Below are 57072 nucleotides of genomic sequence, written 5' to 3' on the forward strand. Positions count from 1 at the left end.
TGAGCCGGCCTCGCCGCCGCGCGCGCGGCGGGCGACTGAATCCCTTGGAGTTTTTCGGGCGTCTCGGTTCAGGTCGCGTCGGCGAGGCCTGAGGTCATCGTCTGCACGGAGTAGGAGTGGCGCCCGCCGCGCTGCCGATGATCGCCTCAGCCGGACATCCAACAAAGTCCGGGAGGAGAAATAACAATGAAGTCCGGCAACACGGTCGGCGGTCGGCGTGCATGGCGCCCCGCACACAAGCTGCTCGCGGCGGCGCCCCTGCTCTGGCTGCCACTGGCGCAGGCGGGCTCGGTCAATCTGAGCCCCGGCCTGTCGCTCGACTACCTGGCCAACCTCACCTACAGCGCCGCCTGGCGGTTGCAAGACCCTGATCCGGCGCTGACCGCCGACGTCAACGCCGATGACGGCAATCGCAACTTCGCCGGTGGCGCGATGATCAACAACCGCCTGGCGCTGCTCGGCGAGCTGAATCTGAAGCAGGGCCGGCAGGGCGTGTTTGTTCGCGGCAGCGCCTTCTACGACCAGGTCTACCGCGACAGCAACGACAACGACTCGCCGAGCACCGTCAACAAGAGCGGCGACAACACCGCCTTCAGCTCCGAGGCGCGGCGCTATCTCGGCATGCGCGCGCGGCTGCTCGACGCCTATGTCTACAGCAGCTTCGACTTAGGCTCGACCGCGCTCGATCTGCGCGTCGGCGATCAGGTGGTGAGCTGGGGCGAGAGCCTGTTCTTCCCCAATGCCAGCGGCGCGCAGTCGCCGGCCGACGCCACCAAGTCGAACGTGCCGGGCACCGAGGTGAAGGAGATCCTGCTGCCGGTCGGGCAGGTCTACGCCCAGTGGGGCCTGACGCCGCGCTGGAGCGTTGCCGGCTACTGGCAGTGGCAGTGGAAGGGCACCGAGCTGAATCCGCCCGGCGCCTACTTCAGCGGCAGCGACGTGGTGGGGCCGGGTGCCAGCGTGTTGCTGGTGCCGTCGCTGGCGCCGCTCGGTCGCGACCGGGTGCCGCGCGGTGCCGACCTCGCGCCGGACGACGACGGCCAGTGGGGCATTTCCAGCAAGTTCCAGTTTGGCGACGCCAGCGAGGCCGGTCTCTACTACCTGCGCTACAGCGACAAGAATCCGGTCGGCGCCACCCTCGATGGCACGCTGCTGGAGGTGGCGCCCGGGGTGTTCGTGCCGGTGCCGACCGCCTATCACGTCACCTACGCCGACGACATTCAGATGTTCGGCGCCAGCGCCTCTACGCAGTTGTTCGAGACGGCCTTTACCGCCGAACTGAGCTACCGGCAGGACGCGGGCGTCGCCATCAACGCTCCCAGCTCCACGCCGGGACGCGGCGACGCGGTGCAGGCCAACCTGGGCTTCACCCGCCTGCTGCTGCCGACCTCGCTCTGGGACACCCTGACCCTGGTCGGCGAGGCCTCCTGGGTGGAGCTGACCGAGGTGCAGGCGCTCACCGTCGGCGGCACCCGCTACGACCAGCCCAGCAATGGCGACAGCGCCGGTGCCTACCAGTTGCTGGCGCAGTTCGGCTACCAGCAGGTGCTGCCGGGCTGGGATCTGACCGTCTCGCTGGTGCACGCCAACGCCTTCAAGGGCAAGTCGCCCATCGCCGGCGCGCTGGGCAGCCTCACCGGCTCCGCCGACAAGCGCTACAGCCTGGGTTTTGGCTTCAAGTACCTGCAAAACCTGGAGCTGCAACTGGCCTACAACGGCTATCACGGCACCCCAGACCCGATCAATCGCTCGCTGGCCGACCGCAGCAACCTCGCCTTCAGCGCCAAGTACAGCTTCTGAGCCGCCCACCGGCGACTTGGTGATTTCCTGTTTAGGAGAATCCACATGCTTCGAATCCGTTCTGGCTCCCGCACGCTGCTGGCGAGCCTGCTGTGCCTCGGTCTGCTGCCTGCCGCGCAGGCGGCGGTGAGTGCCGAGGAAGCGGCGCAACTCGGCAAGACCCTGACCCCCACCGGTGCCGAGATCGCCGGCAATGCCGATGGCAGCATCCCGGCCTGGACCGGCCAGTGGCTGGGCGCGCCGCCGCAGGTGAAGTACGACGGCAAGCGCAACCCCGATCCCTATCCCGGCGAAAAGCCGCTGTTCACCATCACCGCCCAGAACCTCGCCACCTACAAGGACCGCTTGAGCGAGGGACAGAAGGCGCTGTTCGCCAAGTACCCCGGCAGCTATCGGATGACGGTCTACCCGACCCATCGCGACTTCCGCTACGGCGACCAGCTCAACGACAACGTCCGCCTCAACGCCACCAGCGCCAAGCTTTCCAACGACGGCCTGACGCTCAAGGGCGCCTATGGCGGGCCGGCCTTCCCTATCCCCAAGACCGGTATCGAGGTGGTGTTCAACATCATGACCACGCCCTCGGCCTGGATGTACGAGGCGCCCAATGTCGGTGCCTACGTGCAGCCGGGCGGCAGCGTCGGCTGGTCGCGCACCACGCTGGCCGCCTACAACCGCTACCAGAAGGGCGACGACCGCGCGCACTGGGACGACGGCGTCTACTCGCAGAGCATCAGTGTGCAGAAGGCGCCGCCGCGCGATGCCGGCAAGATCTCCTACACCGTCAACACCTTCGACTTCGTCGGCGCGCCGCGCCAGGCCTGGCAGTACGACCCCGGCTCGCGGCGTCTGCGCAAGTCGCCGGATGTCGGCTTTGACTACCCCATGCCCACCGGTCCACGGGTGGTGGACGAGCAGAACGGCTTCAACGGCTCGCCGGAACGCTTCGACTGGCAGTTGATCGGCCGGCGCGAAATCTACGTGCCCTTCCACACCAACCGGCTGGAAGACCCGGCCACCCGCTATGCCGATGTCATCAGCACCCGGGGTCACCCCAACCCCGACCTGATCCGCTGGGAGCTGCGGCGGGTCTGGGTGGTGGAGGGCACGCTGAAGAAGAGCACCCGCCACGTCTACGGCAAGCGCCGCTTCTATGTGGAGGAGGACACCTGGCAGGCGCTGCTGGCCGACAACTACGACACCCGTGGCCAGCTCTGGCGCGCGGTCACCAACTGCGCGGCCTACGCCTACGACGGCAAGTTCTACTACCTCAACGCCAGCTTCTATCAAGACTTGCAGTCCGGCGCCTACAGCGCCGAGAACATCACCAGCGAGGAGCCGACCTCGGCGCAGTTCAACCGCCGCGAACCAGGCGCCAACGAGTTCACGTTGGATGGGGTGCGTCGCGGCGGCAATTGAGGCGGCAAGCTGTTTGAGCGACGCCCGGTCTCGGCCGGGCGTCGCTATTCCGCAGGGCTGGTGAGTCTCACCCATTTGAGGCAGGTGCCTGGGGAGCGCCACCGTTGTAATCGGGCGGCAGCCGCTAGATCGGCCGCCGCGGCTCCGTGCCGCCAGAACCCTATAACTGTCTGGAGGAGCCCCGATGACCGTCGCCGAGAAGGAACGCCTGGTTTCCGCAGACTCCCACGTCTATTTCACCAACGACTGGATCAAGCAGCGCCTGCGCCGCGAGCTGCACGCGGTCTGGGACGAGGCGACGGCCAAGGCCGAGGTCTATGCCGCCAAGGTGCTGCGCGGCGGCCAGCCGCAGTTGCATCTGGAAGACTTCGTGGACCCCGAGGCCTCCAACGACCCCGGCTACAAGAACCCCGCCGACAAGCTCAAGGCCATGGACCGCGATGGCGTCGAGGCCGAGGTGATCTTTCCGGAGCTGGGCGGCGCCAAGATCTGCTCGCCGCAATTGATGGGCAATGACTGGAAGGAAGTCTTCAAGGGCTACAACGACAGCATGCGCGACTTTGCCGCGCACAACCCGGACCGCCTGCTCTGCGCCTACCAGTTGCCGCTGATCGACATCGACTTCGCGGTGCGCGAAGTCACCCGCCTGGCGCGCGACAACAAGGCGCGCTGCGTGCAGCTCACGCCGTTCCCGGCCGACCTCGGCCTGCCGGACTACCACGATCCGCGCTACATCCCGCTCTGGAAGACCATTGAGGAGACCGGGCTGACGATCATGAACCACCTCGACCTCAAGGCCGATCTCTGGGACGTGTTCCGCCGCGATCCGACGCCGCAGAAGGGCATCTTCACCGCGCTACCCTGGGCGCCGATGGCCGAGACCCTGTGCTTCTGGATCCTCACCGGCACGCTGGAGAAGTATCCGAAGATGAAGGTGGTGTTCGTCGAGCCGGGCTTGGGATGGATCCCCTGGTTCTTCGAGACTCTGCTCGACCCGCGCATGGATCTGCACTACCAGTTCCCGGGCGTGAAGCAGAAGCCCAGCGACACCTTCCGCCAGCAGTGCGGCGCCACCTTCATGTACGAGCCCAAGGGGCTGAAGACCTTCTACGACTACTTCGGCGCCGACTGCCTGTACTGGTCCACCGACTTCCCGCACCCCGCCACCTGCTGGCCCAACTCGCAGGCGCAGGTGATCAGCCAGTGCGCCGAGGCCGGCATACCCGAGGCCGACCGCCGGAAGATCGTCAGCCAGAACGCGCTGAAAACCTTCGCCCTGTAAGCCAGCCCTTTCCGTCCGCTGTTCCCCGTCCCCTTCAGAGGCGGGGCCTGAAAACCGAACAACGCAACCGTAGCCCCGAGGTGTGAGATGCCCGCTGTCTTCGAAAAACTGAAAGTCCTCGACCTGACCTGGGGCATCGCCGGCCCGATGGCGACCATGCTGCTGGCCGACAACGGCGCCGAGGTCACCAAGATCGAACCGCCCGGCGGCGACCCCTATCGCAACCAGCTCGGCTACCACGTCTGGCAGCGCGGCAAGCGCAGCGCCATCCTCGACCTCAAGAATGCCGAAGACAAAAAGGCCTTCCTGGCCCTGGCGCAGGTCGCCGACGTGCTGGTGGAGTCCTACTCGCCGGGCACCACCACCAAGCTCGGCATCGACTACGCGACGCTCAGCCAGCTCAACCCGCGCCTGGTGTACTGCTCGATCACCGGCTACGGCCGCGAAGGCGAGCTGGCCCAGCGCCCGGCCTACGACGCGCTGGTGCAAGCGCGTACCGGCCTGATGTTCGAGCAGCGCGGCTGGCCGGAAGGCGCGCTCAACCACATCAGCGGTCTGCCCGATCCCTTCCCCGATCTCGAAATCCCGCAGGATCAGGTGCAGGGCGCGCCGCGCGAGGGCCCGCTGTTCGTGGCCTCGCACTGGCCCAGCCTGGGCGCCTTCTTCAACGCCAGCCTGGGCATAGCCGCCGCGCTGCGCGCGCGCGAATTGACCGGCCGTGGCCAGTGGGTGGAGACCTCGCTGCTGGCCGGCGCCCTGGCCGGCGCCGCTGGCGTCTGGCAGCGCGTCGAAAAGCCGGACGCACCCGGCTTTGATACCTGGATCCTCAACAGCAAGTCGTCCAAGGGCCACTTCCAGGCCAAGGACGGCAAGTGGCTGCACAACTGGGTGCCCAACCCGCGCTTCATCCTGCAGGCGGCCGAGGGCGACACCCTCAACGCCACGCCCGACCTCACGGTGCAGAACGACCCCGACCGCTTCGGTACCGGCCCGGAAGAAATTCTGGTGATGTCGCACTACCAGCCGCTGCTCGCCGAGGCGGTCGCCAAGTTCCCGGTCGCCGACTGGGTGCAGGCCGCCGCCACCGCCGAGATGACCATGCAGCCGGTGCGCTCCATCGAGGAGTCGCTGGCCGACAACGCCTTTGTGGAAGACGGCTGCGTCACCGAGGTGCAGGACCCGGAGCTGGGTCGCATCCGCACCGTCGGCAATGCCTTCAACATGAGCAAGACGCAAGGCAAGCCCGGCCACGCGCCGGTCGCTGCCGGCGCCAACACCGCCGAGGTGAAGGCCGAGGCGGCGAAGATACTCGCCGAGGCCAAGGCCGCCACCGCCGCCGCCAATGCCGGGAAGAAGATCAAGTCGCCGCTGGAAGGCGTGGTGGTGCTCGATCTCGGCCTCGCCATCGCCGGCCCCTTCGGCACCCAGTTGCTCAGCGATCTCGGCGCCACGGTCATCAAGATCAACGGCCTGTTTGATCTGTTCTGGCACCGCGTGCACATCGCCTACATGGCCAACCGCGGCAAGAAGTCGATCACGCTCAACCTCAAAGACCCGCGTGCGATGAAGATCCTGCTCGATCTGGTCAAGCAGGCCGACGTGGTGCAGCACAACATGCGCTACGACGCCGCCGAGCGCCTGAAGATCGACTACGAGAGCTTGAAGCAGATCAACCCCACGCTCATTTACGCCCACTCGCGCGGCTTCGAGCGTGGCGTGCGCGCAAGCCTGCCCGGCAACGACCAGACCGGCGCCTGCCTCTCCGGCATCCAGTTCGAGGATGGCGGCATGGCGCGCCCTGGCGCGCACGGCGAAGTCGGCCGGCCGCTGTGGAGCTTCACCAGCTTCGGTGACACCGGCAACGGCTTCCTCTCCGCCACCGCCATCATCAACGCGCTCTACCACCGCGACCGCACTGGCGAAGGCCAGTTTGTGGACACCTCCATCATCAACGCCGCGCTGCTCAACACCAGCTATGCGGTGGCCACGCCCGAGGGCAAGGGCTTTGCCCGCCCGCGCATCGGCGGCGATCAGCTCGGCTACTCCGCCGGCCATCGCCTGTACCAGGCGCAGGACGGCCGCTGGCTGTGCTTCGTGCTGGTCGAGCAGAGCCATTGGGACGAGCTGTTCACCGTGCTGCGCGCGCCCAAGCTCGCGGTCGATCCGCAGTTCGCCACCGCCGAGGCGCGCGCCCAGCACGACACCGCGCTGGCCACGTTCATCGAAGGCCGCATCAAGGCCAAGACCGCCGCCGAATGGTTTGCCGAGTTGGATGCCGCCGGCGTGCCGGTGGAAATTGTCGACGAAGAGTTCTCGCGCCGCCTGCACGACAATCCCGAGTTCCAGAAGCAGGGGCTGGTGGTGTCCTACCCGCACCCGGTGGTCGGCAAGCTAGACCAGATTGGTCTGCTGTTCAGCTTGAGCGACACCCCCGGCGTGATCCAGGGCCGGCCGCTACTGGTGGGCGAGCACACCAAGGAAATTCTCGCCGGTCTCGGCTACAGCGAAGACGAAGTGAAGACCATGGAAGAGCAGATGGCCATCGGCTTCGTCGGCATGCCCCGCATGCCCCCGCGCCCGGCGCCGAGCGCCGCCGGCAAGGAGGCGCCCAAGCAGGGCATGGCGGGAATGTTGGCGCAGGAGTCGGCGAAGAAGTAAGGCGGACTTGCTGCAAGAGAAGCCCTCGCGGCGTGAGCTGCGGGGGCTTTTTTATCTAACATTGTTGAGAGAGGACAGGCAGAGATCTGGAGTTCCCAGTCTTTGCTGGACAGTGGTTAGGACTCCGCCACGTTGGTTGGGGGCACGGCCATGGCCACCGATAGACCCAGCAGCAAGACACGGCAAACGTACCCATTCATTGAGGCCCACGTCGGGGACTTCAGCGTTCAGGTGATGTGTCGGGTGCTCGGCGTGGCTCGGGCTGGCTACTACGCCTGGCTGGCGCATCCGATCTCAGACCGCGCAGAAGAGGACGCTCGGTTTCTTCGTCTTATCCGATCTTCGTTTGTCGCGAGTCATGGCATCTATGGTGCTCCCCGAATCCTGATAGACCTGCGGGAAGCCGGTGAGACCTGCAGCAAGCACCGCGTCGCCCGCTTGATGCGAGTGTGGATTGCGCGCACTGCGCGGCTATCGGACGCGCCATACCCCGGTGACCAAGCCGGCAGTCCTGATCCCCAATGTTTTGCAGCAGCAATTCACCGTCTCCAGGCCGAATGAGGTCTGGGTGACCGATATCACCTACATCCGCACCCGGCAGGGCTGGCTGGACCTTGCCATGGTGATGGATTTCTTCTCACGAAAGATTGTGGGTTGGGCCGCCAAGCCCACCATTCATCGCGAGCTGGTTCCCGAGGCCTCGGAGCGGCTGTGCGGCGTCGACGCCCTCGCCACACGTTGATTCACTCGGATCAGGGCACGCAGTACGGTAGTGACGCGTGGAGGCGGTTCTGCATGACCAACCACCTTCAGCCGAGCATGAGCCGCCGTGGCAACTGCTGGGGCAACGCCGTCGCGGAGTCCTTCTTCAGCAGTTTGAAGAAGGAACGCATCAAGAAGCGCATCTATGCAGATCGGTAATCGGCTGTCGCCGACATCGCCGACTACATCGACGCATTCTAAAACCCGACTCGCCAGCACAGCTAACAGGACGGCATCAGCCCCGATAAATTCGAGGCGCTGCATGCCCACAGTCGATCACGTGTCCACTAAATCCTGGGAACTTCAGATCGACCAAATCAATAAGATGGCTCCTGTCCCTAAAGCTCATGTAAATTCGGACGCATAGGCGTCCCGCCCTGCGGATAAGCGTACTGAGATTTGGGAATAGATATTCAGGCTTCTTGTCGCCTGAAAAAATGAAAGGGGAAATCGATGTTGAAAAATCACAGCACATGGAAAGTACGTGTAGCGATTCTGTTGATGAGCTTTGCCGCACCTGCCGCGTTCTCACAAGGCGGTGGCAACGCTGTGCAGGAGAATTCTAGGATTTTTCAAACTCCGGAAAATCCTGTGCGCTTGCCTCGGGTCTCGGTCACTGCAGTTAGGCCTAGGCCGCCTAATATTCCCGGTGCCATCTCGTTGCTGCCCGGACTTAACAGCGGCATTCCTAGTGGATTCGGCTCTTCGACTGGGTCAACGTTTCGTGAGACCAGCGCTGACGCAGACAAGCAAGGGGCGAGCACCTCATGTGATTCGCCAGCCTCTGATGCGCCCGTTGTGATCGCGACGGGTCGAAAGCTCCTCGTGGAGCGGGATTTCGCGGTCGGCGGCTACGCGCCGTGGGCGTTCAATCGCACCTTCACCACCGACAGCGACTGGCCGGCGATGTTTGGTGGATATTGGCGCTCAAATCTTGACTACTCCCTGGGATTTAAGACACCCAACGGAAGCTGTTCATCGGTCCCCGGGCAGACTCAGAACTGCACGATCGCATTAAGCAACGATCCTCCGAACCAGCCGACCCATCCATTCCCGACCAACAATAACAACAAGGTCTACCTCTACACCCCAGATGGTGCGCGTCGGACCTATTCCTGGGATAGCGTCAACAGCCGCTGGAAAGATGCGAAGCCCAACTCCTTGGCCTGGTTGACCCAGAACGCCAGTAATGGCACCTGGACGCGCCATACCGAAGAGAACGGCACCGAGACCTACAACCTTTACGGACAAGTCACCTCCGTAAAGGACGAAACGGGCTTGGGCTGGACGTTCAGTTATCAAGTGCCGGGATACAAACTGCTTTCTGCCACCCACACCTCGGGTCGCTCAATCCAGTTCACATGGACCAACAACAAGGTCAGCTCGCTCACTGCTCCGGATGGGAACACCTACTCCTACGGCTACGACAACAACGGACGATTGACGACCGCCAGCTATCCGGGCAACCCGGCGGTTACTCGCACGTATCACTACGAGAGTTCGTACACGAACCAAGTTACTGGCATCTCCGTGAACGGGGTCCGCTACAGCAACTACGTCTACGGCACTCTCGGTAAAGTCACCGAAAGTGGTTTGGCGGGTGGCGTTGATCGCTCGACGTTTGCTTATGGCACCGACAGCTCAGGGCATCCCTACACCGATGTCACCAATGCCAGTGGCGCCGTATCCCGATACACCTTCACCGAGGCCTACGGTGAAAGAAAGCTAATCCGCGTGGATCGTTCGGGCATCACCAACTGCCCCAACGCCAGTGCGATTACAACTTATGACACCAATGGCAATCCGAACAGCCAGATCGACTGGAACGGCAACGAAACCACCTCCAGTTACAACGCCAAGGGACAGCTGCAGTGGGAGGTCGCTGGAATCAATCCGGCCAAACCAACTCAGCGCCGAAAGAATGTCTATGACTGGGATGCCATCGAAAATCGAATCAACGCCATTCACGTCTATGGTGTCGATGAAACCAGCCCGCAGTCGGACATCATCTATGCCTACTACGCCGACCCCCATCCGGCCGCCAAGCGGCTCCAGAGTGTCACGGTCCAGAACAAGACTGCATTCGGAGTCCCTAACCAGTCCCAGGTGACGAGCTACACCTACACGCTGCACCCCAACAAGTTGCCCGCCACGATCATCATCGATGGACCGATTGCTGGAACCTCGGATCAGACCACCTATGCGTACAACGCCGCCGGAGACTTGACCTCCGTCGTTAACGGGCTGAATCACACCACCAGCTTGAGTGGGTACAACGGCTTGGGGCTGCCCGGATCGATCACCGATCCGAACGGACTGGTGACCACGCTGACCTATACCGCGCGCGGACAACTGGCGGCAGAACAGACAACGCTCAACGGACAAACCTCCGTCACCAGTTGGAGCTATAGCCCTCTGGGAGACATCGCATCTGTGATTCGGCCCGACGGACAAATCTCAGACTACTACCGAGATGCGACTGGCCGCCTGACCCACTACTTCGAGGTGGTTGGCTCCAACTACTGGGCGGCTTATGAGTACGACAACCTAAGCCGTCAGACGAAGAAGCAAATCATTCGCCGAGTCCAAGTCCCCAACTGTCAGCTGCGCGCGCCGGTACCTATAGACCCCGATCCCGGCAACGATCCGCAGCAAGACCCACGCGCCTCACCGCTGGGCTGCCCGACGACGACGGAAGATATTGTCGTTTTCTCCAGGACCTGGACCTATGACCAAGTTGGCCGGATAACCAGTGAACGCGGCGACAATGGACAAGTAACCCGATACAGCTACGACAACAACAGCAACATCGCGACCGTCAAGGACAGCCTGAATCGGATCACGGCGTATACCTACAACACCCACAATCAGGTCGAGACAGTTACCGATCCCAATAACAAGACAACGACCTACGCCTACGATGGGGCAGGAAATCTCTACACGGTCACTGACCCAAGAAACCAGGTCACCACCTACCGCTATGACGGGCTGGGCAATCGGATCTCCGTCAACAGCCCCGACACCGGTCTGAGTCAGTACACCTACGACGCCGCCGGTCGTCTCACAAGCCATCAACGCAGTGACGGCACTCTGATTTCGTATTCGCTGTACGACGTACTGGATCGCCCTGGATCAATCACTGCCGGCAGCCAATCGCAATCCTTTACCTACGACAGTTGCAGCTATGGCAAGGGGCAGTTGTGTTCCATAACCGATTCAAGCGGCAGTACAAGTTACGGCTACACCACGTCGGGCCAGCTGGCGAGCCAGCTCAGTGTCATTGGCGGCACGAGCTATACGACTAGCTGGACCTATGACGTCAGCGACCGGGTAAAGACGCTCAGCTATCCAGGCGGTAATGTTGTTCAGTACAACTACAGCGACGCGGGCCGGGTATCCTCAATCGCGGTCAGCGGTGGCGTGAGTGCGACGCTGGCAAGCGGCATCACCTACTACCCGCTGGGGCCGATCAGCAATTTCAAGTTCGGCAACAGCACATCGGCTCCAACCCAGCGGGCCTATACCTACGACACGGATTACCGGCTCAAGAAAATCTTCACGTCCGGCCTTCAGAACCTGACCTATGGATACGATGCGGCCAACCAACTGACCAGCATTATCAACGGCCTCAACTCGTCGCTGACACAGACCTACGGCTACGACAGTCTTTCGCGTCTGAACACGGTGACGGCCGGCGTCGGCAATCAGAACTGGACCCACGACGATGATGGCAACCGGCTCAGCCACACTTGGGGTGGCGCCACCGATAGCTACCAGCCAGCCAGCACGAACAATCGTTTGGTCGCGCTCACTGGAACCCGACCACGAAGCTACGGTCACGACAGCCTCGGCAACATCGTGACGGAAAGTGGCTTTAGGGGGAATTACGTCTACGCCTACGACGCACTCAATCGCTTGCAGCAGGTTACTGCTGGCGTCGCAGTCACGACCTACAGCAGCAATGCGATGAACCAGCGCGTCCGGAAAGCCGGACCTAGTGGCAGCTTCAACTATCTATATGCACCAGACGGTAGTCTGCTGGCCGAGACGGCAGCCGGCAGCACCAGCTTGACTACGCAGTACGTCTGGCTCGGGGGACGGCCGGTCGCGATGATTCGCAACAACGTCGTCTACTACACATTTGACGACCACTTGGGCCGGCCGGATACCGTTACGACTGCGGCGGCTTCGCCAACCGTCGTCTGGAGGGCGTCGAACACCGCCTTTGATCGCACGGTGACGACCAATACCTTTGGTGGGCTCAACCTCGGATTTCCTGGTCAGTACTTCGATGCGGAATCCGGGCTCTACTACAACTGGAACCGCTACTACGATGCGGGCATCGGGCGGTATACCCAGTCTGACCCCATAGGGCTGGCAGGTGGGATCAATACTTATGCCTATGTCGGGGGGAGTCCAGTTATGTATGTGGATCCGTACGGCCTATTTTGTATTAGTGATAAAGCTAAGTCTGCAATTTCAGCAGGCGTAGGGGCGACCGCTGGTGCGCTGGCTTCGGGCGCGAACCCAAGACTTGCTTTGGGAGCAGGAATAATTACAGGCGCGCTAGATTACGGGGCGGGGTCTAGAGTCGGCGCCACGGTCGCGGGCGGTGCACTCGGCTTGGCGGCTGGACGCACGAAGGCCGCGATGTATGCGGGAGCCATTGGCGGTTTTCTGTCTGATGCAGGCGGCGCGTATCTCGGCGGCATTACTGGGGGCGCTGTCGGCGCTTTGACATCAACTAAGGGTTCATCAAATCATTTGAGCGCGGTTGGAGCGCCAGTGTTCCGAGGGGCATTCGGCGGCATCGTTGGAGGGGCAGCTCAATCAATAGCTGGTGACGCCATTGATTTTATCAATTCGAAGGCTGGAGGCTGTAATTGTGGACAATAAATTTTCCACAAGTGGTAAGGCAATTATGATTGTGGTTTCGGCAATTGCTTATGGATTTATCGCGCGCTACGTTTTGGATTTGATCATGCAATCGTTTCCAAGTTGCGCCAACTTAATAGATGAGTATGGGCAATTCCTCGTGGGCTTGTTGGCGCTGTATTTATTTATATTTCCTCTATTCAAGCTTTATGAAAGCGGAAAACAAAAATAAGCGTGCGTCAGGAAAAGGGGGGCGGAGTAAATAAATTGGGCCAAATTCTGAGCTGCAGCCGGCATTCGGCCGGACATTCGGTTGCTGATGGGGGCGGGGCGAGGATGAGACGTGCTACCCCAACGCCCCCATCGTGCTTCGCAAGAGCAGCGCATTTGCCGTCACCAACACCTTCCTAGGCGCGCGATAGCCGCTCAGCAGCCAATGCGCGGCGGACTGGGTGACGCCGCCGATCAGGGCCATGGCGATGTAGTGGGCTTCGTCGCTGGAGGCGGGCCAGCGCGGCAGTAGGCGCTGGGCGACCGAGATCAGCAGTTCTGTGAACTGCTCAATGCGCCGGGTGTAGAGCGCGTCGATGCGCGGGCTCACGCCCAGCACTTCCAGCCAGCAGACGCGGGCGACGCGGGCGTTTTCAAACGCCTTGAAGAAGGTATCGAGCCCGGCGGTGACGATCTGCTCGGTGTCGCCGGAGGGCAGGGCGGCGGCGAGCGCGGCCATCACCTCGGCCTGGATCTGGTCCATGGACTCGGTGTAGATCGCCGCCAGCAGTTCTTCGGTGTCGCTGAAGTTCTTGTAGAAGTAGCGGTCGATCAGGCCGGCCTGCTTGCACAAGAGGCGCACGGTGGTGGCGCGGTAGCCGATGCTGCCGAACAGGGTGAGACCGGCGTCCAGAAACTGCCGGCGCTGGCGCGCCAGCCGGTCGGTGGCGGTTTCGCCGCCGTAGGTGCGGCCGGGCTCGATGGGTTCCGGGGATGTCGGCATGTCGCTATTTGACGACAAGCGTCATCAGAAATAAAGTGATGTCCGTCGTCATCACATTGAAGGCCCTTCAGGGCTCATCGAGGAGCAGCGCACATGCAGGCGTATCAGGTCGTCATCATCGGCAGCGGTTTCGGCGGGCAGTGCGCCGCCATTCGCTTGCAGGAGCAGGGCATCAGCGACTTCCGCATCCTGGAACGCCGCGACTTCATGGGCGGCACCTGGTGCCAGAACAGCTATCCCGGCGCGGCGGTGGACGTGCAGTCGCCGCTGTATTCGATCTCCAGCGAGCCCTACCAGTGGTCGCAGATGTTCGTCGAGCAGGACGAGTTGCAGCGCTACACCAACATGGTGATCGACAAGCACGGCCTGCGTGACAAGACCACGCTCAACGCCAACGTGCGGCAGGTGCGCTGGGACGAGGAGCGCAAGCGCTGGATCGTCGAGACCGAGGCGGCGGGGACCTTCGAGGCGCAGATCCTCATCAACGCCTCGGGCCCCTTGAGCACGCCGGTGATCCCCAACTTTCCCGGCCGCGACTCCTTCCAGGGCAAGAGCTTCCACACCAATGCCTGGGACCACAGCTACGACCTGCGCGGCAAGCGCGTGGCGATCATCGGCAGCGGCGCCAGCGCGGCGCAGGTGATCCCGGCGATCGCCGGCGAGGTGGCCTCGCTGCATGTGTTCCAGCGCAGCCCGCATTGGGTGCTGCCGCGCCCGGACCGTCGTTTCAGCGGCTTCGAGCGCTGGCTGCTGGGCTTCAAGTCGCTGCACAAGCTGCTGCGCTGGGGCATCTACTGGGGGCTGGAGACCCGGGTGATCGGCTTCAAGTACTCCAAGACCATGCTCAACGTGGTTGCCGAGCGGGTGGCGCGCAAGCATCTGGCGACCCAGGTGCCGGACCCGGTGCTGCGCAAGAAGCTCACGCCGGATTTCACCATCGGCTGCAAGCGCATCATTCTCTCCAGCACGCTCTACCCGGCGCTCAGCCGCGCCAACGTCAAGCTGCACGACAAGGAGGACGGCATCGCCGAGATCAACGCCGGCGGCATCCGCACCGCGCAGGGTGAGCAGGTGGATGTCGATCTCATCATCTGGTCCACCGGCTACGACGCCACCGACGGCGTGATCTCCTACCCGGTGCTCGGCAAGGGCGGGCAGTCGCTGGCCAAGGTCTGGGAGGAATTCCCGCGCGCCTACCTGGGCACGGCCATCCCCGGCTTTCCCAACTTCTTCGTGGTCACCGGCCCCAACACCGGCATCGGCCACACCTCGGCGATCTTCATCATCGAGTCGCAGATGAACTACATCCTCGACAGCCTCAAGCGCCTGAAGCAGTCGGGCAAGCAGTCCATCGAGGTCCGCCCCGAGGCGGAGGCCGAGTACACCCGCATGATCCACTCGGAGATGGAGAAAACGGTGTGGAAGGCCGGCGGCTGCCGGAGCTGGTATCAGAGCAAGAGCGGCCATGTGATCGCCATGTTCCCGGGCTTCAGCTTCACCTACCGCTGGCTGGCAGCGCACTTCAAGCCCAAGCACCATCGCTTCGCCTGAGGCCCGACCCCATGAACAACTTCCGCGACAAGACCGTCGTCATCACCGGCGCCGGCTCCGGCATGGGCCGCGCCTACGCCTTGGAATTCGCCAAGCTCGGCGCGCGCCTGGCGCTCAACGACTACGACGCCGCCGCGCTGGCAGAGACCCGCGCCCTGCTCAAGGATGTGCCGGACCTGCGGGTGCTGCTCGGTGCCTTCGATGTCTCCGACCGCGCGGCGATGGAGCACTTCGCTGCCGAAGTGCAGACCACGCTCGGCAACGCCCATGTGGTCATCAACAACGCTGGCATCGAGGGCTCCGGCCGGCCGATGTGGGCGACGCCGCTTGCCACCTTCGAGCGGGTGATGCGCATCAACTTCTATGGCGTGCTGCACGGCAGTCAGGTGTTTCTGCCGCAGTTGCTCGCCAACGGCGAGGGCGCGCTGGTGAACGTCTCCAGTGTGTTCGGCCTGATCGGCACGCCGAGCAATAGCGACTACTGCGCCAGCAAGTTCGCGGTGCGCGGCTTCACCGAGGCGCTGATGGTGGAATTGCAGGGCAGCCCGATCAGCGTGCATCTGGTGCACCCGGGCGGCATCAACACCAACATCACCCGCGCCGAGCACACCCAGGCGTTCAAGAAGAAGTACCTCTCGACGCCGCCGGAAGAGATCGTCCGCCATGTCATCCAGGGCATCCGCCGCCGCCAGCCGCGCATCGTCTACGGCAAGGACTCGTTCAAGATCTGGCTGGGCTCCAAGCTGCTGCCGCTGCGCTGGCTCAATCCCATCGTCTGGCACGACATGGGCGGGGTGCTGGATGCCCGCGACTATCCCGCCAGCCGCGCGCTGAACTCCACCGACCGCTCACAGGGCTGAACCCACCGATGAAGCGCACACTTTTGCTGATCGCCGCCGGCCTCGCGGCCGTGGCGGCCATTGCCATTGCCGTCACCTATCCCGCTCTCGGCCACTGGGTCTACCGCGATGGCGGCCAGTTGGAGGCGCGTCTCTCGGGCTTCCACCGCGAGCAGATCGCCGCCGGCGACGTGACCTTCAGCGTCTATCGCGGCGGCACCCATCCGGGGCGCGAGACCATCGTGCTGCTGCACGGTTACAGCGCCGACAAGCAGGTCTGGGTGCGCTTCGCCAAGCACCTGCTCGACCGCTACGAGGTGATCGTCCCCGACCTCGCCGGCCACGGCGACACCGGCTTCGTACACGGCCTCGACTACAGCGCGCCGGCGCAGGCGCGGCGGGTGGCGGCGATGCTCGACAGCCTGCACATCGAGCGCGCGCACCTCGCCGGCAACTCGATGGGCGGCTTCATCACCGCCCACTTCGCGCTGGCCTACCCGCAGCGCACGCTGAGTGCGGGGCTGATCGACCCGGCTGGCGTCAGCTCGCCGGAGCCCAGCGACATGGGCAAGCTGCTGGCCACCGGCCGCAATCCCTTCGAGGTGCACTCGCGCGCCGAGTTCGACGCCTTCTACGCCATGACCATGGCGCAGCCGCCCTGGCTGCCGGGCTTCGTGCTGGCGGCGATGGCCGAGAGCTACCAGCAACGGCGGCCGGCGCTCACCGAAATCTTCCAGGGCTTCCACAACCGCGATGCGCTGGACGGCCGCCTGGCCGAGATTCCGGCGCCGACTCTGGTGCTCTGGGGCGACCAGGACCGTCTGATCCACGTCAGCGCCGCCCGCGTCTGGGCCGCCGGCCTGCCGAAGGCGACGCTGGTGATCCGCGAGGGCATCGGTCACATGCCGATGGTCGAGCAGCCGGCGGAAACCGCCGCGATCTACCGCGACTTTCTCGCCAGCCTGACTCCCTGAGGGCGCCACCATGAAGAGCTACAAGAACAAGGTCGCGATCGTCACCGGCGGTGGCGGCAACGGCATCGGCCACCATCTGGTGCTGGCGCTGGCGCAGCAGGGCGCCAAGGTCGCCTTCTGCGACATCGCCAAGCTGGAGACCACCGAGCAGCCCTTGCAGGCGCTGGGTGCCGACTACCTGAGCGCGACGGTGAACATGGCCGACAAGCGCGCCATCGACGCCTTCGTCGAGCAGGTGCTGGCTCGCTACGGGCACATCGACCTGCTCATCAACAACGCCGGCATTGCGCTGGGCGATCTCACCTTCGGCGAAGTCAGCGAAGCCGACTTCGAAAAGATCACCGCGATCAACTACTGGGGCGTGATCCACACCACCCAACGCTGCTATCCGCATCTGCTGGCGCGGCCGGAGGCGGCGGTGGTCAATCTGTCCAGCTCGCAGGGCATCCTGGCCTTGCCCTATCTGGTGCCCTACTGCACCACCAAGTTCGCGGTGCGCGGCTTCACCGACGCCTTGCGCGCCGAGCACCGTCTGCGCGGCATCGGCAAGCTCACGTTCCACACCGTGCATCCGGGCGCGGTGGCCACCAACATCACCCTCAACGCCGACTATCACAACAGCGGCACCGAGCGGTTCCACCGCATGTTGCAGCGGGGCACGCCGCCGGCGAAGGCGGCGCAGATCATCCTGCGTGGCGTGCAGCGCAACACCGGCCGCATCTTCATCAGCGATGGCCGCGCGCAGGACATCCTGGCGCGGCTGCTGCCCAACGCCTACCTGGGCGTGGTGCGCTGGCTGATGCGGGCGCGCAAGATCGCGGTGCGCTGAGTCAGCGGGCGCGCACCGCCAGCACGCCGTCGCCGTTCAGCTCGGTGCTGAAGCCGGCTTTCTGCAGGCGGCTGGCGACTTCGCGCGGCACGTCGCGGCGGCTGGTGAGCTTGTTCGGCGTGCCGGTGTAGTGGAATAGCCGTGCGCGCGGCTTCAGGACCCGTGCCAACTGGTTGTAGAAGGCCTGCGAGTACAGCTCGCCGGCAATGCCGAAGCGCGGCGGGTCGTGCAGGGCGGCGTCCATCGAGCCGCTCGGCAGTTCGGCGATCCGCTGGGCGACATCGCCCTCGCTGAGTTGCAGCGCGGCCTCGCCCTGGCCGTCCTCGGCATGCTCCGGCGACCAGGGGTTGAGCCGGCGCAGCCAGATCACGTCGGGGTTTTTCTCGAACGACTGCACCTGTAGTGCGCCGCCGCCGAGGCAGTGGGCGGCGAAGTAGCCGAGCCCGCCGCAGGTGTCGAGCACGCGCTTGCCGCGCGGTTCGATCAGGCCGACCTTGCGCTCGGCATCGGCGTAGGGCGAGACCTGCGCGGTGGGCAGCATCTTGATGCCGTCGATCTCGAAGGTGGGTGGCCCCCAGGCAGTGGGCACCAGCTTGATCAGCCCGCCGCCGCCGAAGCGCGCCACCGGCTGAAAGTCCTCACCGGTCCAGTAGTAGACGGTGCGCTCCTTGCAGACCCCGGGGTAGGGATAGCTCTGGCCTTGCCACTGCCAGTACTCAGCGGCCAGCAGGGCCTCGCCGCGCGAACGGCCGAGATCCAGCGAGACCTCGGCACCCGCGAGGCCGGCGGCGCGCGCGGCCAGCAGGGCCTGGTGGGTTTCCAGGGTCAGCAGCGGGCCGGTGTATTTGCGCACGGTGGAGGCGATGGGGGAGCGAGGGGCGCGAGGCTATCATTCGGGCCGGCCATCGCGCCGCCCTAATGCCCCTTGCCCAAACTTCCGGACCCATGAGCGACTTTCCCAGCGACATCTACACCGAGCCGCGCGACATCGACGTTGACACCCTGCGCAACCTGGGCCCGCTCACCGGGCTGGCTGGCGTCTGGGAAGGCATCCGTGGTCTCGATGTGAAGCCCAAGGCTGAGGGGCCGAAGAAGCAGACCTACGTCGAGCGAATCGAGCTGCAACCCATCGACCCGCAGACCAATGGCCCGCAGCTGCTCTACGGCCTGCGCTACCACACCCATGTGGTGAAGCCAGGCCAGGTGAAGACCTATCACGACCAGGTCGGCTACTGGCTGTGGGAGCCGGCCACCGGCACCATCATCCACACCCTCAGCATTCCGCGCGGGCAGATCGCCATGGCCAGTGGCCGCGCCAGCGCCGACGCCAAGAGCTTCGAGGTGGTCGCCCGGGCCGACGACCTCTGCTTCGGCATCCGCTCGGCGCCGTTTCTCGAACACGCCTTCCGCACCACCGAGTTCCGCATTCAGGTCAGCGTCAACGACGACGGCACCTGGTCTTACGACGAAGACACCGTGCTGATGATCCGTGGCCAGAGCGAGCCGTTTCACCACACCGACCGCAACATCCTGAGCAAGCTCGCCGAGCCGACGCCCAACCCGCTGGCGCGCGGCTAGGCAGGCACTGCCGCAGACCTGTCATGTCGGACCCCGGGCTGCCGCCGCTGAGCCGCCAGCACGACCGCCGGCTGCGGCAGATGTACCGCTCGGCCGGCTGGCCCTGCCAGGACACGGTGGAGATCGAACTGCTCGCCGCCGGTCTGCTGGAGCGGCGGCTGGAGCCCAGCGGCAGGGAGTACCTGCGGGTCACCGATCTGGGCATCGCCCGCCTGGCGCAGGCGCTGGACCGCAACCGCGCCGCGCTCGACGCCCACGAGGCGCTGGTGCTGCGGGTGGCCGAGGAGGCGCAGCGCGCCGGCCGCATCGCCTATCGCGGCCTGGGCCTGCTGGCCAAGCCCGGCGAGCGCTGGCTGCAACTGCGGCCGGATGTCTATTCGATCCGCAACACCAGCGTCGAGGACTATCTCGAACCGGTGGTGCACGAGATCAAGGTGCGGCGCGCCGATCTGCTTTCCGACCTCAAGAAGCCGGACAAGCGTGCCGGCTATCTGGCCCTGGCGGGGGAGTGCTACTACGTCTTGCAGCAGGGCATCGCCGAGCCGGAAGAGATTCCGCCGGAATGCGGGGTGATGATCGCCAGCGCCAGCCGCATCGAGGTCGCGCGGCTGGCGCCGAAGCGGCCGATGAAGCCGGGCTTCGCCACCTGGATGGTGCTGGCCAAGGCAGCGCCCTGCCGGCAGCCGCTTGAGCCGGAGCCGCGCCTGTGAGCGAGGTGGCGTCTTCGCCCCTGCGTGACTTCGTCGAGCGGCATCCGCGCCTGCTGGTGCTCACCGGCGCCGGCTGCAGCACCGGCTCCGGCATCCCCGACTACCGCGACCGCGAGGGCCAGTGGAAGCGCGCCGAGCCGCTGCGCTACCAGGCCTTCGTCGGCGACGCGCTGGCGCGCCAGCGCTATTGGGCGCGCAGCCTGATCGGCTGGCCGCGCCTGAAGGCGGCGCAACCCAACGGCGCGCACCGCGCGCTGGCCGAGCTGGAGCGGCGCGGCGGGCTGAGTCTGCTGCTGACCCAGAACGTCGATGGCCTGCACCAGGCGGCCGGCAGCCAGCGGGTGCTCGACCTGCACGGCCGCATCGACGCGGTGCGCTGCCTGGCCTGCACGCACCGCCAGTCGCGCCAGCAATTGCAGGCCGAGCTGCTGGCGCTGAATCCCGACTGGGCGGCACTCGATGCCGCCACCGCGCCGGATGGCGACGCCGACCTCGACGGCCTGGATTTTTCCAGCTTCCGGGTGCCGCCCTGTCCCGACTGCGGCGCCCTGCTGAAGCCGTACGTGGTGTTCTTCGGCGAGAACCTGCCCGTTGCGCGCGTCGAGGCCGCGCTGCGGGCGCTGGCGGCGGCCGATGCCCTGCTGGTACTCGGCTCCTCGCTGATGGTGTACTCCGGCTACCGCTATGCGCAGGCGGCGGCCGAGCAGGGCAAGCCGATCGCTGCGGTCAACCTCGGGCTCACCCGCGCCGATCCGCTGCTGAGCCTGAAGCTGGAAGCCGACTGCGCCGACGCGCTGTCCTGGCTGCTGCCCGGCGGCTAGTCGCTCAGGCGCTGACCGACAGCGCCACCTGGCTGCCGGCGCCGCTGTCGTCCTGCACGCCCAGGTACTGGGCGATGAGCTTGACCAGCCGGCCCAGGTCGGAGTCGCTGACCCCGGGCTGGTTCGCCTCCGGGCTCTGGCGGGTGTTGCCACTAAGCTCGCCGCCGCTCTGGCTCTGCTGGAAGGCCATGGCTTCCTGGAAGCTCACCTTGCCGTCCTCGTTGGTGTCGGCTTCGTCGAAGGAGGCGGCCAGGGCGCTCAGGGCGCTGGCCTGGCTGCTGCCGGCGGGCGCGTCGGCGGCCATCGTGCTGAGTTGTTCCTGGCTCAGGCCCTCGTCGTCGGGCCGCCCGCCCGGCGGCGGTGGCGGCGGCCCACCGGCCGGTCCACCGAGCTGGCTGCGCATCCGATCCTCGCCCAGTTGCGCGCTGACTTTCTCCAGCGCGCTGCTCAGTTCGTCCTTGCTGACCTTGCCGTCGCTGTCGCTGTCCAGGGCCTTGAACAGCGTCTGCGCCTCGCTGTCGCCGCCGGTTTCGGCGCTGGTGCTGGCGCCCAGCACCTTCTCCAGGTCGGTGTCGGAGAGATAGCCCTGGTTGTTGGTGTCGAGCTTGGCGAACAGCGCGTCGGCGAGATTGACCTTGGGGTGGGTGGCGGTCCACGACGAGGCGGTGGAGCCGATGGCGGCGATGCTCATGGTGCGGGGTCTCCTGGGGCGATGGGCTTGCCGATGCCGGGCATCGGTCGCCCCCGAAGCTAGTGAGCCGCGCCCCTCGCCGCCGGGTCTTTTACAAGCGCTTAACCCGACTCCGGGCCGGCGGTAGTCCGAAAGCGATCAAACGGCAAAACCCGCTGCCGCCGATGCCCCGGCGCCCGAAGGCCTACACTGTGCAACCCAATGATCGGAGTCCCCGTGGCCAAGCCCAATTACCAGTTCGACAAGCGGCAGCGGGAGCTGAAGAAGAACAAGCAGCAGGAAGAAAAGCGCCTGAAGAAGCTGGCGCGCAACGAGGCGGCGGAAGCCTCGGCGATCAAGCCGGAACCATCGGCCTGAGCAGGGGCCTGGATCGCCGCAGGGAAACCAAGAAGTAGGCGGCCAAGAAGGCCAAGAAGCAGGCGCTTGCGCGTCTGACTTGGCTCTGGCTGGCCCAGCGGTCCGCGACCCGCTGGCGGTCGGTGGGCGGCAATGACCGGCGCATAGCCAAGGGGGGGCGAAGGGCCTGCCGGCTGCCCTCGCGGCGCGCATCGGGGCTTTCCCCGCGTGCCGCCGTCATGGCGGGAAGTCCGACTCACCCGTTTGTGGCAGGCAGTTGTCGCCGGCCGCCCGCTACCGTGCTGTCCTGGCGCCCAAGACGCAGGGCGCGACGGTTTTTTGCATTCACTCCAGGACTCTATGAGCACTCCGACCGAAGGTGCCCCGGCGGCCCCTGCCGCGCCCAAGCCGATCCGTATCGCCCCCATCGTCACCCCCGACGCCAAGACCTTCTGGGAGGCCTGCGACCGCGAGGAATTCATCGGCCAGAAATGCGGCGACTGTGGCCAGTTCGTGTTCCCGCCCCGGCCGATGTGCCCGCACTGCCACAGCCTCAACCGGCAGGAAGTGAAGCTCGCCGGCACCGGCAAGGTGGTGTCCTGGACCATCCCGCGCCACCCGCCACCGTTCGGCTTTCGCGAGGCGCCCATCGTCGCGGTGATCGAGCTGGCCGAAGGCATCCGCATGGTGTCGAACGTCGTCGGCATCAAGCCCGAAGACGTGAAGATGGACATGGAAGTCGAGGTGCTGTTCGAAGACACCATGAACAAGCACAAGGTCCACGTCTTCAAACCGCGCACCTAAGCTTTTGTCCCCTCTCCCCTAGTGGGAGAGGGCTAGGGAGAGGGGGGGCTTTGGCTTCGAAGCGCGCCACGGCGCCTTCGGCACCGCACCCCTCTCCCCAACCCCTCTCCCACAAGGGGAGAGGGGCTCAAGAAAATCAGGAATCGAGAGGAGTCTTTATGTCCCGCACCTTCACCGAAGCCGCCATAGCCGGCATCGGCGCCACCGAGTTCTCCAAGGAGTCCGGCCGCAGCGAGCTGCAGCTCGCCGCCGAGTGCGCCAAGTCCGCCTGCGAGGACGCCGGCATCGACCCGCGCGACATCGACGGCATGATCACCTTCACCATCGACAACAGTGACGAGATCGGTCTCGCCCGCTGCCTCGGGGTGAAGGACTTGGCCTACACCACGCGCATCCCGGGTGGCGGCGCGGCGGCGGCGGCGACCATCGCCCAGGCGATGGCGGTGGTCAACGCCGGCCTGTGCAAGAACGTGCTGATCTGGCGCGCGATGAACGAGCGCAGCCAGTATCGCTTCGGCCAGAACCCCACCAACATGCAGGGCTACACCGGCGGCCACGGCACCGGCTCGCTGCTCTGGTGCATCCCCTTCGGCGCGATGACGCCGGCGAGCTGGGGCGCCTTGCAGGCGGCGCGCTACATGCACACCTACGGCATCACCAACGCCGACCTCGCGCACGTCTCGGTGCTGGAGCGCAAGTACGCGGCGACCAATCCCAAGGCCTGGTTCTACGGCAAGCCGATCACCGTCGAGGACCACCAGAACTCCAAGTGGATCCAGGAGCCCTGGCTGCGCCTGCTCGACTGCTGCCAGGAGAGCGACGGTGGCGTGGCGATTCTGGTCACCTCGCTGGAGCGTGCGAAGGACCTGAAGCAGAAGCCGGTGAAGATCACCGGCGCCTGTCAGTCGATCCCCTACAACGTGGAAGTCATCAGCAACTTCTACCACGAGGACCTCACGGTGATGCCGGAAGCGCAGGGCACCGCCAAGCGCCTGTGGGCGCAGACCGGCCTGGGCCCCAAGGACATGCAGGCGGCGATGCTCTACGAAGCCTTCACCCCGCACCTCCTGATGCAGCTCGAAGCCTTCGGCTTCTGTGGCAAGGGCGAGGCGGCGAAGTTCGTCAGGAGCGGCGCGCTGGAGCTGGACGGCATCATCCCCACCAACACCCACGGTGGCCTGCTCGGCGAGGCCTACATCCACGGCATGAACAGCATGGCCGAGGGTGTCCGCCAGGTGCGCGGCACCTCGGTGAATCAGGTGACCAGGCGCAAGGTCGAGAACGTGCTGGTGTCTTCCGGCATGGCCGGCGCGGTGTTGTCGGCGGTCTGATGACGGGCTCGCTGATGCGGCGGCTGACCACCACGGTCGAGCTGCCGGGCGAGGCGCCGCTGAGCATCGCCGCCGAGGTCTTTGCTCCGGACCAACTCACGCAGCCGCCGGTGGCGCTGGTCTGCCTGCCCGGTGGCGGCATGTCGCGTCGCTACTACGACCTGCGGTCTTCGGACGGCGATGAGAGCTTTTCCTTTGCCCGCCAAATGGCCGGGCGTGGCTACCTCGTCGTCACCCTCGACCACGCCGGCATCGGCGACAGCGACAAACCCGCCGACAGCTACGCGCTGACGCCGGAGCGGGTGATGCAGGCCAATGCCGAGGCCACCGCCCTGGTGCTGGAGCAGTTGCGCAGTGGCGCGCTGCTGCCGCAGTTCGGGCCGCTGCCGGCGCTGCGCAGCGTCGGCGTCGGGCATTCGATGGGCGCGATGTTCACGGTCTTGCAGCAGGCTGCCCACGCGCAGCACGCCGGCATCGTGGTGCTGGGTTTCTCCACCCGTGGGCTGCCGGAGTACGTCAGCCCGCGCGTGAAGGAGCTGGCCGCCGAATCGGTCGCTGCCGTGCGTGCCGAGGTGGTGCCTTTGGCGCGCAAGATGTTCGTCAGCGACTACCCGGAGATCAAGGGCTCGCCGACTTCCAACAGCATCTTTGCCGGCGCCAGCGCCGATCCGCGCGGGGTGGAGGCGATCAAGGCGGCGCGCGCGCCGCTGCTGCCGGTGCCGGCGTTCTTCTCGATGATCCCCGGCAACATCGCGCCGGAAGCGGCGCAGGTCTCCGTGCCGGTCTTCCTCGGCATCGGTGAGCGCGACATGGTGGGCGCGCCGCAGCAGGTGCCGGCCGCGTTCGCCGGCAGTCAGGACCTGACCCTGTACATCCAGCCCCAGGCCGGGCACAGCCACTTCCTGTTCGCCTCGCGGCGGGCCCTGTACCGGCGGCTCGACGCCTGGGTACGCACGGTGCTGGCCCATTTGGACGAGGTTTGAGCCCGGGCGGCTCTGCCACAATCGCCGCCATTCATAGGAGGAGTTGCACATGGCGAAAACCGTGTTGAAGGCGGGTGGGCGGTTCAAGAGCGCGGTCTGCGAGACCCAGGTGATGGTCATCAAGGCCCCGGCCGGCGAATTCACGCTGAGCTGCGGCGGCGCCGACATGATCGCCCCGACCGCCACCGGCGGCGGCGACCTGGACCCGGCCCAGGCCGGCGAGACGCTGATCGGTAAGCGCTACGTCAACGCCGACGAGTCGCTGGAACTGCTGTGCACCAAGGGTGGCAAGGGTTCGCTGGCGCTCGACGGCGTGGCGCTGGAGATCAAGCAGGCCAAGCAGTTGCCGTCTTCGGACTGATTTGGATGTTCCCTCTCCCCTCAAGGGAGAGAGCAGGGGATGGGGTGCGCGGCAACGCTGTCCGGGTTCGCAGTCCGAGCTGAGCTTGCGGCCCTTGTTCCCAAAATCCCTCTCCCACCAGGGGCGAGGGGAACTCAGAAAGCCAGGGTTCGCCCATGAACATCTCCACCATCCTCGACATGGCCGCCGAAGCCTTCGGCGACCGCATCGGCGTCGTCTCCGGCGACAGCCGCTACACCTATGCCGAGCTGCGCGCGGCGGCGGTCAATGCCGCTGCCGCGATCCGCGCCAGTGGTGCCAAGTACGTGGCCCTGCTCGACGTCAACAGCCCGGCGGCGCCGGTGGCGATCTATGCCGCCGCCTACGCCAATGTCCCCTACGTGCCGCTCAACTACCGGCTCACCGCGCCGGAGATCAACGAGCTGATCGAGCGCGTTGCCCCGGCCTATCTGGTGACCAGCGCCGACTACGCCAAGCTCATCACGCCGCGCGCCGATGTGCAGGTGGTGGACCGCGCCACCTTCCTGTCGCTGCCCGCGACCAGCGAGGAGCCGACGCCGGCCGACGACCCGCGCGAGGTCGCCGTGCAGTTGTTCACCAGCGGCACCACCGGCAAGCCCAAAGCGGCGATCCTGCGCCACGAGAATCTGTCGAGCTACATCTTCGGCACCGTGGAATTCGCCGCCGCCGACGAGAACGACGCGATCATCGTCACCGTGCCGCCCTACCACATCGCCGGCATCTCGGCGGTGCTGTCCTCCACCTACGCCTGCAGGCGCATGGTCCAGCTCGAAGGCTTCGACGCCAAGGCCTGGCTGGCGGCCTGCCGCGAGCACGGCGTCAGCAATGCCTTCCTGGTGCCGACCATGCTGCAGCGGGTGGTCGATCACCTGCACGACAGCGGCGAGCCGGCCAATCTTCCGGCCCTGCGCGCGCTCGCCTACGGCGGCGGCAAGATGCCGCTGACCACCATCCAGAAGGCGATGGCGCTACTGCCGGAGGTGGACTTCACCAACGCCTACGGCCTCACCGAGACCAGTTCCACCATCGCCGTGCTCGGGCCGGACGATCACCGCGCCGCTGCCAGCAGCGAAGACCCGGCAGTGCGCCGGCGCCTGGGCTCGGTGGGCAAGCCGGGCGCGGTGGAAATCGAGATCCGCAGCGACGAGGGTCAGGTGCTCGGCCCCGAGGAAGCCGGCCTGGTGTTCGTGCGCGGCCCGCAGGTCTCGGGCGAATACCTGGCGCTGGGCAGCCAGCTCGACAACGACGGCTGGTTCCCGACCAAGGACCGTGGCTATCTCGACGCCGAGGGCTATCTGTTTCTCGATGGCCGCGCCGATGACGTGATCGTGCGCGGCGGCGAGAACATCTCGCCCGGCGAGATCGAGGACGTGCTGCTGGGCCATCCGGCAGTCGCCGACGTGGCCGTGGTGGCGATGCCCGACGAGCAATGGGGCGAGGGTGTCGCCGCCGCCATCGTGCTCAAGCCCGGCAGCGCCGCCGAGGTCGCCGAGTTGCAGGAGCTGGTGAAAGCCAGCCTGCGCTCCTCGCGCGTGCCGCAGAGGATCGTCTTCAAGGACGCGCTGCCTTACAACGAGCTGGGCAAGGTGCTGCGGCGGGTGATCCGGCAGGAGTTTGTGTAACAAGCCCGCTTTCACAAAGCCGGGGCGGGCGGTGCCCGCCTAGTTCGATGCGGCGGGCTGTGGACCGGGCCGGCGCCAGCGCCACAGCCGCATCCGGTACAGGCCCATCGCCGTGAAGTAGAGCGCGCCGGAGGCGAGCAGGGTCCAGGGAGCCTGCTCGAACATCGGCTTGCCGCTGAGTCCGGCCTCGCGGATCAGGCGATAGTCGAGTCCGCCGCGCTGGGCTTCGAACAGTAGCCCTCCCAACACCAGTGACAGCAGATAGCTGGCGACTGCCATCGGCCAGTCGATCAACTGCTCGCGCAGGCTGGGGTGATGGAGCGGTTGCGCCGACCAGCAGACCAGCAGCTTGCTGAAGAACAGCCAGCCGAACAGGGCATACAGCCAGGGCGCCTCGTAGTCGCGTGCGATGAGCCAGACGAACAAACCATAGAAGCCGGCGAGCCCCAGATGGGCCAGGGAGCGGAACAGGCGGGTCTTGGGCGCGTTGCCGAAGACGGCCATGAACACCCCGGAGTGGATCACCAGAAACTCCACCAGTACGGTGAGCAGCATCGGCTTGATCCAGTCGGTGCCGAGCAACCGGGGCTGCCACCAGCACAGCAGGCAGGTGGCGGCGGTGGCCAGGTCAGGCAGCCCGCCCAGCAGCATCCTCCAGCGCGGCGAGGGTTCCAGGGCGGGGAGATCGGCGGTCTGCACGGTCGGGCGGTCCTGAGTGGCGCGGACAATCACTCATCCGCCTGCGGGAGGCGCTATCTTCGCAGCCCGCGAAACTGGTCGCACTTCCGCGATCCGCCTCAGGCCGCCATGTACGTCATCGAAAAGACCCTCGAAATCAAAGCCCCCGCCGCCGTGGTCTGGGAGGTCATCACCGATGTCGAGAAGTACCCGGAGTGGAATCCCTTCCAGGTCGAATTCCGCACCACGTTCAAGCCGGGCGATCCCATCGACATGCGGGTGAAACTGCTCGCCAGGCCGCAGCCGCAGCGGGAGTTCGTGAAGGAATACGTCGAGGGTAAACGCTTCGTCTACTGCATGAAGCCGGTGCCGGGCACGCTGTCCAGCCTGCGCTCGCAGGAGGTCGAGTCGCTCGGGCCGGAGCTGACGCGCTATCGCTCGCACTTCCATCTCGCGGGCTGGCTGCGGCATGTCGTCGTCGCCCTGCTTGGAGGCCGGCTGCAAGCCGGATTCGCGGGCGCCATCGCCGGTGTGCAGACGCGGTCCGAAGCGCTGTGGGCGCAGCGCAAGGCCTGAGCCCCGATGCCGGCGCCGAGGCGCCGGAGCAGGCCGCGCGCGCCTACGCGCACTGGCTGCTGGGCGCACTGGGCCTAGCCCCGGAGCGAGAGCTGGCGCTGGCGGACGAGCATCCGGCGCTGAGCTGGGCGGGCAGCGGCCTGATGGCGCTGACCGGCGTTGCCGAGGGCCCGCCGCGCCTGCTGCCGAGCGCGCTTGCCGCCTGCGCCGACGGCGCCCTGGCGGCGCTCGCCAGCCTGGCCCCGGCCGGCGCGCTGGACGGCCTGCGCGGCTCCTGGCTCCTGGCCGAGCGTGCCGCCTACACCGGCTGGTTGCGCGCGGGTGCGGTGTCGATGGGCGGCAGCTGCCGGCTGCTGGCGACCGCCGATGGCGAACTTGCCGTGAACCTGGCGCGCGAGGATGACTGGGCCTTGCTACCGGCCTGGCTGGAGACCGACGTAGCCGCCGATTGGCCCTCGGTGGCCGCCGCGTTGCGCAAGCAATCGAGCGCGGCTCTGGTCGAGCAGGGCCGCCTGCTGGGGCTGGCACTGGCGCGTAGCCCGGAGCCGCAGCTTCCGCCTTGGCTGCTAGTCACACCGAGCTTTCCCCTCTCCCCTTGTGGGAGAGGGGTAGGGGAGAGGGGGGGGGCGCGCAGCGTGCCCCTCAGCTTCGCCAAGGAATTGCGCGGCAGCATGACCGATGCTGAAAAGGCGCTCTGGTTCCATCTCCGCGCCGGCCGTCTGCAAGGCCACAAATTTAAGCGCCAAGTGCCGCTGGGGCGCTACGTCCTCGATTTCGTTTGCTTTGGATCGAAGCTCGTCGTGGAGTTGGACGGCAGCCAGCATCTGGATAGCTTGAAGGACGAACAGCGGGATGCCTGGCTACGACACGAAGGTTTCCGCGTGCTGAGGTTCTGGAACCATCAGGTGGTGAATCAAGGCGGTGCGGTGCTGGAGGAGATCCTGTGCCAACTGGAGGGCCCCCTCTCCCCTACCCAGACGGCCATCGGCCCATGCATGGCCGATGGCGTTCGGCGGGGCGAAGCCGTGCTTCGCCTACTTCCGCCTCACCTCCCACAAGGGGAGAGGGGTTCCAAGAAACTACGACCGCGCGTGGTCGATCTGTCCTCGCTCTGGGCCGGCCCGCTCTGCGGCCATTTACTGCTTCGTTTGGGCGCCGAGGTGGTGAAGGTGGAAAGCACGCAACGCCCCGACGGCGCCCGCCGTGGCGCGCCGGAATTCTTCGACCTGCTCAACGCCGGCAAGCGCAGCGTCGCGCTCGATCTCGGCAGTGCCGCCGGGCGTGAGCAGTTGCGGGCGCTGCTGGGCGAAGCGGACATCGTCATCGAGGCTTCGCGGCCGCGTGCGCTGCGGCAGATGGGCATCTCGGCCGAACAACTGCTGCGCAAAAATCCGGGGCTGACCTGGCTCAGCCTCAGCGGCTACGGCCGCGCGCCGGAGTGGGAAAACGCCATCGCCTATGGCGACGATGCCGGCGTCGCCGCCGGCCTGTCGGCGTTGCTGCGGCAGGCGCACGGCGAGCCCTTGATCTGTGGCGACGCCATCGCCGATCCGCTCACCGGCATCCACGCCGCGCTCGCCGCCTGGGCGAGCTGGCGTCAGGGCGGCGGGCAGTTGCTGGCGCTCTCCTTGAGCGGCGTGGTGCGCGCGGCGCTGGACTTCGATACGCCATCCGATGTCGCTGCCCGGATGGCCGACTGGAGTCGGGTGCTGGCGCAGAGCGGCCAGCCGGTGGCGGCACCACGGCGCCGGCCGGGCTCGGGAACGGCCTCTGCCCTGGGTGCCGATACCGCTGCCGTGTTCGCGGACTGGGGCCTCGCATGCTGATCCGCGAAGCCGAGTTGCCAGGCGGGGTGATCGCCGACCTGCGCATCGCTGCCGGCCGTATCGCCGAGATCGCACCGCGTCTGGCGCGGCGCGGCGCCGACGAGCCGCTCATCGAAGCCCAGGGTGGCGCCCTGCTGCCGGGCCTGCACGACCACCATCTGCACCTGTATGCGCTGGCGGCGGCGCTGGACTCGCTGCCCTGCGGCCCGCCGCAGGTGCACAGCGCCGAGGAATTGGGCGCGCGACTGCGGGCGCGGGCGCGCGAGCTGGCGCCGGGGGAATGGTTGCGCGGCGTCGGCTATCACGAATCGGTGGCCGGCGAGCTGGACCGCGATGCGCTGGACGCCCTGCTGCCCGGGGTGCCGCTGCGCATCCAGCAGCGCAGCGGCCGGCTCTGGCTGCTCAACTCCGCCGCGCTTGCCGAGCTCGAATCGGCGAGCGGCGACGATCCGCTGGAGCGCGTCGGCGGCCGCACCACTGGCCGTCTCTACGACGCCGACGACTGGCTGCGCAGCCGCCTGCCGCGCCGGCCGCTGAGCCTGGCGCGGGCCAGCCGCCTGCTGGCCAGCCACGGCGTCACCGGCGTCACCGACACCACGCCGCAGAACGATCTGGCCGCCGCCGAGGGCTTCGCCGCCGCGCAGGCGCGCGGCGAGTTGCTGCAGAACCTGATGCTGATGGGCGATACCAGTCTTGATGCCCTGCAGGATCGGCCGGGGCTGCTGCGCGGCGCGCGCAAGTTCCACCTGCACGATCACGAGCTGCCGGATTTCGAGGCGCTCTGCGCCGACATCCGCGCCAGCCATCGCGCCGGCCGCGCCACCGCCTTTCATTGCGTCAGCCGCACCGATCTGGTGTTCGCGCTCGGCGCCCTGCGCGAGGCTGGTGTGCGGGCCGGTGATCGCATCGAGCACGCCTCGGTGCTGCCGCCCGAGCTGCTGGAGGAGGTCGCCGAGCTGCGGCTGACGGTGGTGACCCAGCCAAATTTCATCGCCGAGCGCGGCGACGCCTATCTGCGCGAGGTCGCGGCCGAGGATCGCCCCTGGCTGTACCGTCTGCGTGGATTGCTGAACGCCGGGATTCCGCTGGCCGCCGGCAGCGATGCGCCGTTCGGCGAGCCCGACCCCTGGCGGGCGATGCGCGCCGCGATGGAGCGCCGCACCCGCGCGGGCCGGGTGATGGCGGCCGACGAGGCACTGGACGCCGACCAGGCGCTGGCTCTGTTCACCACGGCGCCGACCGCCCCCGGCGGTCCGCCCAGGCGGTTGGCGCCGGGCAGTGTGGCCGACCTCTGTCTGCTCGAAATCCCCTGGTCGGCCTGGCGACGCGCCGGCCTGGAGACGCCGCGCGTGCGCCTGAGCCTGCGCGGCGGCCTGGTCATCCACGCTGCCGAGGCGAACGTCGCCGGCGCTGCCTGAGGCCCCGAGCCGGGAGGGTCACCGGGCTTTGCCCTGGCTCGTCCGGTCCGCCGGTAAGCGTCGCCCGGCCTCGCGGCGTTGACCTGTTCTCGATACCCCGCGCCAGCTCTCGTCCGTCCAGGGTAGGACTGACGCCCGGCGGGTCCTGAAACTGCCGGCATGAATCCACCGAGGACCGCCATGCGCCGTCCGCCTCTCAGCGCCATTTCCGCAGATGCCGTCGCTCCCGCGCGTGTCGGCCGGCCGCCGCGCGTGAGCGTGCAGGCGATCATCGCCGCCGCGCTGGAACTGGGGCTGGAACAGGTCAGCCTCAAACAGATCGCCCGGCACCTGGGAGTGGCGCCGGCGACGCTGTATCGCCATGTCCGCAACCGCAACGAGTTGCTGCGTCTGGCCGCCTTCGAGCTGACGCTGGCGCGGCGGCTGCCCAGCGGCAACACCGAACACTGGTCGGAGCTGGCGACCCGCTACGCGGAAACCCTGTTCGAGTCCTTCGTCGCCGAGCCGCAGTTGATGAACGAACTGCTCAAGGGCCGCCTGGGGCCGCAGGCCGAGATCGACTTGCTGGATCAGTTCCTCGCGGCGGTCTGCCAGCACGGCTTCGATCCCGAGCAGGGTGTGCGTCTGTTCCACAGCATCGGCACCCTGATGCTGGGGGCGGCGGCGGGCGCCATTGGTTTGCAGGCCAGCCGCGACTCCGGGCCGTCCTGGAGCCAGGCCGTGCACGACGCCCTCGCGGCCCGCGATGCCGACGAGCTGCCCTACGTGCGCCAGGTGTTTCCGCAGACGCTGGAACGCCAGCCGCACCACTGGTTGCCGGCCCTGCGCGCCCTGCTGACCGGCGTTGCGGCCCTGCGCGGCGAGGTGCTGCCCGAACCCAGCCCGCAGCAGCGCTACGCCGCCGGGCGCCAGCCCGCCGATCGGCACTGAGCGGCATCGCCGGCCGCGACCGCCCTCGTCCAGGGGCGCGGGAGTGGCGCAGCCAGCTTGGAGCCGGTCGCATCCCCAGGCATGAGTTTGATCAAACCCAGGAGAACGCCATGAAGAAGTGGATCTGTGTGATCTGCGGTCACATCTACGACGAAGCCAAGGGCATGCCGCAGAGCGGCATCGCGCCCGGCACCAGCTTTGCCGACCTGCCCGAGGACTGGACCTGTCCGGAGTGCGGCTCGCCCAAGGAGTCGTTCGAGCCGCATGACGAGTAGTCTGTGCCCGCGTCCGTCGCCCCAATAAAAACTAACAGAGGAGATCCGATGAAACACGAAATGAAGGCGCGCTATCCGGCGCCCTCGTCGGTGGTGATGAAGATGTTCGCCGACCGCGACTTCCACACCCGCAAGCTGGAAGCCACCGGCTACTCCGGCAAGTACCAGGTGCTGAACTGCGTCGGCGACGCCAACAGCTTCAGCATCCGCATCGAGCGCAAGGTCCCGGTGTCGATGCCGGGCATGGGCAAGAACGCGCCGGAGTCGACGGTGGTCAACGACGAAACCTGGAGCCTCGCCAGCAAGACCGGCCGGGTGGTGGTGGAGCTCAAGGGCATGCCGCTGGAGATGTCCTGTGTCACTTCGATGAAGGACGAGGGCAAGGACTGCGTGGTCACCTATCAGTGGGAAGTGAAGTCGAAGATTCCGCTGGTCGGCGGAACCATCGAGAAGATGGTGGTGAATGACATGGACAAGAAGGCGGAAGAAGAGACCCAGGCGGCGATCGCGCTGCTGAAGAATTACCGCTGAGCGCGTGCCGCCGACAGGCGGGGCTGGGAACACACAGGGGCATACTCGGTTCGGACGAGGCGCTGTTGCCGCGCACGCCTAGGATGCCAACAACGAAAACCGGAGGAGACACGGTGATGAAATCGACGACCAAGGTCGCCATGAAAACAAGCTTGCTGATGGCATTGCTGACGCTGCCGATGTCGGCCGCGCTCGCCAAGGTGCCGGCGGCCAAGGCGGCCGAACTCGATGGCCCCAAGTACACCTGCATGGGCGCGGAACGCGCGGCTTCGCCGTCGGGCGTGGCCGAATACACCGGCAAGTTTGTCGGCACCTGGCCGGGCCAGAGCAAGCCCTTCGGCTACGAGCCCGGCCCCTACGCCGATGAAAAGGCGAAGTTCACCATCAGCGCCGACAACGTCGGGCAGTACGCCGACAAGCTCACCGAGGGCCAGAAGGCGCTGTTGAAGAAGTACCCCAAGTCCTATCGCATCAACGTCTACCAGAGCCACCGTGACTTCGGTTATGCGCCCTGGGTCTGCGACACGGTGAAGAAGAACGCGGTGACTTCCGAAGTGATCAACAACGGGCTGGGGATCACCGGCATCAGCGGCGGCATCCCGTTCCCGTTCCCGGCCAGCGGCCTGGAGGCGGTGTGGAACGCGGTGAACCCGCACCGCGCCTCCACCGAGCAGGCGGTGACCGACATCGCCGATGTCTACGCCAACGGCAGCATCGCCTGGGGTCGCAACAAGTTCATGACCTACAACCCCGGCAACGATCCCGAGAAGCGCGGCTCGTTCCAGGACAAGCTCAACTCCTACTTCTACACCAGCTACATCCTGCCGGAGCGCGACAAGGGCTTCACCGCCGTCGGCTACCAGCCCAACGACTTCACCAAGGACGCCACCGCCTCCTGGCAGTACAGCCCCGGCATCCGCCGCGTGCGCCAGGCGCCGGAAGTCGGCTTTGACTACCCGGTGCCGCCGGCCGGTCTGCGGACCGTCGACGACGACTACGGCTTCAACGGCTCGCCGGAACGCTACACCTGGAAGCTGATCGGCAAGAAGGAAATCTACGTCCCGTACCACAACTTCAAGATCAACGACCCCTCGATCAAGTACAAGGACCTGATCAAGCCGGATACCGTCAACCCCGAGTACGTGCGCTACGAGCTGCACCGCGTCTGGGTGGTGGAAGGTACGCTCAAGGCCGGTGTCCGCCACATCTACAGCAAGCGCATCCTGTATCTCGACGAGGACAGCTGGCACACCCTCTGGGCCGACAACTACGACGGCCGTGGCCAGCTCTGGCGCGCCAACTTCGTCAACTTCTTCTACTCGCAGGAGTCGAAGGCCTTCCATCGCGGCGCGACGATCTATCACGATCTTTCCTCTGGCGCCTACGAGGCGGGCTATCTGGTCAACGAGCGCGGCAAGGACTGGTGGCGCATCAACCAGCCGATGAAGCCGGCGATGTTCAGCCCGGAAGCGGCGGCACGCGGCGGGCACTAAGGCCGGTACTTTCTGACGGGGCGGCGAACAGACGCCGCCCCGTTTTCGTGTCAGGGGTTTGATTTCGTGAAGACTGCATTCATCACCGGCGCCAACGTCGGCCAGGCCAACCTGCTGGTCAAGGCGCTCTCGCAGCGGGGCTGGCGGGTATTCGCCGGCGTGCTTCCGGGGGCGCCCACCGACCTCGCCAACAGCGACACGGTCACCCTGGTCGATCAGGATGTCTCCAAGACCGAGTCGGTGCAGCGCAGCGCCGAGTTCGTCACCAAGGCGCTGGCCGGTCAGGGCATCGATCTGCTGATGAATGTCGCTGGCGTCGCCAACATCGGCGTCGGGGTGCTGGAAGGCGCCGATCTCGCGCAGGCCGAGCGGCTGTTCCAGATCAACACCTTCGGCCAGCTGCGGGTGGTGCAGGCCTTTTTACCGCTGCTGCGCCGGAACGCACCGGGCTCGCGCATCGCCAACTACAGCTCCGGCGCGATCATCGCCAACCCGGTCGGCGCCGGCGTCTACAACATGAGCAAGCACGCCATCCACGGGATGACGCTGACCCTGCGTCACGAGCTGGCGCCGTTCGGCATCCAGGTCACCTCGATCATTCCCGGCGGCGTGCTCACCGCGATGTCGGCCAATGCCCACGAGAACACCAGGAAGACCTGGGCGATGCAGCCGGAAGCGGTGCGCAAGGCCTACGACCCTTACCTGAAGAAGGTGATGGAGCAGGTGTTGCCCGACATGCTGGAAAAGAGCGGCGCCACGCCCGAGCAGGCCCTGGAAGGCACGCTGAAGATCCTCGACAAGAAGACCTGGGCGCCGATGGAACTGCTGGGCAAGGACGTGAAGCCCATGGGCCTGATGCGCCGCCTGCTGTCCGATGGGCAGCTGGAAGCGATGATGCGCTCGGCGTTCAAGATCCCCTCGTACAAGGCTTAGCCGAGCCGCCCCTACCCCGGCCCTACCCCGCTCGCGGGGGAGGGAGCCATAGCAAGAGGAAGAAACCATGAACGCTCCCGTCACCCCGCCGACCGAGCTGCGCCGGCTGTTCGACCGCCTCGCCGCCAAGGCGCCGGAGATTCGCGCCACCAGCGCCGAGCAACGCGCCGACAAGCTGCGGCGGCTGCTGAAAGCCACGCTGGAAGCGCGTCCGGCGATCCTCGAAGCCGGGCGCAAGGAGCTGCGCCTCACCGACACCGACATCGACGCCCAGTTGCTGATGGTCAAGGGCGAGGCGGAGTTCATCGCCAGCCACGTCGAGGAGTGGATGGCGCCGGGCAAGATCCAGGGCACGCTGATGACCCTGGGCAAGAAGTGCTACGTGCAGTACGAGCCCAAGGGCGTGGTGCTGAACCTGGCGACCTGGAACGCACCGATCGCCATCGGTCTGGTGCCGCTGATGGGCGCCATCGCCGCCGGTTGCACCATGATGCTCAAGCCCAGCGAGCTGGCGCCGCATTCGGCGCAGGTGCTGGCCGACATCATCGCCAAGGTGTTCCCGGAGGACGAGTTCGCGGTGGTGCAGGGTGGCCCCGAGGTCGCGCAGGAAGTCCTCACGCTTCCCTTCAACCACATCTTCTTCATCGGCGGCCACGCCGTTGGCCGGCTGGTGATGAAGGCCGCCGCCGAGCACTTCGCCTCGGTGACGCTGGAGATGGGCGGCAAGAACCCGACCATCGTCGACGCCAGCGCCGATGTCGTCGAAGCCGGCAAGAAGATTTCCTGGGGCCGCGTCGCCAACTGCGGCCAGGTCTGCCTGGCGCCGGACTACGCGCTGGTGCACGAGTCGGTGCAGCGGCCGTTCATCGAAGCTCTGTCGGCGTCGATGAAGGCGATGTACAACGCCAGCGGCGCCGGCTTCCAGAAGTCCGCCGAGCTGCCGCGCATCGTCAATCGCCGGCATTTCGACCGTATCAAGGGCCTGCTCGACGATGCCATCGCCAAGGGCGCGGTGGTGGAGTGCGGTGGCGAGACCGACGGCGACGACCTGTTCATCGCGCCCACCGTGCTCTCTAACGTCAACAACAGCATGCGGATCATGACCGAGGAGATCTTCGGGCCGATCATCTGCGTGGTGCCGTTCAAGAGCCGCGAGGAGGCGGTGGCGGAGATCCAGACCCGCGCCAAGCCGCTAGGTTCCTACATTTTCGCCAAGGACCGCGAGGCGATCGCCTACTGGCTCAGCCACACCACCTCCGGCAGCGTGGTGGTCAATCACAATCTGATCCAGTCCGGCACCAACCCGCATCTGCCCTTTGGCGGCGTCAATTCCAGCGGCATCGGCCGCATCGGCGGCCACTACAGCTTCCTGGAATGCTCCAACCAGCGTGCGGTGGTGGAAGACGGTCCGGGCATCGGCGACCCCGACATGATGTTCCCGCCCTACTCCGACAAGTACAAGGAAGCCATTGGCTGGATGCTCAACAAGGGTGTCAAAATGCCCGACGGCGTCCTCAACTTCATGGGCGGCCTCCTCAAGCTCACCAACGTATTCAAGAAATGACCACCGAAGTCAAAGCCACCAACGTCGTCTGGCACGACGGCGAAGTCTCCCGCACCGACCGCTACCGCATCCTCGGCCAGAAGGGCGCGACCCTGTGGTTCACCGGCCTGTCCGGCAGCGGCAAGAGCACGGTCGCCGTGGCGCTGGAAAAGGAGCTGGCCAAGCGCGGCCGGCTTTGCTACCGGCTCGATGGCGACAACATCCGCCTGGGTATCAACAAGAATCTCGGCTTCTCCGCCGAGGACCGCACCGAGAACATCCGCCGCATCGGCGAGATCGCCAAGCTGTTCGTCGACACCGGCGTGCTGGCGCTGACCAGCTTCATCAGCCCCTACCGCGCCGACCGCGACAGCGCCCGTGCCTTGCACGAGCAGGCCGGCATGGAGTTCATCGAGGTCTATGTTGATTGCCCGCTGGGCGAGGCCGAGAAGCGCGATCCCAAGGGCCTGTACAAGAAGGCGCGCGCTGGCGAGATCAAGAACTTCACCGGCATCAGCGATCCCTACGAGGCGCCGGAGCAGCCCGAGCTGGTGCTCAAGACCGCTGAGATGAGCCTCGACGAGGAAGTCGCGGCGGTGATCGCGCTCCTGGAAAAGCGCGGCATCCTGCTCGCCGTCTAAGCCGGCTTTGCAACCTATTTGCGACACCGCGCATCAGAGAAAGGCAGTCGGCACGGCGCCGGCGAATCCTCCCTGGTGACAGCTGCCCCGGCCCTGCCGGGGCTTTTTTATGGCCGCGCCTCTTCGGCGGGCAGGCCCAGACTCAGTTGCGCAATCAGCCGCCGCTTGGTCGGAATCACCCAGTTGGCCTTCAGCGTAGTCGACAGCAGGCCGGCGGCTTCCAGCTCGTCGCAGAGCTTCATCTGGTGCGCGAGGTCGAACAGGTCGAGCTGGTAGCTAAACAGGCCGTCGTCGCCGACGGTGATGAAGGACACACCCGGCGTCTGGTAGTGGCTGCCGTCGGGTCTTAAGCCCGGGCCGCGGTTCCACCAGTGGGTGATGATCTGGTTGCCGTGCGTGGTGTAGCGCTCGATGGGAAAGCTCCAGCCCTCCCAGCCCACCATCATGTCGCGGCCGTAATGGGTGGCGCGGATCTCGTCGCGGTTCTTGGCGAACACCCGCATCGTGCCGGCGTACTCGCAGAGATACTCGCAGTCCGGCGCGTAGAACTCGTCGGCGATCCAGGCCCATTCGTTGCGGCGGGCGGCTTCGACAAAGGCGGCTTGCAGTGCTTCGGCGCGGGCGGCGAGCTGTTGCGCACTCAGTGGCATGTTGGGGCTCCGTTCAGTGACCGCTGCGGGTCACGGCGTTGGGGTTGAACATCTGCGGATTCAGGTCGTCACGGTTGAGGCGCCACCAGCCCTTGCCGGCCTCGTTGACCAGGTAGGTGGCTTCGTAGGCGCCGAGGTTGAGGTCGTGATAGATCGACACGCCGCGATGGAAGGCCTGGGCGTCCGGCGCGTAGCGGTAGTGGACCATCGCCGTGCGCCAGAGCTGGCCGCGGGTGTCATAGTTGTCGGCCCAGTGCGCCAGCCAGCTGTCCTCGTCGGCGTAGATCGTCCGCCGGCCGTAGACATGGCGCAGGCCCTTCTTCAGCGTTGCCTCGATCACCCAGACCCGGTGCAGCTCGTAGCGCTGGTAGTCGGGGTTGAGGCTGCCGGGGGTGAGCAGATCCTTGTACTTGAGGGCAGGATCGTTGATGCGGAAGTTGTTGTAGGGGATCAGCAGCTCGCGCTTGCCGACGAGCTTCCACTGGTAGCGCTCGGGCGAGCCGTTGAACAGGTGATCGTCATCGACGGTGCGCAGACCCGAGGGCGGCACCGGGTAGTCGAAGGCGATGTCCGGCGCCTGCCGCAGCCGCCGCGTGCCCGGGTTGTACTGCCAGACGTGGGTGCTGCCGTCCTTGAAATTGAAGGGCTGGAAGCCGACCCCGATGCTGCCCTTGTCGCGTGACGGCAGCAGCACCTCGGAAAGGAAGTAGGCGGCGATGTTGTTCTCGATCTTGCCGCCGCCGTCCGGCGCGGCGCCGGGTGCCAGCGTCAGGTATTTCATCTTGCCCCAGGCGATCTTGCCGCTGGGGAAGACGTCGGCGGTATCGACGGTGGCGGTCTCGTTCCAGACGTGGCGGGTGGCCATCACGTTCCAGATCGCTTCCAGACCGCTGGCCGGGAAGGGGAAGGGAATGCCGCCCTGGACGCCGGCCAGCTCCAGGCCCTCGTTCCTGAGGCTCGCGGTCTCCAGATTGCGGCGGGTCTGCTCGCAGGCCAGATCGGGAAAGCGGAAGTCGCGATGGCTGGGGTAGACCGGCATCCGGAAGCTCTTCGGATACTTCGCGAGCAGCGCCTTCTGGCCCTCGCTCAGCAGCGCCGCGTACTGGCCGGCGTTGTCGGCGGTGACGGTGTAGAGCGGCTGCTCGTCCGCGTAGGGGCCGGGGTCGTAGCCCTGGGGGTTCTTGATGCCCGGCCAACTGTCCAGCCATTGGCCACGGTAGGCGGCCACCCCGGTCTTGCTGCCGGCGCGTTCGGCGCCGGTACAGCTCAGCTTGGGGCCGTCCAGTTCGGCGCCGCGCGCCGCCGGGCTGGGCGTCTGCGCCAGCACGCCCTGGGCGAGGCCAGCGAGCAGCAGGCCGCTGATGATGATTTTCATGTCTCCTCCGTCCTTTGGTATCGACCGCTAATGCGCCACGCCGACCTCCGTGTCTGGCCGTGGTTTCTCGATCAGTGGCACCAGCAGCAGCGTTGCCGCCACCAGCGCCGACAGCAGCAGGTACATGTCGTTGTAGGCCATGGTCAGCGCCTGCTGCTGGGCCAGCTGGTTTAGCAGGCCCAGCGCGCGCGGATCGCTCTCGCCGCCCGGCCCCAGCTGCGCGGCGGCGCCGTGCAGGTAGTCGTAGACGCCGCTGCGCTCGCTGTGCAGGGTCGCCGCGAGGTCCTGCCAGTGCAGCCAAAGCCGGCCGTTGAGCAGGGTGCCGACCAAGGCCAGGCCGATGGCGCCGCCGAGGTTGCGGGTGACCGTGTAGAGGCCGCTGGCGTTCTTCACCGCCTCGCTGGGCAGGGTGCCCAGCGCCAGATTGGTCATCGGGATGAAGGCGAAGATCATCCCGGCGCCGCGCAGCACCTGCGGCCAGAGAAACTGCGCATGGCCCCAGTCGGCGCTCATGTGGCCGTTGAGCCAGGAGCCGGTGGCGACCAGCACCAGGCCGACGGCGATCACCTGGCGCGGATCCATGCGGCGCGACAGCCGGCCGGCGAGCGGCGCGGTGAGAAACATCGCCATGCCCTGCACCGCCATCACCTCGCCAATCTGCAGCGCGCTGTAGCCGCGCACCCGGCCGAGGAACAAGGGCGTGAGGTAGATCAGGGTGAACATGCTCATGCCCAGCACCAGCGACACCAGCGAGGTGAGCGCGAAGTTGCGGTTGCGGAAGGCACGCAGATCGACGATCGGGTGATCGCAGCTGAACATCCGCCAGAAGAACAGCGCGCCGCCCAACGCGGCCAGCAGCAAGCAGAGCGCGACGCTGCGGTTGGCGAGCCAGTCCACCCGCGGCCCCTCGTCGAGCGCGTAGGTCAGGCAACCCAAGAACAGCGCCAGGAAGGCCAGGCCCGGCCAGTCGGTGAGTTTGAAGATCTGCGGCTGCGGCTGATCCAGCCGAACCGTGCTCCAGACTCCCCAGGCGCAGAGCAGGCCGGGCCCGAGATTGACCAGGAACAACCAGTGCCAGCTGGCGATGCCGGTGAGATAGCCGCCGACGCTGGGGCCGATGGAGGGCGCGAGGATCGCCATCAGGCCACCGATCAGCTGCGGCAGCGCGCGACGCTTCGCCTCCGGGAACAGCAGGAACATCGCCGCGAAGGCGGTGGGGATCATGCCGCCGCCGAGAAAGCCCTGCAGCGTGCGGAACAGGATCATCGAGGGCAGATCCCAGGCCAGGGCACAGGCCAGGCTGGCGAGGGTGAAGCCGAGTGCCGAGAGCGTGAAGTAGAGCCGTGTCGACAGCAGCCGGGAGAGGTAGCCGGACAGCGGAATCGCGATCACCTCGGCGATCAGGTAGGCGGTCTGCACCCACTGGATCTCATCGGCGCTGGCCGACAGGCCGGCCTGGATCTGGTTGATCGAGCTGGCGACGATCTGGATGTCGAGGATGGCAATGAAGCTGCCCATCGAGATCGCCAGAAAGCCCAGCCATTCGCGGCGGTGGCGCTCGCGTGCCTGATCGAGGGTTTCGTCGAGCGGCAGGCCGGTGTCGAGGCTGGCGGTGCTCAAGCGGCGTCCCTGTTAGGGCTCCTCCACCCGCTGGCGGTTGGAGCTTGGGAACGGGGACGAGTGCCGACGAGGGAACGCCCCCACCCCGACCCTCCCCCGCAGGCGGGGGAGGGGGAACGGCGGGGGAGTGCGACCGTTCTCGCCGTCACCCAAGTACCGAACGCGAGATCAGTTCCTTCATGATCTCGTTGGTGCCGCCGTAGATCCGCTGCACGCGGGCGTCGGCGAACATGCGGGTGACCAAGTATTCGTTCATGTAGCCGTAGCCGCCGTGCAACTGCACGCACTCGTCGATCACCTGCTGCTGCATGTCGGTGATCCAGTACTTGGCCATCGAGGCGGTAGCGGTGTCGAGCTTGCCGTCCACCACGTCCTGGATGCAGCGGTCAATGAAGGTGCGGGCGATGCGGGTGATGGTCGCCACTTCCGCCAGCTTGTACTTGGTGTTCTGGAACTCGGCGACGGTCTTGCCGAAGGCCTTGCGCTCCTTCACGTACTTCACGGTTTCGGCCAGCGCGCCTTCCATCGCGGCGACGCCGCCGAGGGCGACGATGGCGCGCTCGTAGGGCAGGTCGCTCATCAACTGGATGAAGCCACGGCCCTCGGTGCCGCCGAGCAGGTTCTCGGCCGGGATGCGCACGTCCTCGAAGAACAGCTCGGCGGTGTCCTGCGCCTTCATGCCCATCTTGTCGAGGATGCGGCCGCAGCGGTAACCCTTGAGGTCCTTGGTCTCGACCAGCAGGATCGACAGGCCCTTGGCGCCCGGCAGCGTCGGGTTGGTGCGCGCGACCAGGATCAGGAACTCGGCGAGGTAGCCGTTGGTGATGAAGATCTTCGAGCCGTTGACGACGTAGTGGTCGCCGTCGAGTTCGGCCTTGGTGCGCACGCCCTGCAGATCGGAGCCGGCGCCCGGTTCGGTCATGGCGATGGCGCCGACCAACTGGCCGCTGGCCAGGCGCGGCAGGAACTTCTGCTTCTGTTCCTCGGTGCCGTGGTTGAGTACGTAGTGGGCGGCAATCGAGTGCACGCCCTGGCCGAAGCCGGTGATGCCACGGCGCAGGCACTCCTCGTAGACCACCGCTTCGTGGCGGAAGTCACCGCCGGCGCCGCCGTACTCGGCCGGGATGTCGGTGCACAGGAAGCCCATCTCGCCGGCCTTGCGCCAGATCTCGTGGCCGACGTGGTTCTGCTTGCGCCAGTGTTCGTCGTGGGGAACCATCTCGCCCTCGACGAAGCGCGACACCGCGTCGCGGAACAGTTCGAGATCGGAATCCATCCAGGGCGAAACGTAGGCGCTGTTGGGGGGGCTGACGCGGGCGTTCATGGTGGGGGCTCGGTAGGGAAATTGGGGCGGCAACGATAGCAGCCGTGCCGGAGGGCGTCGCGTCGCGATCCCGGCCGACAGCAAGCCGGTCGACTAGGCGCCGGGCGCCCGTCCGATGACCAGGGCCTGGATCGCGTCCGGGGCCAGCTTGAGCACCAGCAGCGAGGTGACCACGCACTTGGTGGCGCTGATCTTCCAGCCGGTGGCGGTCTTGCGGTACTCGTCTTCGTAGTAGGCGCCGAGCTGGGTCAGGCTGTTCTCGTTGGTGTTGATCAGCTGGTAATGCAGGCTCCAGCGAGCTTCGGCCTGGTTGTCCGCCTTGAGCTGGATCTGCGGGTTGGAGCCGTGGTGCATCTCCACCATGTGGGGGTGGCACCCAATTTGCTTGAACAGCTCGACCAAGGGGTCGGCGGAGTCGAAGCGACCGACCGCGCCGTAGTCGATGGCGACCGGGCCGTCGGCGAAGCAGTCGCGCATGCCGACCGGGTCCTTGGCATCGCAGCAGGCCAGGTAGCGCGCCTTCAGGCTGCGGATCGCGTCCAGGTCCTCCAGCGCCTGCAGGCGGCGTTCTAGGTCGAGGTTTGGCACGGGTCACTCCGTAGAAAAATGTGGTGATTCTGGATTGGACGGGGAAGTCGGCGTGGCCGAATCCCTCATTTGGCGGAGTTTTTCCCAAACACTGAGGCTGACGTCAGTGATACGGGCAATCGGCCGGCGCGCTTGCGGCGCCGGCCCGGTGGTTTTTCAGGGGAGGGTGGCATGGCGGTAAACAAGGACCGGGAGCGGGAGTTCGGCCTGTGGCAGACGGTGGCGCTGGTGGCGGTGCTCGCCATCGGCCTGCTGGTGTTCCTGTCGCGGATGTCCCTGAGTGTCGATCAGGAGCGGCACCAGAGCCGCCTGGCGGCACTGCGGGCGGTCAACAATCTGGATGTCGATCTCAACCGCGCCTTCACCCGCATGCTGGCGGGCGAGGGCGAAGGGGATGCGGCGGACAAGCAGCAGATCAACCAGAAACTGGGCGCCGCCCTGCACGAGCTGGAGAACGGCCCGGCGGCGTTGCGCGGCATCAGTCCCGAGGTGGATGCGACGCTGGATGCCTTCCTGGACACGGTGGAGACCAAGTTCCGGCTCGGCTTCGAGTTCGAGGCCGGCGACACCGTGCTTACCCAGCGGCTCACCAACAATCTCAACGCCCTGTTGCCCTACACCGACTGGGTGCTGCGCGAGACCCCGACCGAACTGCGCGCCAGTCGCGAGGCGGGTCTCAAGGAACTGGTCAACGCGGTGGTCAACCTGGCGGTGGTTCCCACCGCCACCAACACCGAAGGGGTGCGCGCGCGCCTGAACCGGCTGGCCGCCAACGGCGAGGACCTCGGCCCCGGCTATGCCAAGGCCTTCGCCAGCCTGCGCGGTCTGGTCGAGAGCGTGATCGCCGACAAGGCCGAGCTGGTGACCCAGCTGCGCGGCTTTCTCAACCTGCCCACCGGCCCGCAACTGGCGGCGCTGGAACAGGCCTACCAGGGCTGGTATCAGGCCGAGATCGAGGCCACCAACCGCTACCGTGTGATCCTCGCCGCCTACACCGGCCTGCTGCTGCTGGCCCTGGCCTACCTGGGCCTGCGGCTGCGCCAGAGCTATGCCGCGCTGGACAAGGCCAATGCCGGACTCAAGCACGCCAACCGCACCCTGGAGTCGCAGGTGCAGGAGCGCACCAAGGACCTGCGTGGCGCCCTCAGCGAGCTGCGCGAATCGCAGGCGCAGCTGGTGCAGTCGGAGAAGATGGCCTCGCTGGGCCAGATGGTCGCCGGCGTGGCGCACGAGATCAACACGCCGCTGGGCTATGCCCGCAGCAACGCCCGCACGGTGCGCAACACGCTGGTCGAGATCCGCGAGCTGTGCCAGAACCAAGGGCATGCGCTGAGTCTGCTGAGCGCGGCCAATGCCAGCGAGGATGAGATCGCCGCTGCCATCGCCGGCGCCGAGGAGCAGCGCCAGGCGCTCAACCCCGAGGAGCTGATGGCCGATCTCGACAGCCTGCTGGTCGATGCCGACCACGGCCTGGTGCAGATCGCCGATCTGGTTTCCAGCCTCAAGGATTTCTCACGGGTGGACCGCTCGCGCACCGACCTGTTCGACCTGAACGCCGGCATCGATTCGGCGCTGAAGATCTGCAACAACCAGCTCAAGGACCGCATCGAGATTGTTCGCGAGTTCGGCGCGCTGCCGGAAATCGAGTGCTCGCCCTCGCAGCTCAACCAGGTGTTCCTCAACCTCTTGACCAATGCCGGCCAAGCCATCGAGGGCGAGGGCCGCATCCACATCCAGACCCGCGCCGAGCGCAATGGCGTGCAGGTGCGGATCACCGACAGCGGCAGCGGCATGAGCGAGGAGGTGAAGCAGCGCATCTTCGAGCCCTTCTTCACCACCAAGCCGGTGGGCAAGGGCACCGGGCTGGGGCTGTCCATCGTGTTCCGCATCGTCGAGGAGCACGGCGGCCGCATCGAGGTGGAGTCCAAGCTGGGGCAGGGCACCACGTTCATCCTGCACCTGCCGCTGGCGCAGGCACGCCCGGCCGGCGCCGAGGCCGAAGCACTGGCTGCGGCCTGAGGAGCGACGATGAATCAGAGCGCCTCTGTGGTGACCAAGCCGCGCGTGCTGTTCGTCGATGACGAGCCGAGAGTGCTGACCAGCATGCGCATGCAGTTTCGCGGCCAGTACGAGATGTACTTCGCCGAGGGCGGCCACAAGGCGCTGGAGTTCCTGAAGACCGCGACCGTGGACGTGATCGTCAGCGACCAGCGCATGCCCGGCATCACCGGCATCGAGGTGCTGCGCGCGGCGCGCGAGCTGAACCCGCATGCGATGCGCATCCTGCTCACCGGCTACTCCGATCTCAATGCCATCATCGACTCGGTGAACGAGGGCGAGATCTTCCGCTTTGTCAGCAAGCCCTGGGACAACGATGTGCTGGCCAGCACCGTCGCCAACGCGGCGGCGGCGGCCAAGCTCAGCCAGCAGGCCGCCGCCGTTCCTGAACCGATCACACCCGAGCCGGAGCGCGACGCACCCGGCGTGCTGGTGCTGGACGACGATCCGCGCATGGCGGCGAAGATCCAGGTGATTCTCGGCGACCAGTTCAAGGTCTATGGCGCCGCCAGCATGGACGAGGCCGTGCAGCGTCTGGAGCAGGCCAGCATCGGTGTGGTGATCTCCGATACCCGGGTGCAGAACCAGCCGGTGGTGAGCCTGATCGGCAGCCTCAAGCAACACCAGCCGCAACTGGTGTCGGTGATCCTCACCGAGCGCGCCGATGCCGGCGCCGCCATCGAGCTGATCAACCAGGGCCAGATCTACCGGCTGATCACCAAACCCATACAGGACATCGCCTGCCGCATCACCGTCAACTCCGCGCACAAGCAGCATCAGAAGCTGGCGCTGAACCCGGTGCTGCAGCGCCGTTACGAAGTCGAGGCGCCAGCGCCGACCGCCGCCGCGCCGCCGCCGGCGCTCAAGCTGCTGGACCGCATCCGCTCACTGCGCTCCTGGGCCAGCGGCCGCAGCTGAGGCGCGGCCCATTGCGGATCTCGGATCTCGAATTGAACGGCGGCAGGCGGCGCGGCTGCTTCGCCGCAATCCGCCAAATCTCCTACAAGTGGACGAGGCAGCCCCGGTAGGCCTCGTAAATCCTGCGTCAAATCACAAGGTCTGGCGCAGGACGGTGCTCCGCACGCATGGGGTGCCGCCGAGGTCGGGCCGATAAAGAACCGGCGCTCTCCCCTCATCCAGGTCGCGCCGATCAAGGAGAGGAGACGGAATGAACCTGCGACTGCTGTTGCCGGGTCTGGCGGCTGGGGTGTCCATCGGCATTCTGATCTTCCTGCTCAAGATGACCCAGAGCGTCGACAGCGACCTGCACCAGGCGCGGCTCGACAATCTGCGGGCGGTCAACAATCTCGACGTCGAACTCAATCGCGGCTTCACCCAGACCCGCGCCAGTTCCATCGCCGACTCCGCCGGCGACCGCTCGCGCATCACCCAACAATTGGGCGAGGCCCTGGACCGCTTGGAGAAAGGCCCGCAGGCGCTGACCGGTCTGAGCGCCGAGCTGGACACCGCCCTGCAGGCCTTCTACGAAACGGTGGAAAGCAAGTTTGGCCTGGGTTTCGACTTCGAGGCGCGCAATTCCATCCTCACCCAGCGCCTGATCGCCGGCCTGGATGCGGTCCCGGTGCGGGTCAACGCCCTGCTCGCCGCCACCGCCCCCGAGCGGCGTGATGAAGTGGTCGAGCTGAGCGACCAGCTGAAGAGCGAGGTGATCAACTTCGGCGTCACGCCCTCTCCGATCAATATCGCTTCGATCAACCAGTTGCTGGACAAGCTCGATGCCGCCGCCGAGGGACAGGGCGAGGCCTACAAGACCGCCGCCAGCGAGCTACGCGGCAAGGTCGTGGAAGTGATCGCCGACAAGACCGAGCTGGTGGACAAGCTCAAGGACTTCCTCAACCGCCCCACCGGCCCGCAGTTGCAGACGGTGGAAGCCGCCTACAGCCGCTGGTACCAGGGCGAAGTGGCCATCGCCAACCAGTACCGGCTGTATCTGGCGGCGTTTGCCGGCACGCTGCTGCTGGTGCTGGGTTACCTGGGGCTGCGCTTGCGCCGCAGCTATGCCGAGCTCGACCGGGCCAACGCCGGCCTGGCCAGCGCCAACGAGCATCTGGAAGAGCAGGTGCAGCTGCGCACCAACGACCTCAGCGTCGCGCTCGACGATCTGAGCAGCACCATGAAAAACCTGCGCGAGTCGCAGGCGCAGCTGGTGCAGTCGGAGAAGATGGCCTCGCTGGGCCAGATGGTTGCCGGCGTGGCGCACGAGATCAACACGCCGCTCGGCTATGCCCGCAGCAACGCCGAGATCGTCCGCAACTCGCTCGGCGACATTCGCGAGCTCTGCGGCGCGCAGGACCGCGTGCTGAGCCTGATGACCGCCGCCAATGCCAGCGACGAGGAAGTTGCCGAAGCCATGGCCGTCGCCGAGGAGCGGCGCCAGAGCGTGCCGGCGGCGGAGCTGATGGAGGACCTCGACAGCCTGCTGCGCGACACCGACCACGGCCTGGCGCAGATCGCCGAGCTGGTGTCCAGCCTCAAGGACTTCTCGCGGGTGGACCGCTCGCGCGCCGACCTGTTCGATATCAATGCCGGCATCGACTCGGCGCTGAAGATCTGCAACAACCAGATCAAGCACCGGGTCGCGGTCGAGCGGCTGTTCGGCGACACCCCGCAGATCGAGTGCTCGCCCTCGCAGCTCAACCAGGTGTTCCTGAACCTGTTCACCAACGCCGCCCAGGCCATCGACGGCGAGGGCCTGATCACGGTGATGACCGGCGCCGAGCCGGGGGGCGTCTACGTGAAGATCACCGACAGCGGCAGCGGCATGAGCGAAGAGGTGCAGCGGCGCATCTTCGAGCCCTTCTTCACCACCAAGCCGGTGGGCAAGGGCACTGGCCTGGGCCTGTCCATCGTGTTCCGCATCATCGAGGAGCATGGCGGCCGCATCGAGGTCGAATCGACGCCGGGCATCGGCAGTTGCTTCACCATCCACCTGCCGCTGCGGCAGCCACGCAGCGATGCCGGCGAGCGGCTGGCCGCCTGAGAGGATTTCCGCGATGACCAATCCGCCTGGAGCCAAGCCCCGCGTCCTGTTCGTCGATGACGAGCCGCGCGTGCTCACCACCATGCGCATGCTGTTCCGTGGCCACTACGAGGTCTACTTCGCCGAGGGCGGCGCGCAGGCGCTGGAGCTGCTCAAGGCGCAGCCGGTGGACGTGATCGTCAGCGACCAGCGCATGCCGGGCATGACCGGCATCGAGTTGCTGCGCGCAGCGCGCGAGCTGAATCCGCATGCGATGCGCATCCTGCTCACCGGCTATTCCGACCTCAACGCCATCATCGGCTCGGTCAACGACGGCGAGATCTTCCGCTTCGTCAACAAGCCCTGGTCCAACGAGGTGCTGGCCAGCACCGTCGCCAATGCGGCCGCAGCGGCCAAGGCCAGTCTGGCGGTCGGCAACGCGCCGGACTCGGCGCCCGGCACCGAGGCCGCCGACGGCGAGGCGCCGGGCGTGCTGGTGCTGGACGACGATCCGCAGATGCCCTCGCGCATCCAGGCCATCCTCGGCGCCAGCTACCGGGTGTTCGGCGCCAGCAACATGGACGAGGCGGTAAACCGGCTGGAACAGGAGCGCATCGGCGTGGTGATCTCCGAGACCCGCGTGCAGGACCATCCGGTGGTGAGCCTGATCGGCACGCTCAAGCAGCACCACCCGGAGCTGGTGTCGGTGATCCTCACCGAGCGCGCCGACGCTGGCGCCGCCATCGAGCTGATCAACCAGGGCCAAATCTACCGGCTGATCACCAAGCCGATCCAGGATGTCGCCTGCCGCATCACCGTCAACTCCGCGCACAAGCAGCACCAGAAGCTGGCGCAGAACCCGATCCTGCATCAGCGCTACCAGGTGGAGAAGCTGCCCGAGCCGGCGCCGGGCGCAGCGCCACCGCCGACGGTGAAGTTCCTCGACCGCATCCGCTCGCTGCGCAGTTGGGTGACCGGCCGCGCCTGAGGCGCGGCCTATTGCGGATCTCGGATTGCGGATTTTGGATTGAACAGCGGGAAGCGGTGCAGCAGCTTCGCCGCAATCCGCAATCCGCAATCCGCAATCCGCAATCCGCAATCCGCAATCCGCAATCCGCAATCCGCAATCCGCAATCCGCAATCCGCAATCCGCAATTGCCCCGTCTCCCCCAAACAGGTGAAGGCGCCATCGCCCGCCGCCTCTACCGTGCAGCTCTGTCAGAGTGAGGAGAGGGGCGATGGCGCTGGACGACAAGGCGCAAGGCCGCGTGATCAGCGGCGAGGTCTGGAACGAGTTCTGTGACACGCTCAAGCGCGCCGGTCAGCAGGTGCTGCGACCCGAAGCGCCCGCCGACGAGCTGACCCGCGCCGAGGGCTGGCGCTATCTCTCGCGGCTGCTGCGCATCGGTCTGGAGATGCACCTGGAGTTCGCCGACCCTGACTTTCCCGGCTTCTTCCTGCCCTCGCACGAGACCGGCAAGATCGGCGCCGACAATCCCGACAACAAGTACCTGTTCGCCAAGATCAACGGCGCCAACCAGTACCGCATCCGTGGCACCCGTGGCACGGTGGCCTATCTCACCCTCGGCAGCCAGAAGGGCGGCTACGAGACCGACGGCAAGATGGAGCAGACCGGCTTCATCGACGCCAAGGAACTGCAACTCGACACCGAGGGCCGCTTCGAGATCGTGCTCAGCGCCGAGCGGCCGGAAGGGGTCGCCAACTGGCTGCGCATCGAGCCGGCCAGCAATGCGGTGATCGTCCGTCAGACCTTCAACGACCGCCGTGCCGAGCAGCCCGCGCAGATGACCATCGAGCGCATCGGCAGCGCTGCCACGCCGGCACCGCTGTCGGCCGAGCGGCTGGAGAAGGGCCTGGGCAACGCCGCGCGCTTCGTCGAAGGCACCGCGACGCTGTTCGCCAACTGGGCGCAGAGCTATCTCGCGCAGCCCAACCAGTTGCCGCCGGCCGATCAGGCGCTGTGCCAGCGGGTCGGCGGCGATCCCAACATCTTCTACTACCACGCCTACTGGAAGCTGGCGCCCGACGAGGTGCTGCTGGTCGAGCTGCCACGGGTGCCGGACTGCCGGTTCTGGAATCTGCAGATCAACAACTGGTGGATGGAGTCGCTCGACTACCGCTACCACCGCATCTGCCACAACCTGCATTCCGCCCGCCTCAACGCCGACGGCAGCCTGCGGCTGGTGCTGGCGCACCGCGACCCCGGCCACCCCAACTGGCTCGACACCGCCGGCCATGCCGAGGGCACCTGGTGCTTCCGCTGGGTCGGCGCCAAGGAAGTGATCCACCCCACCACGCGCGTGCTCAAGCTCGCCGACTACCAGAAGGAACTGCCGCAATGAGCAGCGACACGCTCGTCCCCGATGCCCTCGAAGCCGCCGCCGTCGAACAGTCCGGCGGCCTGAAGAACTTCGGCCTGCCCTCGCACCGGCCGGGCCTGGAAAAGCTCTGCGCCTCCCTGAACGGGGAGGCCAATCTGTCCGACTTCGGCCGTGGCCTGCTGCAGCAGAAGATCGTCGAGATGCTGGTCAACCGCCTGCGCATCGAGGACTGGTTTGCCAAGCATCCCGAGATCGCCCAGGAGACCATCGCCGCGCCGGTGGTGATCGTCGGCCTGCCGCGCACCGGCACCACGCTTTTGCAGCGCGTGCTGGCCTGCGACCCGCGCTTCTACTCCATGCCCTGGTGGGAATCGCGTTATCCGGTGCCCTTTCCTGGCGAGGACGTGAAGGCGCCCGTGCAGCGCATCGAGCGCGCGCGTGGCGAAGTGAAGGTGATGGTCGAGGCCATGCCCAAGCTGCTCTCCATCCACCCGATGGACGCCGACCAGGCCGACGAGGAGGTGATGCTGATGGAGCATTCCTTCCGCGCCTCGTTCAACGCCTACGCCCATGTGCCGAGCTACATGGACTGGTTGCACGGCACCGACGAGACCCCGACCTACGAGTACCTCAAGCGGGTGCTGCAATTCCTGCAATGGCAGAAGCGCCAGCGCGGCGTCAGCGCCGAGCGCTGGGTGCTGAAGGCGCCGCACCATCTGCTGCGCATGGGCCTGCTGCTGAAGCTGTTCCCCGACGCCCACATCGTCCAGGCCCACCGCGATCCGGTGGAGACCATCCCCTCGATCGCCAGCATGATCCACACCCTGTGGGCGATCTACGGCGCCGCGCCCGATGCGAAGGCCGCTGGCCGCGAGTGGAATGACCTGATGGTGCAGGCCTTCCACCACACCATGCAGGTGCGCGAGGCCAATCCCAAGCCGTTCATCGACGTGCGCTTCATCGACACCGTCAAGCGGCCGTTCGAGGTGGTGCAGGCGATCTACCGCCACCTCGGTATCGCCCTCACTCCGGAGGCCGAGCAGGCGATGCGCCAGTGGCTGGAGAAGAACAGTCGCGACAGCCGCGCCGCCCACGACTACAAGCCGGAGGACTTCGGTCTGAGCGTCGAGCAGTTGCAGCGTGATTTCGCCGATTACCACCGCAAGTACATCGAAGCCTGACCCTGCTGGCGCTGCTGGTCGGGCGCGCGGCTGCAAGCAACAACCCACTAGAAGAACTGAGGAGAAACAAGATGCTGCTCAAGGACAAGATCGTGGTGGTATCCGGCATCGGCCCCGGCCTGGGCGTGAAGCTCGCCATCGAGGCCGCGCGCGAAGGCGCGGCCGGCGTGGTGGCCGCCGCGCGCAGCGCCGAGAAGCTGGCCGACGCCGAGGCGCGGGTGAAGGCGGTGAACCCCAATTGCAAGGTGCTGAAGGTGGTCACCGACATCACCAAGGTCGCCGACTGCGAGCGCCTGGCCGCGCAGGCGGTACAGACCTTCGGCCGCGTCGATGCCCTGGTCAACAGCGCCTTCGTGCACGGCGACATGGACTACGCCTCCACCGCCAATCTGGAGACCTGGAAAGAGGTCATCAACACCAATCTGATCGGCACCCTGCAGATCACCCAGGCGCTGATCCCGCAGATGAAGGCGCAGAAGTCCGGCGCCATCGTCATGATCAACACCATGGCGGTGCGCCAGGTGCCGCCGCTGGGCGAGGCCGGCTATGCGGCCTCGAAGGCGGCACTGGCCAACAGCAGCAAGTGGCTGGCCAAGGAGCTGGGGCCGAGCGGCATCCGCGTCAACACCGTCCACATGGGCTGGATGTGGGGCGCGCCGGTGCAGGGCTATATGGAATGGCAGGCCAGCGAACACAAGATTCCGCTGGAGACGCTGAAAGGCCAGGTCGAAGCCGGCATCCCGCTGGGCCGCATGCCCACCGACGACGAATGCGCGCGCGCCGCGCTGTTCCTGGTGTCCGACTACGCCAGCGCGGTGACCGGCGCGGCACTGGATGCCAACGGCGGCATGTACATGCCCTGAGGTAATTCCCTCTCCCCTTGTGGGAGAGGGCTAGGGAGAGGGGTAGCGGTGGCGTGGCCACCGTGCTGTTTAATACGAGCGGGCTGGGCGCTGCGCGCCGCCCCCTCTCCCCAACCCCTCTCCCACCAGGGGAGAGGGGCTCTGACGCAGAGGAGCTGTCGATGGAAAAAGTCATCTACGTCGTCTGGCGCGATCCGGCACTGAGCGTCGAGGAATTCGGCCAGCGGCTGCGCAAGACCCTGGCGCCACGCCTGAAGACGCTGGGTGCGCGCGGCCTGCGCATCAATGTCGCGGATGCCGCCGTCGAGGCCGGTGCCGGCCTGCGCCAGACCCACAGCAATCCGCCGGTGGAAGCGCTGGTGCAGGTCTGGCTGCACAGCGCCATCGACGCCTTGCGGGCGCCGGTGGATGGCGTCATCGCCAGCGTCGCCGCGCGCTTCGACGCCTATCTGGTCACCGAGTCGGTGCCCTTGCCCAATACCGAGCATCCGTCGTCCGGCCACGGCCAGCGCAGCGAGGGCTTCGCGCAGATCGCGCTGTTCCCGCGCAAGCCGGGCCTGAGCGACGAGGCCTTTCTCGACCTCTGGCAGAACCAGCACACTACGGTGGCGGTCGAGACCCAGTCCAACTTCGAGTACGTGCAGAACCGCGTGGTGCGGGCGCTGACGCCCTGCGCCCGCGCCATCGACGCCATCGTCGAGGAGGGTTTCCCCGCCGGCGCGCTCAACGATCCGCAACTGTTCTTCGACGCCCAAGGCGATCCGGCGAAGTTCGACAAGAACCTGAAGGCGATGATGGACAGTGTCGGCCGCTTCATCGACATGAGCCGCATCGACGTGACGCCGACCAGCCAGTACTGCATGTTCTGAGGGCCTCATGAGCACGGCACTGCAGCGGGTCATCGGCGGTGAAAGCTGGGCCGCTTACTGCGAGGGGCTGAAGGCCGCTGGTGAGACCATCCTGCGCGCCGACGCCCCCGACAGCCTGCTCGACCGCGCCGAAGGCTGGCGCCTGCTAAGCCGCTACGCGCGTCTGGGCTTGCAGATGATGCTGGAGTTCGCCGACCCGGATTTCCCGGTGTTCTACGCGGCCTCGGACGACACCATCAAGGTCTTCCTGCCCAATCCGGACAACCTCTATTGCAACGCCACCATCGCCGGTGACCGCGAGTACCGGGTCCACGGCCGGCGTGGCTCGGTGGCCTATCTGTCGTTCGGGACCAAGGCCAATCGCTACGCCATCGACGGCACCATGGCGTCCACTGGTGAGCTGGAAGCCAAGGAGATGCGGATCGACGCCGATGGCCGCTTCGAGCTTTTGCTGAGCGCCCGGCCGCAGCCTGGCAACTGGCTGCCGATGGCGGCCGACTCCAGCATGCTGATCGTGCGTCAGACCTTTCTCGACCGCCGGACCGAGACCGCTGCCGAGCTGCACATCGAGTGCCTGAGTGCGCCTTCCGCGCCGGCGCCGCTGTCGGCAGCGGCACTGGACGCCGGCCTGACGCGGGCGCTGGCCTTCGTGCAGGGCACCGCCAAGCTGGTCGCTGACTGGGCGGCCTGGGTGGCGCAGCATCCCAACCAGTTGGCGGCAGCGCCCTATGTGGCGGCCTCGATGCGGGTCGGCGGCGATCCCAAGATCTGCTACTACCACGGTTATTGGCGACTGGCGCCCGACGAGGCGCTGCTGATCGAGACCGAGGTGCCCGACTGCCCGTACTGGAACTTCCAGCTCGCCAACCACTGGCTGGAATCGCTGGACTGCCAGCACCGGCGCGTGCATCTGAACAAGCACGATGCCCGGCTCAATCCCGACGGCAGCCTGACGTTGCTGATCGCCGCCGAGGATGTCGGCGTCGGCAATTTCATCGACAGTGACCACCATGCGCAGGGCGGCATGCTGCTGCGCTGGGTCGGCGCCGACGCGCACCCGCAGCCGCGCTGCCGGGTGGTGAAGCTGGACGCGCTGCGCCATCGCGCTCGCTGACTACTTACGCCGCCAGGTCCATGCCCAGGCTGCGGCGCGCCTACTGGGCCGTTCGCTTCTCGCGTTCGGAATAGGTTTCCCGCTCCACATTCAGGCAGGCCTCGCGTTCGGCGCGGGGCAGGCGCTCGCAGTCCTTCAGCCGCGCGGGCTGGCTGCTGGCGTAGATCTGCTCGGCGGTGCAGCCGCTAAGACTCAGCAGCGTGACGACAATCAGTGGCAGCCGCTGGCGCATGCGAGGCTCCTGGGTGTTCTGGGCTGGATGGGCTAGCTGTCCCAGCCCGATCCGGGAATCTTACCGGCGACCTGGGTGGGATCGTCCCAGAGCACCGAGGCGTCGGGATCGACCACGCCGAGGAAGCGCTTCAGCAGCGACTTGAGGATGGCCCCGTCTTCGGCGCCCATGCGCTCCAGGATCTCCAGCTCCACCGCTTTGGCGGCGGAGATCAGCCGCAGGGCGGTGTCGCGGCCGGCTTCGGTGAGGCGGTACTCGGCGACATCGCTCTCGGCGGTCATCGCCAGTTGCGCCACCAGGCCGCGCTCGGCCAGGGCGGGTAGCCGGCTGGCGCTGGGCTGGCGCAGCACGGCGGCGAGACCGGCGTCGAGTTCGCTGGTGCTGATCAGTGGTCGCAGGGTGAGCGTGGACAGCAGGTAGAAGTCGTCGTCGCTCAGGCTCTGGTCGGCGAGTTGGGCGCGGATCTGGCCGAAGAACTGGAAGTGGCTGCGGCCGAGCAGATAGCCGAGAAAGCCCTCGTTGAAGCTGCCGGAGAGCGCGGCGCTGCGCGGCTTGGCATCCGGGGCCTCGCGGCGGGTGGCGTGCGCGTACTTGCCGCCGTGGAACACCAGCGGCGCGGACTCGCTGCGGCTGAAGTTGAGCACCTGGCCGACGAAGATGATGTGGTCGCCGCCTTCGTACTGGAAGGCGTTCTTGCACTCGAAGCGGGCGGTGCAGCCTTTCAGCAGCGGCACGCCGCCGACGCCGGTTTCGATGTCCAGGCCGGCGAACTTGTCGATGCCGCGCCGCGCGAAGCGGCCGGAGAGTTCCTCCTGGTCGCTGGCCAGCACATGCACCGCCCAGTGCTCGGCGGCGCGGAACACCGGCAGGCTGGCGGCGGTTTCGGCCAGGCTCCAGAGCACCAGCGGCGGATTCAGCGACACCGAGTTGAAGCTGTTGGCGGTCAAGCCGATCAGGCTGCCGTCGGCGGCCTTGGTGGTGATGATGGTGACGCCGGTGGCGAAGGCGCCCAGGGCCTTGCGGAATTCGGCGGCGTCAAATGCGGTGCTCATGCGGGGTTTCCTGCGGCTGGAATCGACGGAAGAGCGCCATGTTGCCAGCCTGCGGCGCCTGCCGTCATACCTTAGATGCCGTAGCCGCGGCGGCGCCTGGACAATAAAAAGCCGGGTGACGCGCCCGCGTCACCCGGCCCGGTATGGCGCTTACAGGTTGTACTTGATGTTGAGGGCGAGGTAGTCGCGATCAGCGTAGGGGTTCTGGAACACCACCGGGCTGCCGCGCATGACGCGCTCGGCGTCGCCGAAGAATTTCTGGTAGCTGATACCGACTTCCAGGTTTTGCAGGTACTGCATGCCCAGACCGACGCCAAGGCGCTGGTCGCCCTCGCCGTAGAGCGGACCGAAGGCGCCGCTGATGGAGGGATTGCCCTTGCCTATCGCGCCCCAGGACAGGGTGTGCTTCAGGTCCCAGCCGTCCAGCACGTTGCGGCGGGTGCCCAGCGCCAGCATCTGGTAGCCCCAGGAATTGCGGTTGCCGAACAGTTGCTTGCCGTCGCCGACCGGGATGATGCCGGGCTGCGATTCCACCGCGTCCACCGAGTAGACGTGGTGGTAGGCGACTTCGCCGACCAGGGCGAGGTCATCAATGTAGAAGTCCGGGTTGCCGGCGTAGATCGCCGACAGCAGCGCCTGGCCGATGTTGGCGCGGGTGAAGACCGGGCTGAGCACGCCGGAGATGATGGTCTGCACCTGGGTGTCGATGCCCTGGTGGTAGTTGAACTCGCCACCGACG

General features: G+C 66.4%; 50 protein-coding genes and 1 pseudogene (1 of these 51 only partly in view). 39 read left to right on the top strand and 12 right to left on the bottom strand.

Annotated features, from left to right (window positions below):
- Positions 1-186 precede the first annotated feature (186 nt).
- The 6 genes and pseudogenes from ED208_RS14730 (at position 187) to ED208_RS17165 (ending at position 12817) form a co-directional block, all read left to right on the top strand.
- A complete protein-coding gene (locus ED208_RS14730) occupies positions 187-1800 on the top strand; it encodes a DUF1302 domain-containing protein (protein ID WP_123212685.1) in 1614 nt (537 codons plus the stop codon).
- Positions 1801-1845: 45 nt separating this feature from the next.
- A complete protein-coding gene (locus ED208_RS14735) occupies positions 1846-3219 on the top strand; it encodes a DUF1329 domain-containing protein (RefSeq protein WP_123212686.1) in 1374 nt (457 codons plus the stop codon).
- A gap of 184 nt (positions 3220-3403) precedes the next feature.
- Positions 3404-4501: an amidohydrolase family protein gene (locus tag ED208_RS14740; protein WP_123212687.1), complete on the top strand. Its 1098-nt coding sequence runs from the start codon at positions 3404-3406 to the stop codon at positions 4499-4501.
- 87 nt (positions 4502-4588) lie between these two features.
- On the top strand, positions 4589-7159 hold the full coding sequence (locus ED208_RS14745; protein WP_123212688.1) for a CaiB/BaiF CoA transferase family protein: 2571 nt from the start codon (positions 4589-4591) through the stop codon (positions 7157-7159).
- 180 nt (positions 7160-7339) lie between these two features.
- Positions 7340-8119 (top strand): annotated as a pseudogene (locus tag ED208_RS17870) (IS3 family transposase); the annotation flags it as partial.
- 255 nt (positions 8120-8374) lie between these two features.
- Positions 8375-12817 (top strand): RHS repeat-associated core domain-containing protein, encoded by a 4443-nt coding sequence (locus ED208_RS17165; RefSeq protein ID WP_148044770.1) that lies wholly within the window; start codon positions 8375-8377, stop codon positions 12815-12817.
- Positions 12818-13142: 325 nt separating this feature from the next.
- On the opposite strand, the gene ED208_RS14770 is transcribed toward ED208_RS17165, so the two are convergent.
- Positions 13143-13790, bottom strand: a complete 648-nt coding sequence (locus ED208_RS14770) for a TetR/AcrR family transcriptional regulator (RefSeq protein WP_123212689.1) — start codon at positions 13788-13790, stop codon at positions 13143-13145.
- A 93-nt stretch (positions 13791-13883) separates the two neighbouring features.
- Between ED208_RS14770 and ED208_RS14775 the strand changes: the two genes are divergently transcribed.
- Genes ED208_RS14775 through ED208_RS14790 form a run of 4 tightly spaced genes read left to right on the top strand, consistent with a single transcriptional unit; the run spans position 13884 to position 17983 of the window.
- Positions 13884-15341: a flavin-containing monooxygenase gene (locus ED208_RS14775; RefSeq protein ID WP_123212690.1), complete on the top strand. Its 1458-nt coding sequence runs from the start codon at positions 13884-13886 to the stop codon at positions 15339-15341.
- An 11-nt stretch (positions 15342-15352) separates the two neighbouring features.
- Positions 15353-16201: an SDR family NAD(P)-dependent oxidoreductase gene (locus tag ED208_RS14780; RefSeq protein WP_123212691.1), complete on the top strand. Its 849-nt coding sequence runs from the start codon at positions 15353-15355 to the stop codon at positions 16199-16201.
- An 8-nt stretch (positions 16202-16209) separates the two neighbouring features.
- Entirely contained in the window at positions 16210-17154 is a 945-nt protein-coding gene (locus ED208_RS14785) for an alpha/beta fold hydrolase (RefSeq protein WP_123212692.1), read from the top strand.
- 10 nt (positions 17155-17164) lie between these two features.
- Complete coding sequence (locus ED208_RS14790) at positions 17165-17983, top strand: SDR family NAD(P)-dependent oxidoreductase (RefSeq protein ID WP_123212693.1); 819 nt, start codon at positions 17165-17167, stop codon at positions 17981-17983.
- Position 17984: 1 nt separating this feature from the next.
- Here the strand turns inward: ED208_RS14790 and ED208_RS14795 are convergent, their stop codons facing one another.
- Positions 17985-18836 carry a class I SAM-dependent methyltransferase gene (locus ED208_RS14795; protein ID WP_123212694.1) on the bottom strand — a complete coding sequence of 284 codons (852 nt, stop codon included), beginning with the start codon at positions 18834-18836 and terminating at the stop codon, positions 17985-17987.
- A 92-nt stretch (positions 18837-18928) separates the two neighbouring features.
- On the opposite strand from ED208_RS14795, the gene ED208_RS14800 reads away from it, so the two are divergent.
- Genes ED208_RS14800 through ED208_RS14810 form a run of 3 tightly spaced genes read left to right on the top strand, consistent with a single transcriptional unit; the run spans position 18929 to position 21092 of the window.
- Positions 18929-19561, top strand: a complete 633-nt coding sequence (locus ED208_RS14800) for an FABP family protein (RefSeq protein WP_123212695.1) — start codon at positions 18929-18931, stop codon at positions 19559-19561.
- A 23-nt stretch (positions 19562-19584) separates the two neighbouring features.
- Positions 19585-20271 (top strand): hypothetical protein, encoded by a 687-nt coding sequence (locus ED208_RS14805; protein WP_123212696.1) that lies wholly within the window; start codon positions 19585-19587, stop codon positions 20269-20271.
- Positions 20268-21092 (top strand): NAD-dependent protein deacetylase, encoded by an 825-nt coding sequence (locus ED208_RS14810; RefSeq protein WP_233575088.1) that lies wholly within the window; start codon positions 20268-20270, stop codon positions 21090-21092. Before ED208_RS14805 ends, ED208_RS14810 begins: the two co-directional genes overlap by 4 nt.
- A gap of 4 nt (positions 21093-21096) precedes the next feature.
- Here ED208_RS14810 and ED208_RS14815 read toward each other — a convergent pair whose 3' ends face one another.
- Positions 21097-21783 (bottom strand): EF-hand domain-containing protein, encoded by a 687-nt coding sequence (locus ED208_RS14815; protein WP_123212697.1) that lies wholly within the window; start codon positions 21781-21783, stop codon positions 21097-21099.
- A gap of 216 nt (positions 21784-21999) precedes the next feature.
- Between ED208_RS14815 and ED208_RS17490 the strand changes: the two genes are divergently transcribed.
- From ED208_RS17490 to ED208_RS14840, 6 genes are all read left to right on the top strand, one after another.
- Positions 22000-22140 carry a hypothetical protein gene (locus ED208_RS17490; RefSeq protein ID WP_199720636.1) on the top strand — a complete coding sequence of 47 codons (141 nt, stop codon included), beginning with the start codon at positions 22000-22002 and terminating at the stop codon, positions 22138-22140.
- Positions 22141-22479: 339 nt separating this feature from the next.
- A complete protein-coding gene (locus ED208_RS14820) occupies positions 22480-22923 on the top strand; it encodes a Zn-ribbon domain-containing OB-fold protein (RefSeq protein WP_123212698.1) in 444 nt (147 codons plus the stop codon).
- A 158-nt stretch (positions 22924-23081) separates the two neighbouring features.
- Positions 23082-24254, top strand: coding sequence for a thiolase C-terminal domain-containing protein (locus tag ED208_RS14825; RefSeq protein ID WP_123212699.1), 1173 nt, complete (start codon positions 23082-23084; stop codon positions 24252-24254).
- The gene (locus tag ED208_RS14830) at positions 24254-25237 is read left to right on the top strand and encodes an alpha/beta hydrolase (RefSeq protein ID WP_123212700.1); all 984 of its coding nucleotides are present in this window, start codon (positions 24254-24256) and stop codon (positions 25235-25237) included. Before ED208_RS14825 ends, ED208_RS14830 begins: the two co-directional genes overlap by 1 nt.
- A 49-nt stretch (positions 25238-25286) precedes the next feature.
- The gene (locus ED208_RS14835) at positions 25287-25598 is read left to right on the top strand and encodes a hypothetical protein (protein WP_123212701.1); all 312 of its coding nucleotides are present in this window, start codon (positions 25287-25289) and stop codon (positions 25596-25598) included.
- 155 nt (positions 25599-25753) lie between these two features.
- Positions 25754-27241: a class I adenylate-forming enzyme family protein gene (locus ED208_RS14840; protein WP_123212702.1), complete on the top strand. Its 1488-nt coding sequence runs from the start codon at positions 25754-25756 to the stop codon at positions 27239-27241.
- A 39-nt stretch (positions 27242-27280) separates the two neighbouring features.
- On the opposite strand, the gene ED208_RS14845 is transcribed toward ED208_RS14840, so the two are convergent.
- Entirely contained in the window at positions 27281-27973 is a 693-nt protein-coding gene (locus ED208_RS14845; RefSeq protein WP_158608576.1) for a hypothetical protein, read from the bottom strand.
- Between the two features lie 75 nt (positions 27974-28048).
- Between ED208_RS14845 and ED208_RS14850 the strand changes: the two genes are divergently transcribed.
- The 10 genes from ED208_RS14850 to cysC all read left to right on the top strand — a co-directional run bounded on the left by ED208_RS14850 (position 28049) and on the right by cysC (position 38085).
- A complete protein-coding gene (locus ED208_RS14850; RefSeq protein ID WP_123212704.1) occupies positions 28049-28495 on the top strand; it encodes an SRPBCC domain-containing protein in 447 nt (148 codons plus the stop codon).
- Positions 28474-30321, top strand: coding sequence for a CoA transferase (locus ED208_RS14855; RefSeq protein WP_123212705.1), 1848 nt, complete (start codon positions 28474-28476; stop codon positions 30319-30321). The genes ED208_RS14850 and ED208_RS14855 overlap by 22 nt, the downstream gene beginning before the upstream one ends.
- Positions 30315-31739 carry an amidohydrolase family protein gene (locus ED208_RS14860; protein ID WP_123212706.1) on the top strand — a complete coding sequence of 475 codons (1425 nt, stop codon included), beginning with the start codon at positions 30315-30317 and terminating at the stop codon, positions 31737-31739. The genes ED208_RS14855 and ED208_RS14860 overlap by 7 nt, the downstream gene beginning before the upstream one ends.
- 180 nt (positions 31740-31919) lie before the next feature.
- Positions 31920-32669: a TetR/AcrR family transcriptional regulator gene (locus ED208_RS14865; protein ID WP_158608577.1), complete on the top strand. Its 750-nt coding sequence runs from the start codon at positions 31920-31922 to the stop codon at positions 32667-32669.
- A gap of 110 nt (positions 32670-32779) precedes the next feature.
- Positions 32780-32944: a rubredoxin gene (gene rd / locus ED208_RS14870; protein WP_123212708.1), complete on the top strand. Its 165-nt coding sequence runs from the start codon at positions 32780-32782 to the stop codon at positions 32942-32944.
- Positions 32945-32992: 48 nt separating this feature from the next.
- Complete coding sequence (locus ED208_RS14875) at positions 32993-33475, top strand: DUF2505 domain-containing protein (RefSeq protein ID WP_123212709.1); 483 nt, start codon at positions 32993-32995, stop codon at positions 33473-33475.
- Between the two features lie 140 nt (positions 33476-33615).
- Positions 33616-34968 (top strand): DUF1329 domain-containing protein, encoded by a 1353-nt coding sequence (locus ED208_RS14880; RefSeq protein ID WP_123212793.1) that lies wholly within the window; start codon positions 33616-33618, stop codon positions 34966-34968.
- 66 nt (positions 34969-35034) lie between these two features.
- Positions 35035-35901, top strand: a complete 867-nt coding sequence (locus ED208_RS14885; protein ID WP_123212710.1) for an SDR family NAD(P)-dependent oxidoreductase — start codon at positions 35035-35037, stop codon at positions 35899-35901.
- Between the two features lie 67 nt (positions 35902-35968).
- Positions 35969-37465 (top strand): aldehyde dehydrogenase family protein, encoded by a 1497-nt coding sequence (locus tag ED208_RS14890; RefSeq protein WP_123212711.1) that lies wholly within the window; start codon positions 35969-35971, stop codon positions 37463-37465.
- Positions 37462-38085 (top strand): adenylyl-sulfate kinase, encoded by a 624-nt coding sequence (cysC, locus tag ED208_RS14895; RefSeq protein WP_123212712.1) that lies wholly within the window; start codon positions 37462-37464, stop codon positions 38083-38085. The genes ED208_RS14890 and cysC overlap by 4 nt, the downstream gene beginning before the upstream one ends.
- 107 nt (positions 38086-38192) lie before the next feature.
- Here cysC and ED208_RS14900 read toward each other — a convergent pair whose 3' ends face one another.
- From ED208_RS14900 to ED208_RS14920, 5 genes are all read right to left on the bottom strand, one after another.
- The gene (locus ED208_RS14900) at positions 38193-38735 is read right to left on the bottom strand and encodes a nuclear transport factor 2 family protein (protein ID WP_123212713.1); all 543 of its coding nucleotides are present in this window, start codon (positions 38733-38735) and stop codon (positions 38193-38195) included.
- A gap of 13 nt (positions 38736-38748) precedes the next feature.
- Positions 38749-40110: a DUF1329 domain-containing protein gene (locus tag ED208_RS14905; protein ID WP_233575089.1), complete on the bottom strand. Its 1362-nt coding sequence runs from the start codon at positions 40108-40110 to the stop codon at positions 38749-38751.
- Between the two features lie 27 nt (positions 40111-40137).
- Positions 40138-41730, bottom strand: coding sequence for a DHA2 family efflux MFS transporter permease subunit (locus tag ED208_RS14910; RefSeq protein WP_199720637.1), 1593 nt, complete (start codon positions 41728-41730; stop codon positions 40138-40140).
- 145 nt (positions 41731-41875) lie between these two features.
- Entirely contained in the window at positions 41876-43054 is a 1179-nt protein-coding gene (locus ED208_RS14915; protein ID WP_233575090.1) for an acyl-CoA dehydrogenase family protein, read from the bottom strand.
- A 93-nt stretch (positions 43055-43147) separates the two neighbouring features.
- Positions 43148-43642, bottom strand: a complete 495-nt coding sequence (locus ED208_RS14920) for a nuclear transport factor 2 family protein (protein ID WP_123212714.1) — start codon at positions 43640-43642, stop codon at positions 43148-43150.
- A gap of 171 nt (positions 43643-43813) precedes the next feature.
- On the opposite strand from ED208_RS14920, the gene ED208_RS14925 reads away from it, so the two are divergent.
- The 10 genes from ED208_RS14925 to ED208_RS14965 all read left to right on the top strand — a co-directional run bounded on the left by ED208_RS14925 (position 43814) and on the right by ED208_RS14965 (position 55049).
- Positions 43814-45661, top strand: a complete 1848-nt coding sequence (locus ED208_RS14925) for a DAHL domain-containing sensor histidine kinase (protein WP_123212715.1) — start codon at positions 43814-43816, stop codon at positions 45659-45661.
- Positions 45662-45670: 9 nt separating this feature from the next.
- A complete protein-coding gene (locus tag ED208_RS14930) occupies positions 45671-46618 on the top strand; it encodes a response regulator (RefSeq protein WP_123212716.1) in 948 nt (315 codons plus the stop codon).
- A 250-nt stretch (positions 46619-46868) separates the two neighbouring features.
- Positions 46869-48701 carry a DAHL domain-containing sensor histidine kinase gene (locus ED208_RS14935; RefSeq protein WP_123212717.1) on the top strand — a complete coding sequence of 611 codons (1833 nt, stop codon included), beginning with the start codon at positions 46869-46871 and terminating at the stop codon, positions 48699-48701.
- A gap of 13 nt (positions 48702-48714) precedes the next feature.
- Positions 48715-49668, top strand: coding sequence for a response regulator (locus tag ED208_RS14940; RefSeq protein WP_158608578.1), 954 nt, complete (start codon positions 48715-48717; stop codon positions 49666-49668).
- 11 nt (positions 49669-49679) lie between these two features.
- Complete coding sequence (locus ED208_RS17390) at positions 49680-49907, top strand: hypothetical protein (protein WP_158608579.1); 228 nt, start codon at positions 49680-49682, stop codon at positions 49905-49907.
- An 11-nt stretch (positions 49908-49918) separates the two neighbouring features.
- On the top strand, positions 49919-51043 hold the full coding sequence (locus ED208_RS14945) for a DUF1214 domain-containing protein (protein WP_123212719.1): 1125 nt from the start codon (positions 49919-49921) through the stop codon (positions 51041-51043).
- The gene (locus ED208_RS14950; protein WP_123212720.1) at positions 51040-52203 is read left to right on the top strand and encodes a sulfotransferase family protein; all 1164 of its coding nucleotides are present in this window, start codon (positions 51040-51042) and stop codon (positions 52201-52203) included. Before ED208_RS14945 ends, ED208_RS14950 begins: the two co-directional genes overlap by 4 nt.
- A 71-nt stretch (positions 52204-52274) precedes the next feature.
- A complete protein-coding gene (locus tag ED208_RS14955; RefSeq protein WP_123212721.1) occupies positions 52275-53066 on the top strand; it encodes an SDR family oxidoreductase in 792 nt (263 codons plus the stop codon).
- A gap of 161 nt (positions 53067-53227) precedes the next feature.
- Positions 53228-53935, top strand: a complete 708-nt coding sequence (locus ED208_RS14960) for an EthD domain-containing protein (protein WP_123212722.1) — start codon at positions 53228-53230, stop codon at positions 53933-53935.
- Between the two features lie 7 nt (positions 53936-53942).
- Positions 53943-55049 carry a DUF1214 domain-containing protein gene (locus ED208_RS14965; RefSeq protein WP_123212723.1) on the top strand — a complete coding sequence of 369 codons (1107 nt, stop codon included), beginning with the start codon at positions 53943-53945 and terminating at the stop codon, positions 55047-55049.
- A 40-nt stretch (positions 55050-55089) separates the two neighbouring features.
- Here the strand turns inward: ED208_RS14965 and ED208_RS14970 are convergent, their stop codons facing one another.
- The 3 genes from ED208_RS14970 to ED208_RS14980 form a co-directional block, all read right to left on the bottom strand.
- Complete coding sequence (locus tag ED208_RS14970; RefSeq protein WP_123212724.1) at positions 55090-55281, bottom strand: hypothetical protein; 192 nt, start codon at positions 55279-55281, stop codon at positions 55090-55092.
- A gap of 32 nt (positions 55282-55313) precedes the next feature.
- The gene (locus ED208_RS14975; protein ID WP_123212725.1) at positions 55314-56333 is read right to left on the bottom strand and encodes a flavin reductase; all 1020 of its coding nucleotides are present in this window, start codon (positions 56331-56333) and stop codon (positions 55314-55316) included.
- Between the two features lie 150 nt (positions 56334-56483).
- Positions 56484-57072, bottom strand: partial view of a DUF1302 domain-containing protein gene (locus ED208_RS14980; protein ID WP_158608580.1) — the 3' portion only. Its footprint extends 1304 nt past the window's final position; the window shows 589 of its 1893 coding nt (coding positions 1305-1893); the start codon falls outside the window, past its right edge; its stop codon occupies positions 56484-56486.

Source organism: Stagnimonas aquatica (assembly GCF_003730135.1).
GTDB lineage: Bacteria > Pseudomonadota > Gammaproteobacteria > Nevskiales > Nevskiaceae > Stagnimonas > Stagnimonas aquatica.

Excerpts from the sequence above, each read along its gene's own strand:
- ED208_RS14735 (WP_123212686.1), top strand. The coding sequence starts at position 1,846 with ATGCTTCGAATCCGTTCTGGCTCCCGCACGCTGCTGGCGAGCCTGCTG.
- ED208_RS14970 (WP_123212724.1), bottom strand. The coding sequence starts at position 55,281 with ATGCGCCAGCGGCTGCCACTGATTGTCGTCACGCTGCTGAGTCTTAGC.
- rd (WP_123212708.1), top strand. The coding sequence starts at position 32,780 with ATGAAGAAGTGGATCTGTGTGATCTGCGGTCACATCTACGACGAAGCC.
- ED208_RS14915 (WP_233575090.1), bottom strand. The coding sequence starts at position 43,054 with ATGAACGCCCGCGTCAGCCCCCCCAACAGCGCCTACGTTTCGCCCTGG.
- ED208_RS14940 (WP_158608578.1), top strand. The coding sequence starts at position 48,715 with ATGACCAATCCGCCTGGAGCCAAGCCCCGCGTCCTGTTCGTCGATGAC.
- ED208_RS14840 (WP_123212702.1), top strand. The coding sequence starts at position 25,754 with ATGAACATCTCCACCATCCTCGACATGGCCGCCGAAGCCTTCGGCGAC.
- ED208_RS14965 (WP_123212723.1), top strand. The coding sequence starts at position 53,943 with ATGAGCACGGCACTGCAGCGGGTCATCGGCGGTGAAAGCTGGGCCGCT.
- ED208_RS14780 (WP_123212691.1), top strand. The coding sequence starts at position 15,353 with ATGAACAACTTCCGCGACAAGACCGTCGTCATCACCGGCGCCGGCTCC.
- ED208_RS14955 (WP_123212721.1), top strand. The coding sequence starts at position 52,275 with ATGCTGCTCAAGGACAAGATCGTGGTGGTATCCGGCATCGGCCCCGGC.
- ED208_RS14775 (WP_123212690.1), top strand. The coding sequence starts at position 13,884 with ATGCAGGCGTATCAGGTCGTCATCATCGGCAGCGGTTTCGGCGGGCAG.
- ED208_RS14925 (WP_123212715.1), top strand. The coding sequence starts at position 43,814 with ATGGCGGTAAACAAGGACCGGGAGCGGGAGTTCGGCCTGTGGCAGACG.
- ED208_RS14790 (WP_123212693.1), top strand. The coding sequence starts at position 17,165 with ATGAAGAGCTACAAGAACAAGGTCGCGATCGTCACCGGCGGTGGCGGC.
- ED208_RS14945 (WP_123212719.1), top strand. The coding sequence starts at position 49,919 with ATGGCGCTGGACGACAAGGCGCAAGGCCGCGTGATCAGCGGCGAGGTC.
- ED208_RS14875 (WP_123212709.1), top strand. The coding sequence starts at position 32,993 with ATGAAACACGAAATGAAGGCGCGCTATCCGGCGCCCTCGTCGGTGGTG.
- ED208_RS14890 (WP_123212711.1), top strand. The coding sequence starts at position 35,969 with ATGAACGCTCCCGTCACCCCGCCGACCGAGCTGCGCCGGCTGTTCGAC.
- ED208_RS14825 (WP_123212699.1), top strand. The coding sequence starts at position 23,082 with ATGTCCCGCACCTTCACCGAAGCCGCCATAGCCGGCATCGGCGCCACC.
- ED208_RS14930 (WP_123212716.1), top strand. The coding sequence starts at position 45,671 with ATGAATCAGAGCGCCTCTGTGGTGACCAAGCCGCGCGTGCTGTTCGTC.
- ED208_RS14975 (WP_123212725.1), bottom strand. The coding sequence starts at position 56,333 with ATGAGCACCGCATTTGACGCCGCCGAATTCCGCAAGGCCCTGGGCGCC.
- ED208_RS14905 (WP_233575089.1), bottom strand. The coding sequence starts at position 40,110 with ATGAAAATCATCATCAGCGGCCTGCTGCTCGCTGGCCTCGCCCAGGGC.
- ED208_RS14960 (WP_123212722.1), top strand. The coding sequence starts at position 53,228 with ATGGAAAAAGTCATCTACGTCGTCTGGCGCGATCCGGCACTGAGCGTC.
- cysC (WP_123212712.1), top strand. The coding sequence starts at position 37,462 with ATGACCACCGAAGTCAAAGCCACCAACGTCGTCTGGCACGACGGCGAA.
- ED208_RS14865 (WP_158608577.1), top strand. The coding sequence starts at position 31,920 with ATGCGCCGTCCGCCTCTCAGCGCCATTTCCGCAGATGCCGTCGCTCCC.
- ED208_RS14860 (WP_123212706.1), top strand. The coding sequence starts at position 30,315 with ATGCTGATCCGCGAAGCCGAGTTGCCAGGCGGGGTGATCGCCGACCTG.
- ED208_RS14815 (WP_123212697.1), bottom strand. The coding sequence starts at position 21,783 with ATGAGCATCGCCGCCATCGGCTCCACCGCCTCGTCGTGGACCGCCACC.
- ED208_RS14745 (WP_123212688.1), top strand. The coding sequence starts at position 4,589 with ATGCCCGCTGTCTTCGAAAAACTGAAAGTCCTCGACCTGACCTGGGGC.
- ED208_RS14835 (WP_123212701.1), top strand. The coding sequence starts at position 25,287 with ATGGCGAAAACCGTGTTGAAGGCGGGTGGGCGGTTCAAGAGCGCGGTC.
- ED208_RS14740 (WP_123212687.1), top strand. The coding sequence starts at position 3,404 with ATGACCGTCGCCGAGAAGGAACGCCTGGTTTCCGCAGACTCCCACGTC.
- ED208_RS14900 (WP_123212713.1), bottom strand. The coding sequence starts at position 38,735 with ATGCCACTGAGTGCGCAACAGCTCGCCGCCCGCGCCGAAGCACTGCAA.
- ED208_RS14770 (WP_123212689.1), bottom strand. The coding sequence starts at position 13,790 with ATGCCGACATCCCCGGAACCCATCGAGCCCGGCCGCACCTACGGCGGC.
- ED208_RS14850 (WP_123212704.1), top strand. The coding sequence starts at position 28,049 with ATGTACGTCATCGAAAAGACCCTCGAAATCAAAGCCCCCGCCGCCGTG.
- ED208_RS14785 (WP_123212692.1), top strand. The coding sequence starts at position 16,210 with ATGAAGCGCACACTTTTGCTGATCGCCGCCGGCCTCGCGGCCGTGGCG.
- ED208_RS14800 (WP_123212695.1), top strand. The coding sequence starts at position 18,929 with ATGAGCGACTTTCCCAGCGACATCTACACCGAGCCGCGCGACATCGAC.
- ED208_RS14830 (WP_123212700.1), top strand. The coding sequence starts at position 24,254 with ATGACGGGCTCGCTGATGCGGCGGCTGACCACCACGGTCGAGCTGCCG.
- ED208_RS14950 (WP_123212720.1), top strand. The coding sequence starts at position 51,040 with ATGAGCAGCGACACGCTCGTCCCCGATGCCCTCGAAGCCGCCGCCGTC.
- ED208_RS14935 (WP_123212717.1), top strand. The coding sequence starts at position 46,869 with ATGAACCTGCGACTGCTGTTGCCGGGTCTGGCGGCTGGGGTGTCCATC.
- ED208_RS14820 (WP_123212698.1), top strand. The coding sequence starts at position 22,480 with ATGAGCACTCCGACCGAAGGTGCCCCGGCGGCCCCTGCCGCGCCCAAG.
- ED208_RS14805 (WP_123212696.1), top strand. The coding sequence starts at position 19,585 with ATGTCGGACCCCGGGCTGCCGCCGCTGAGCCGCCAGCACGACCGCCGG.
- ED208_RS14880 (WP_123212793.1), top strand. The coding sequence starts at position 33,616 with ATGAAAACAAGCTTGCTGATGGCATTGCTGACGCTGCCGATGTCGGCC.
- ED208_RS17165 (WP_148044770.1), top strand. The coding sequence starts at position 8,375 with ATGTTGAAAAATCACAGCACATGGAAAGTACGTGTAGCGATTCTGTTG.
- ED208_RS14730 (WP_123212685.1), top strand. The coding sequence starts at position 187 with ATGAAGTCCGGCAACACGGTCGGCGGTCGGCGTGCATGGCGCCCCGCA.